General features: G+C 64.1%; 49 protein-coding genes, 3 pseudogenes and 1 riboswitch. Of the genes and pseudogenes, 30 read left to right on the top strand and 22 right to left on the bottom strand.

The genetic code is table 11. From position 1 onward, the window contains the following. Nucleotides 1–1,274: transglycosylase domain-containing protein (locus DC347_RS13295; protein WP_133247091.1), on the bottom strand; the 1,274-nt coding region annotated here is incomplete at its 3' end. A gap of 1,158 nt (nucleotides 1,275–2,432) precedes the next feature. Between DC347_RS13295 and DC347_RS13290 the strand changes: the two are divergent. Together DC347_RS13290 and DC347_RS21515 are read left to right on the top strand one after the other, a co-directional pair. Beyond that, nucleotides 2,433–2,925: pseudogene (locus DC347_RS13290) on the top strand (DUF3515 domain-containing protein). Nucleotides 2,926–3,369: 444 nt separating this feature from the next. Further along, entirely contained in the window at nucleotides 3,370–3,597 is a 228-nt protein-coding gene (locus DC347_RS21515; RefSeq protein ID WP_133247090.1) for a hypothetical protein, read from the top strand. A 590-nt stretch (nucleotides 3,598–4,187) separates the two neighbouring features. Here DC347_RS21515 and DC347_RS13285 read toward each other — a convergent pair. Further along, nucleotides 4,188–5,051, bottom strand: a complete 864-nt coding sequence (locus DC347_RS13285) for an SURF1 family protein (RefSeq protein WP_109045795.1) — start codon at nucleotides 5,049–5,051, stop codon at nucleotides 4,188–4,190. Nucleotides 5,052–6,886: 1,835 nt separating this feature from the next. Here DC347_RS13285 and DC347_RS13280 point away from each other — a divergent pair. Next, a complete protein-coding gene (locus DC347_RS13280) occupies nucleotides 6,887–8,149 on the top strand; it encodes a YibE/F family protein (RefSeq protein ID WP_240617793.1) in 1,263 nt (420 codons plus the stop codon). 48 nt (nucleotides 8,150–8,197) lie between these two features. Here the strand turns inward: DC347_RS13280 and DC347_RS13275 are convergent, their stop codons facing one another. The 13 genes from DC347_RS13275 to DC347_RS13215 form a co-directional block, all read right to left on the bottom strand. After that, nucleotides 8,198–8,611, bottom strand: a complete 414-nt coding sequence (locus tag DC347_RS13275; RefSeq protein WP_109045793.1) for a four-helix bundle copper-binding protein — start codon at nucleotides 8,609–8,611, stop codon at nucleotides 8,198–8,200. Between the two features lie 160 nt (nucleotides 8,612–8,771). Beyond that, a complete protein-coding gene (locus DC347_RS13270; protein WP_240617792.1) occupies nucleotides 8,772–9,320 on the bottom strand; it encodes a hypothetical protein in 549 nt (182 codons plus the stop codon). Between the two features lie 77 nt (nucleotides 9,321–9,397). Continuing rightward, nucleotides 9,398–9,865, bottom strand: coding sequence for a TlpA family protein disulfide reductase (locus DC347_RS13265; RefSeq protein WP_368665755.1), 468 nt, complete (start codon nucleotides 9,863–9,865; stop codon nucleotides 9,398–9,400). 388 nt (nucleotides 9,866–10,253) lie between these two features. After that, entirely contained in the window at nucleotides 10,254–11,159 is a 906-nt protein-coding gene (locus tag DC347_RS13260) for a cytochrome c oxidase assembly protein (protein ID WP_109045791.1), read from the bottom strand. A gap of 7 nt (nucleotides 11,160–11,166) precedes the next feature. Continuing rightward, the gene (locus DC347_RS13255) at nucleotides 11,167–11,418 is read right to left on the bottom strand and encodes a hypothetical protein (RefSeq protein WP_109045790.1); all 252 of its coding nucleotides are present in this window, start codon (nucleotides 11,416–11,418) and stop codon (nucleotides 11,167–11,169) included. 21 nt (nucleotides 11,419–11,439) lie between these two features. Beyond that, nucleotides 11,440–12,075, bottom strand: a complete 636-nt coding sequence (locus DC347_RS13250) for a DUF3105 domain-containing protein (RefSeq protein WP_109045789.1) — start codon at nucleotides 12,073–12,075, stop codon at nucleotides 11,440–11,442. Then, entirely contained in the window at nucleotides 12,072–12,983 is a 912-nt protein-coding gene (gene lgt, locus DC347_RS13245; protein ID WP_109045788.1) for a prolipoprotein diacylglyceryl transferase, read from the bottom strand. Before lgt ends, DC347_RS13250 begins: the two co-directional genes overlap by 4 nt. An 11-nt stretch (nucleotides 12,984–12,994) precedes the next feature. Continuing rightward, a complete protein-coding gene (locus DC347_RS13240; RefSeq protein WP_109045787.1) occupies nucleotides 12,995–14,554 on the bottom strand; it encodes a multicopper oxidase family protein in 1,560 nt (519 codons plus the stop codon). A gap of 41 nt (nucleotides 14,555–14,595) precedes the next feature. After that, the gene (locus DC347_RS13235) at nucleotides 14,596–15,345 is read right to left on the bottom strand and encodes a cytochrome c biogenesis CcdA family protein (protein WP_109045786.1); all 750 of its coding nucleotides are present in this window, start codon (nucleotides 15,343–15,345) and stop codon (nucleotides 14,596–14,598) included. A 5-nt stretch (nucleotides 15,346–15,350) separates the two neighbouring features. Then, nucleotides 15,351–16,229, bottom strand: a complete 879-nt coding sequence (locus DC347_RS13230) for a F510_1955 family glycosylhydrolase (protein WP_109045785.1) — start codon at nucleotides 16,227–16,229, stop codon at nucleotides 15,351–15,353. A 115-nt stretch (nucleotides 16,230–16,344) separates the two neighbouring features. After that, nucleotides 16,345–16,986, bottom strand: a complete 642-nt coding sequence (locus DC347_RS13225) for a DUF305 domain-containing protein (protein ID WP_109045784.1) — start codon at nucleotides 16,984–16,986, stop codon at nucleotides 16,345–16,347. Nucleotides 16,987–17,127: 141 nt separating this feature from the next. Next, nucleotides 17,128–17,607, bottom strand: coding sequence for a hypothetical protein (locus tag DC347_RS13220; RefSeq protein ID WP_240617791.1), 480 nt, complete (start codon nucleotides 17,605–17,607; stop codon nucleotides 17,128–17,130). Nucleotides 17,608–17,875: 268 nt separating this feature from the next. Then, the gene (locus tag DC347_RS13215) at nucleotides 17,876–18,190 is read right to left on the bottom strand and encodes a heavy-metal-associated domain-containing protein (protein ID WP_109045782.1); all 315 of its coding nucleotides are present in this window, start codon (nucleotides 18,188–18,190) and stop codon (nucleotides 17,876–17,878) included. Nucleotides 18,191–18,433: 243 nt separating this feature from the next. Further along, a riboswitch (cyclic di-AMP (ydaO/yuaA leader) is annotated at nucleotides 18,434–18,630 on the top strand. A gap of 3 nt (nucleotides 18,631–18,633) precedes the next feature. On the opposite strand from DC347_RS13215, the gene DC347_RS13210 reads away from it, so the two are divergent. Continuing rightward, nucleotides 18,634–19,398 (top strand): NlpC/P60 family protein, encoded by a 765-nt coding sequence (locus DC347_RS13210; RefSeq protein ID WP_109045781.1) that lies wholly within the window; start codon nucleotides 18,634–18,636, stop codon nucleotides 19,396–19,398. Between the two features lie 342 nt (nucleotides 19,399–19,740). Beyond that, a pseudogene (locus DC347_RS13205) lies at nucleotides 19,741–20,790 on the top strand (IS110 family transposase). Between the two features lie 17 nt (nucleotides 20,791–20,807). Here DC347_RS13205 and DC347_RS13200 read toward each other — a convergent pair. From DC347_RS13200 to DC347_RS13190, 3 genes are read right to left on the bottom strand one after another with little or no spacing between them, the layout of a single operon-like run. Continuing rightward, the gene (locus DC347_RS13200; protein ID WP_255414781.1) at nucleotides 20,808–23,093 is read right to left on the bottom strand and encodes a cation-translocating P-type ATPase; all 2,286 of its coding nucleotides are present in this window, start codon (nucleotides 23,091–23,093) and stop codon (nucleotides 20,808–20,810) included. A gap of 2 nt (nucleotides 23,094–23,095) precedes the next feature. Further along, the gene (locus DC347_RS13195; protein WP_109045780.1) at nucleotides 23,096–23,320 is read right to left on the bottom strand and encodes a heavy-metal-associated domain-containing protein; all 225 of its coding nucleotides are present in this window, start codon (nucleotides 23,318–23,320) and stop codon (nucleotides 23,096–23,098) included. A gap of 18 nt (nucleotides 23,321–23,338) precedes the next feature. Continuing rightward, on the bottom strand, nucleotides 23,339–23,674 hold the full coding sequence (locus DC347_RS13190; RefSeq protein ID WP_109045801.1) for a metal-sensitive transcriptional regulator: 336 nt from the start codon (nucleotides 23,672–23,674) through the stop codon (nucleotides 23,339–23,341). A 119-nt stretch (nucleotides 23,675–23,793) separates the two neighbouring features. Between DC347_RS13190 and DC347_RS22115 the strand changes: the two genes are divergently transcribed. The 3 genes from DC347_RS22115 to DC347_RS13180 all read left to right on the top strand — a co-directional run bounded on the left by DC347_RS22115 (nucleotide 23,794) and on the right by DC347_RS13180 (nucleotide 25,111). Continuing rightward, entirely contained in the window at nucleotides 23,794–23,925 is a 132-nt protein-coding gene (locus DC347_RS22115; RefSeq protein WP_255414780.1) for a hypothetical protein, read from the top strand. A gap of 268 nt (nucleotides 23,926–24,193) precedes the next feature. Continuing rightward, entirely contained in the window at nucleotides 24,194–24,640 is a 447-nt protein-coding gene (locus DC347_RS13185; RefSeq protein ID WP_109045800.1) for a universal stress protein, read from the top strand. A gap of 135 nt (nucleotides 24,641–24,775) precedes the next feature. Beyond that, entirely contained in the window at nucleotides 24,776–25,111 is a 336-nt protein-coding gene (locus tag DC347_RS13180; RefSeq protein ID WP_206073935.1) for a hypothetical protein, read from the top strand. 27 nt (nucleotides 25,112–25,138) lie between these two features. Here the strand turns inward: DC347_RS13180 and DC347_RS13175 are convergent, their stop codons facing one another. Further along, entirely contained in the window at nucleotides 25,139–25,483 is a 345-nt protein-coding gene (locus DC347_RS13175; protein WP_109045778.1) for a heavy-metal-associated domain-containing protein, read from the bottom strand. Nucleotides 25,484–25,704: 221 nt separating this feature from the next. Between DC347_RS13175 and DC347_RS13170 the strand changes: the two genes are divergently transcribed. From DC347_RS13170 to DC347_RS13065, 21 genes are all read left to right on the top strand, one after another. Continuing rightward, nucleotides 25,705–25,983, top strand: a complete 279-nt coding sequence (locus tag DC347_RS13170; protein WP_206073934.1) for a DUF2933 domain-containing protein — start codon at nucleotides 25,705–25,707, stop codon at nucleotides 25,981–25,983. Beyond that, the gene (locus DC347_RS13165) at nucleotides 25,973–26,647 is read left to right on the top strand and encodes an isoprenylcysteine carboxylmethyltransferase family protein (RefSeq protein ID WP_109045799.1); all 675 of its coding nucleotides are present in this window, start codon (nucleotides 25,973–25,975) and stop codon (nucleotides 26,645–26,647) included. Before DC347_RS13170 ends, DC347_RS13165 begins: the two co-directional genes overlap by 11 nt. A 37-nt stretch (nucleotides 26,648–26,684) precedes the next feature. After that, nucleotides 26,685–27,791 carry an ABC transporter permease gene (locus DC347_RS13160; RefSeq protein WP_109045776.1) on the top strand — a complete coding sequence of 369 codons (1,107 nt, stop codon included), beginning with the start codon at nucleotides 26,685–26,687 and terminating at the stop codon, nucleotides 27,789–27,791. Beyond that, nucleotides 27,788–28,516, top strand: a complete 729-nt coding sequence (locus tag DC347_RS13155) for an ABC transporter ATP-binding protein (RefSeq protein ID WP_109045775.1) — start codon at nucleotides 27,788–27,790, stop codon at nucleotides 28,514–28,516. Before DC347_RS13160 ends, DC347_RS13155 begins: the two co-directional genes overlap by 4 nt. Further along, nucleotides 28,513–29,190, top strand: a complete 678-nt coding sequence (locus DC347_RS13150) for a TIGR00730 family Rossman fold protein (protein WP_109045774.1) — start codon at nucleotides 28,513–28,515, stop codon at nucleotides 29,188–29,190. The genes DC347_RS13155 and DC347_RS13150 overlap by 4 nt, the downstream gene beginning before the upstream one ends. A gap of 530 nt (nucleotides 29,191–29,720) precedes the next feature. Then, the gene (locus DC347_RS13140; RefSeq protein WP_109045773.1) at nucleotides 29,721–29,984 is read left to right on the top strand and encodes an SHOCT domain-containing protein; all 264 of its coding nucleotides are present in this window, start codon (nucleotides 29,721–29,723) and stop codon (nucleotides 29,982–29,984) included. Between the two features lie 170 nt (nucleotides 29,985–30,154). Then, a complete protein-coding gene (locus DC347_RS13135) occupies nucleotides 30,155–32,761 on the top strand; it encodes a cation-translocating P-type ATPase (protein WP_109045798.1) in 2,607 nt (868 codons plus the stop codon). A gap of 11 nt (nucleotides 32,762–32,772) precedes the next feature. Beyond that, nucleotides 32,773–34,134: a phenylacetate--CoA ligase family protein gene (locus DC347_RS13130; protein ID WP_109045772.1), complete on the top strand. Its 1,362-nt coding sequence runs from the start codon at nucleotides 32,773–32,775 to the stop codon at nucleotides 34,132–34,134. Nucleotides 34,135–34,218: 84 nt separating this feature from the next. After that, nucleotides 34,219–36,648 (top strand): phosphoketolase, encoded by a 2,430-nt coding sequence (locus DC347_RS13125; protein ID WP_109045771.1) that lies wholly within the window; start codon nucleotides 34,219–34,221, stop codon nucleotides 36,646–36,648. Between the two features lies 1 nt (nucleotide 36,649). Further along, a complete protein-coding gene (locus DC347_RS13120) occupies nucleotides 36,650–39,913 on the top strand; it encodes a beta-phosphoglucomutase family hydrolase (protein WP_109045770.1) in 3,264 nt (1,087 codons plus the stop codon). Further along, complete coding sequence (locus DC347_RS13115; RefSeq protein WP_109045769.1) at nucleotides 39,906–40,970, top strand: type II glyceraldehyde-3-phosphate dehydrogenase; 1,065 nt, start codon at nucleotides 39,906–39,908, stop codon at nucleotides 40,968–40,970. The genes DC347_RS13120 and DC347_RS13115 overlap by 8 nt, the downstream gene beginning before the upstream one ends. Further along, entirely contained in the window at nucleotides 40,967–41,272 is a 306-nt protein-coding gene (locus DC347_RS13110; protein ID WP_109045768.1) for a DUF2933 domain-containing protein, read from the top strand. The genes DC347_RS13115 and DC347_RS13110 overlap by 4 nt, the downstream gene beginning before the upstream one ends. Then, the gene (locus DC347_RS13105; protein WP_109045767.1) at nucleotides 41,262–41,939 is read left to right on the top strand and encodes an isoprenylcysteine carboxylmethyltransferase family protein; all 678 of its coding nucleotides are present in this window, start codon (nucleotides 41,262–41,264) and stop codon (nucleotides 41,937–41,939) included. Before DC347_RS13110 ends, DC347_RS13105 begins: the two co-directional genes overlap by 11 nt. 256 nt (nucleotides 41,940–42,195) lie before the next feature. Next, nucleotides 42,196–42,654: a hypothetical protein gene (locus DC347_RS13100; RefSeq protein ID WP_109045766.1), complete on the top strand. Its 459-nt coding sequence runs from the start codon at nucleotides 42,196–42,198 to the stop codon at nucleotides 42,652–42,654. Nucleotides 42,655–42,661: 7 nt separating this feature from the next. Further along, complete coding sequence (locus tag DC347_RS13095) at nucleotides 42,662–43,771, top strand: cytochrome b N-terminal domain-containing protein (protein WP_109045765.1); 1,110 nt, start codon at nucleotides 42,662–42,664, stop codon at nucleotides 43,769–43,771. Nucleotides 43,772–44,251: 480 nt separating this feature from the next. Next, a complete protein-coding gene (locus DC347_RS13090) occupies nucleotides 44,252–45,112 on the top strand; it encodes a DMT family transporter (RefSeq protein ID WP_109045764.1) in 861 nt (286 codons plus the stop codon). Nucleotides 45,113–45,210: 98 nt separating this feature from the next. Beyond that, nucleotides 45,211–46,878, top strand: coding sequence for an AarF/ABC1/UbiB kinase family protein (locus DC347_RS13085; RefSeq protein ID WP_109045763.1), 1,668 nt, complete (start codon nucleotides 45,211–45,213; stop codon nucleotides 46,876–46,878). A 691-nt stretch (nucleotides 46,879–47,569) separates the two neighbouring features. Next, entirely contained in the window at nucleotides 47,570–49,150 is a 1,581-nt protein-coding gene (locus DC347_RS13080) for an NUDIX domain-containing protein (protein ID WP_206073933.1), read from the top strand. A gap of 185 nt (nucleotides 49,151–49,335) precedes the next feature. After that, a complete protein-coding gene (locus tag DC347_RS13075) occupies nucleotides 49,336–49,902 on the top strand; it encodes a universal stress protein (RefSeq protein ID WP_240617789.1) in 567 nt (188 codons plus the stop codon). A 116-nt stretch (nucleotides 49,903–50,018) separates the two neighbouring features. Continuing rightward, nucleotides 50,019–50,354, top strand: coding sequence for a PadR family transcriptional regulator (locus tag DC347_RS13070; protein ID WP_109045762.1), 336 nt, complete (start codon nucleotides 50,019–50,021; stop codon nucleotides 50,352–50,354). Continuing rightward, nucleotides 50,339–50,899, top strand: a complete 561-nt coding sequence (locus DC347_RS13065; RefSeq protein WP_109045761.1) for a hypothetical protein — start codon at nucleotides 50,339–50,341, stop codon at nucleotides 50,897–50,899. Before DC347_RS13070 ends, DC347_RS13065 begins: the two co-directional genes overlap by 16 nt. A 215-nt stretch (nucleotides 50,900–51,114) precedes the next feature. Here DC347_RS13065 and istB read toward each other — a convergent pair. The 3 genes and pseudogenes from istB to DC347_RS22180 all read right to left on the bottom strand — a co-directional run bounded on the left by istB (nucleotide 51,115) and on the right by DC347_RS22180 (nucleotide 54,691). Further along, nucleotides 51,115–51,929: pseudogene (istB, locus tag DC347_RS13060) on the bottom strand (IS21-like element helper ATPase IstB). Continuing rightward, the gene (gene istA / locus DC347_RS13055; RefSeq protein WP_109045760.1) at nucleotides 51,926–53,602 is read right to left on the bottom strand and encodes an IS21 family transposase; all 1,677 of its coding nucleotides are present in this window, start codon (nucleotides 53,600–53,602) and stop codon (nucleotides 51,926–51,928) included. Before istA ends, istB begins: the two are co-directional and overlap by 4 nt. 771 nt (nucleotides 53,603–54,373) lie before the next feature. Beyond that, entirely contained in the window at nucleotides 54,374–54,691 is a 318-nt protein-coding gene (locus tag DC347_RS22180) for a transposase (protein WP_109045759.1), read from the bottom strand. Nucleotides 54,692–54,931: 240 nt separating this feature from the next. On the opposite strand from DC347_RS22180, the gene DC347_RS13045 reads away from it, so the two are divergent. Continuing rightward, complete coding sequence (locus tag DC347_RS13045; RefSeq protein WP_109045758.1) at nucleotides 54,932–55,249, top strand: hypothetical protein; 318 nt, start codon at nucleotides 54,932–54,934, stop codon at nucleotides 55,247–55,249. The last annotated feature ends 468 nt before the right edge of the window (nucleotides 55,250–55,717 follow it).

Genomic DNA, 55,717 nt, shown 5'->3' with positions numbered 1-55,717 from the left:
CCGATCACGTTGACACAATCACCACCGGCCCCGTTAAGGTCGTTCCCGGCGGCGTCTTTGGCATCGACATTAAAGTTCAGCTGCGTGTCGAATTTCCCGTCCTGCGGCAGGTACACGGTGTTTTGGGCCATGGCCAGGATCTTCCCGGTTCCTGGCTGCACGGTGATAAGGGATGCGCCCCACTTGCCAAGGTTTGGCCCGGCAGTGGCATCGACTTGCTGTTGCGCCGCGTTCTGCAGCCTGCTGTCCAGAGTGGTATTGATCGTCAGGCCGCCACGGTATAGCCTCCTTTCCCGTTCCGACACGTTGGAGCCGTAGGCCGGGTCGTTGAGCACCAACCGCGCAACGTAGTTGCAGAAGTACGGTGCCATTTGGGCGCCGGCGCAGCCTTGCCGGGAGGGTGTGAGCTGCAGGTCAGGTCCGGTCGCGACCGCGGCGTCGTACTCTGCCTGTTGTATTTTCCCTTGCGCGAGCATGTTGCCCAGGACCTGGTTCCGGCGGGCGATGGATTTGTCCGGGTTTACGGCTGGATCGTAGAAACTCGGGCTGTTCACCAACCCGGCAAGGAGGGCGGCCTGCGGCAGGGTTAATTCCTTCGCGGTCGTGTTGAAGTAATACCGGGCCGCAGCTTCGGCGCCGTAGGCGTCCCGGTTGAAGAACACAATGTTCAGGTACCCCTCAAGGATCTGTTCCTTGGAGAACTTTTTCTCCAGGGCGATGGCCAGCTTCATCTCCCGCAGTTTGTCGCCAATTTCCTTTTGCCCGTTGAGGACTATTTCGGATTCGCGGCCCGAAGAAGCAAGGGATTCGTTGATGACGTTGGTGACATACTGCTGGGTCAGCGTGGAGGCGCCCTGCCGGGCGCCGGTGGTCAGGTTGCGTGCCAGGGCACGCAGGATACCCTGCCCGTCGACTCCGCCGTGCTCGAAAAACCGGCTGTCTTCAATCGCCACGATGGCGTCCTTGAGGTACGGAGACATCTCATCCAGCGGAACGCTGGAGCGGTTCTCCGCGTAAAAAGTGGCGATGATCTGTCCGTCCGAGGCCAGGACCTTGGTGGATTGTGAAGGAGGTTCGACCGCCAGTTCGGCCGGCAGACTAGCGAACAGCGCATTGGAGCCGCTCAGAGCCGCCCCTGCCACCGCTGCCCCGGGCACCAACAAACCAGCAACCAGGACGCCCGCCAGAACGCTGGCCGCCACAAAACCCAGCAGCTTCCCCGGCCCAGTTGCACGCGTGCCGGACCACCGCCCAGCCGGTGGAATATCGCTCATAACATTTCCCTTCTACAGTTCTGATGCTTGCTGAAATCAACCCGGTCTTCGGCGCCCGGTACTGTCACGCGCACGGCTTGTGCCCGGCTACCTGATCTGGTCCGCCGGCAGGGCACTGTAGGCCGGGACGGAACCCGAATGTCGGGTATGTGGCGGATGGGGTCCTGAAGACGCGGAGCCTCCGGTGCCGCGCCAAGAGGGTCTCCTCCCTGCCCGCGAGCCTGAAAGCCACACTCCAGCGCAACCAAGCGCCTTGGGAACTGCTCCCGATGTGGAGTGGGCCTGGTTGTTGTAAGGAGAGTTGTGTCCCGGATTCAGACTGTCAGCAGTGGGGACGTTGGCGTGAATTTGCCGCAACGGTCCCGGGGCTGCGCCGGGAGAGCCTTTTTTATCTCCGGCTAATTGTTTATGTCCGGCTGATACAGAAGTCACCGGGCGACGGCGCAGCACCTAGATACACATAGTGGGGGCGCTCGTCATCAGTCCTGGGCGCGGCCTGGGTGTCAAACGCTGCAGAAGGTGGCTGCGCCGACAATGAAGTCTTGGCTGCTGAGAGGACGCAGCTCGAGCCAGTGTGTGACATGTTGGGGCAATCAGCGGCAGTGATGCAGGAAGACCGGCCGCCGGCTTTGCCCTCACCACCAGCCGAAACGGGGGAGTGAGCACTCTCGGCGGCGGCGGCGATGTTTGGGCCCCCCGACACCGAGGTATTGGCCGCCGTGGCATGAGCGCCGGCCAATATGTGCAGAGCCAACATAGCGGCAGCGACGGACAGAAGAACGGTCACCAAGCCCGCCCGCCGGAGAGACGACGCGACGGGGCCGATTCGGGCCACAGTCATAGGGTCCTCCTTCCGCAAAAGCACTGGCACGTATAAGAGTAGCGGCAGGCGCCGAAAGTGCCGTGCACTTCGGGCACCTGCCGGTACAACTAGGTGGCTCAATGGGCTGCTCCGCGGTGTCGGAGGTTGGGAAGGGCCGGGTTCCGGGAACCCTTTCGCGCCGAGGTCTGCTTCATCTTTTGCCGTTGGCCGGGTCCTGTGCACCTTCCGGCAGCCCGGCCTGCCACTGTTCGGTTGCGGCCAGACCAGTGCCTCGGCCTCTGAGACCCATCCTGACCTGAAACGCGCCTGTCCCGGGCGTCCTCTAGAGTGTAGAGATGCGCCTGCTGCACAGAATTACCTCCCAGGCCGGGCGCTTCGGCTGGTTCGGCATCTCGGCGGCGGCTGCAGGTGTTTTCCTTACGGCGTGCTCCCAGGTAGTGGACGTAAAACTCTGCGAAGGACGCGGCAAACCCGGCATGCGCGCCGATGATGGTGGCTCTGCCCAATTCTGTCGGGGACGCGACGTCGGGCAAGACCAACAGCCAAGCCACAGCCGCATGGGGAGATCCCTCCCGGTTGATCCTCCGTTGCGGCGTCAACGTCCCTGGCCCCACCACGGACAGGTGCGTTAGCGTCAACGGGATCGATTGGCTGATCAAGGAAGGGGATACGGTGTGGACACTGACGACCTTTGGCCGTGATGCTGCCACCGAAATTCTGATGAATCCAGACCAGATCCCTTCGGCAACGGCCTTGGCGGATCGTTCCGCTCCGGTAGCCAAGATCCCGGCAACAAGAAAGTGCCTGGGGCAGGAAGACAGCAGGTGAACCAGGAAGGTGTCCACGTGTGAACCTATCCCTCACCGAGTCCACACGTTATTACCGGAAACAGCCGCTCCGGCCGGGAAACTCATCAATGGAGCGTCCTGTATCTGGAGCTGCCCCAAGGAAACGGCATTGCCGGACGACAACAAGCCCGCCTGGCTTAGGCTGCCCCACGGAGGCCATCATGTTATGGCTGAACGGGGTGTAAGCCACCGCTGCAGCAGTGGGCAAACCGAGGCTTCACCGGAGCACGCACGGGCAGGACACGATCTCAGTCAAACGTTCCACCGCACCCCGAGACCTCCCCGTCCCGCTGGCGCTGTGGGGAGATCTGGCGGACTCCCTGCTGCGAACCAGGAACAGGGCCGGCTCGGCTTTTGCATCCCATTTCAGCTACATGCCTAAATGGCGCGGCTCCCGCGTCGTTGATGTGTCAGGACAACACCCATGAGCAAGAAGTACATGACCATCTCGTCGGTTGCCGTTGCCGCCGCTATCGCCGTGACCGGTTGCTCAGCTGACTCCGGCAGCAGCATGCCCGGGATGAACCACGGCGGTGACGGTCCCGTGCCGTCATCAACTTCCCCGGCGGCTGCCAGCTCCCCGACCGCAACGGACCCGGCCGATGTCGCGGGGACCGGTTCAGACCGCCGAATAATGAGAATGCCCCCCTGACGGTGGGCATCGCCGGGGCGTTGCCCACTGTGGCCGGAGGAATCTTTTACTTGGCGCAGCGTCGGTCCCGGAACTCGGGCCACCAAGGCCGTTCCAGACGAGGGTGACAGGTGCAGCAGGTGCCCCGCCTTGCGTAGATCCTACTGGCTTCCCCAGCAACAGACGGGCTCCGGTTGACGCCCAGGAGCTCCATTAGCTTCATCCACCACCACCTCGACGGATCCGACACTGGCTCGAAGCTGCGCTCCATACATTGTCAGCTACGCCCAGACCGGGTGATCCCGGATTGGAACCAGCTGGTGGAAAACACCTTCAATACTGCCGGCATCCCTGTGGGAGACACGGGCCCGATGTTCAGAATTACGCCACCCCGATTTCCAGCCAGTCTGGCCAGCTCGGGACCTATATCGGCAACAGCCAGGTCCTCGGCTCCGGTCTGAAGGGAATAACGAAACCGCGGTTCACCCGCTACCTGAATGACCGCCAAGGGCGCCGTCACTATCGTCCGCGCCGGAAAATGACAGCCCTTGGCAGCCCGCCTAAGGCTCGCGATGGAGACGGTCGCGTCCCGGGAATCCCCGCGGTGTCCTTTATAGTCCCAGCCTGTCGAGGAGGGCGTCCTCTTCGTCATCGGAAGTGTTGCGTTTGCGGGCTTTGTCCTCCCGGCGGACCTGTAAAGCCGGGTCGTGGGAGCCGCTCTGCCTCTGGTCCTCGTGTTCCTCCTTGGCAATACGGGCCTGTTGGCGGGCCGCGTGCCCGAACCCAACGAAGGCAAGTATTCCAAAGGTGAGCCATTGCATCGCGTACGAAAGGTTCGATCCTTCCTGAACAGCCGGCATGGAGAGCTGTTGCGGCGAAACGTCGGGCGCAGGCGACTCGGAGGCCATCAGCCCGTAACTGCCGGTCAACAGTGGGTACTCCAACTGCTTGGCATAGACAGGCAGGGCGATACTCGGCAATTGACCCTCAGGCGCCGTCCTACCCTCAAGCGCCTGCTCGGACGGTTTGATCCGGATTATAACCTCAACATTTCCCGCTGGTGGAGATGGGACAACATCGGGGTACCCAGACCTTAAGTTGCCGATGGGTAACCAGCCCCTGTCCACTATCACCGTGTCGCCCGTGCCGAGTCGGAAGGGAACAAGAATCTCATAACCGGGCGCGGAATTGTTTGGCCGGTTCCTGACAATCCGCTGATCCTGGGGCAGATATCGACCACTAAGCGTCACCGTTGTCCATTTAATTTCCGGATCAGACACCGAAAAATACTGTTCCACCTGCTCGAACGGCACAGGAGGTTTTACGTAGTTTTGCTGGACGCGCCGGATTTCAGCAACCGCCTGGTTGCGCCGATCCATCTGCCATTTGCTCAACCCTGCGCAGGCCGCCGCGACAACAACGGCAAGGACCAGGAAGCTCAGCCAGCGCCTTGTCAGCAGGAACCGGTAGTTCAAGGCGACCTCCTCTGGAGACGTGGGGGCTCAATCAATCCCTGGGTGGCGGGTTGTTTGAGGAACCGCATACGCGGTATCAGGCGTGGCAGGTTTGGGGTAAGGCGCAGGAATGCCGAGAACACCCATCCAGCGTAACCGTGCTGAAGGAAATCCTTTGCCTGCTCTCAGACGGGACGGCGCTCCCCAATTGACGTGACCAGAGGCCCCCGCTTGAAGATTGAGACTTCGGGAAGCACGCCCGCGCAACTTCGGATGACGTTGCGGCAGGCATAAGCGGCCGTCGAATGCGACAGTTCCTGGCCGCCATGCTCCTCGATGAGCCTGGCAAGTATGGCTGTAACAGGTTTGGATGGCCTCGGTATGACTAATCAATATCCGGCTGTGTCCTTGATCAGGGAGCCGGCAGAGACCGTTTCCGCAGGGTATCTGTCGGAGGACGAACGGATCACGATTGCGGACCGCTACCGCGGCGGGCACAGTCTTTGCTTAAACGTGCAGGAGCTGGGCAGGGCGCCGTCGACGTTGAGCCGGGAACCGCCGAAACCGGCACCAATGCGGCAGTTACCGCCACACCATGCGCAGAAGCTGGCCCGCACCCGCCGTCAACGCCCCGGGCAGGGCAAGATCGCCGGGAGACCCGAACTGCGGGAATTCATCCAGAAGCACTTGAGCAAGTGGTGGAGTCCGGCTTGATCTGCCGCAGGATCAAGGCCCTTTTCCCTGACCGGCCTGAGCTGCATCTGGTGCACGAGACCACCTAGCAGGCCCTGTATCGAGCGGGCGCACCGGCGGTGGGTTCGGTCAACCGATGGACGAGCAAGCCCTATCTGTCCCGCGGGTATGCGCCTGCACCGGTCAACAACGCACTGATCCGCGCGAACAACTCCACCTTGACTCCGGCCAGACCAGCCCTCCGCCGTATCCATCGACTGATGAATCCAAAGTTGAAGCTGGGGCGATATAACCGTCACAAGTGCCCGTCGAGTCATAACGTGGGGCCAGAATGACCGTCCTACCGGCGCCACAAACCTGTCACAGCCAACGGGGATTCAGGTCCCGACTGTCCTTGGAAGCACCCTTGTTGGGCCATCCTCACCTACCAGCGGTAGAGTTCTCCATGACGCCCTTGTTAGGCGTCATGGAGAACTCTAGATTGCAAGCGTCCACCGTAGCCGTTGGTCCTTTGGGACGGGATTTGGAGCAGTGGCAGGCAAGCAAGGAAACATGATTAATCGGGACGAAAACCTCCAGTTCTCCTGTTTCTGGCCCTCAGGCCGGCATGCCGCTGTCGTCCAGACGGCTGGTCCTGGTTGCTGCTGCATGCATCCTCGTCGGAATTTTGGCGGGGCGGTTCCTGTTCGCAGGGCTGATTTTGGCGGCAGCGGGAATGGCTGTACTCGCGGTCGCTTTGTCGTATGGAACTGGCAGCTGCCGGTTCTCCCCGGTGACTTGGGTTGTCTGCGTCGCCGGGGCTGTGTGGACTGCAGCGACTGCCGGGTACTGGCTGTCAGTGACTACAGCTGCCGACACTGCACGAGAGGTTCCTGCTATTGCGTCGCCGCTGTTCGACACTGGCGCGGCCAGTCTCGTCATCATGGCCGGAGGAGTAGTGACCGCAGCCGTTCTACGGACAGTGAGGGGACGGAGGCTTTCGTGATACCGGCGTTGTCATCCTTGTCGTGGAGGAGCTGCGGCGACGAGCCGGCGCTTGACATATCGATCGAAGGCCACGGACGTCCCCCGAATCGGGCCGCGAAAGATTTCCCATGCGGGGTTAGCTCCTGATGGCTCAGGGACAAGGGCGCCCCCATGCCGGGCACGGCTCATCATCTACTGTGACGGGCTCCCGCTGGCAGGCCAACCGGTTACTCCTGGTGATCCTGGCTCCGCTGGCACTGCTGACGTTAGTGGCCATGATCTGGATGTGGCCATCAGGCAGCAGGGAAGGCATCGCCCTCAACAACCCTTATTCCGGCGCCCCCGGGGCCACGTTCGAGAGCGGCAGAATTCAGCGGGTTCTGCACGAAGGTTGCGTTCAGGCAGGAAACCAGGGCAGTCAGGTCCAGGCGGACACGGAGTGCGTCTTTGCATTTACCGAACCGGACAAGGGCGGCACGCCTGTGAAAGTGATCATTAATCCTGATGTGGCAAAGTCCCATGGTGTCAAAGCGGGGGACAACATCACCTACGTTGACCTGTCGGCTTCCCCTGGCGTGGCTTCCAGCCCTGCGGCTCCGCGCTACATTTTCGTGGACTTTGTCCGCACGGTTCCTGTTCTGCTGCTGGCCATGCTCTACGCCGTCGTGGTGGTCACCGTGGCACGTTGGCGCGGGCTGCGTGCGCTTATGGGCCTCGTCGGGGCGTTTGCGGTTCTGGCAGCATTCATACTGCCCGGCCTGGCAGAAGGGAAACCCCCGGTGCTGCTGGCCCTTGTGGGATCTACCGTGATCATGATGGGCATGCTGTACTTCGCCCACGGGTTTTCCGCGCGCACGTCCACAGCTCTGCTTGGCACTGTGTTCGGGCTCGGCATCATCGCGCTGCTGGCCGCATGGTCAACGGATGCTGCGAACCTGTGGGGAAAAGCAGGTTTTGAAGCCTCAACCCTGTCCAGCATCTCCAGCAACATCTCGATCTCGGCGATCATCCTGTGCGGGCTGATCATCTCGGGGCTCGGGGTGCTGAACGACGTCACCATCGCGCAGTCATCCGCCGTGTGGGAACTCTACGAGCTTGCTCCGGAAACGACGGCGCACGACCTCTTCACGTCCGCCATGCGCATCGGCCGCGACCACATCGCCTCGACGGTTTACACCATTGCCTTCGCCTATGCCGGAGCCGCGCTGCCTGTCCTGATCATTGTGATGCTCTATGGCCGGCCGTTAGGGGAAGTGCTGACCAGTGCCGAGACCTCGGAGGAAGTGGTTCGCACGCTGGTTGGCTCTGTGGGTTTGGTCCTTGCGATCCCTGTCACCACCCTCATCGCCGTCCTGGTCGTCAAGGCAGAGGGCGCACGAACTCGGCCCGGCCGGCCCACGTCGTCAGGCATAACCGTGCCCCGGGACCGACCACCATTTTGGCCGGACAGTGCTCTGTGAGCAGCGGGGCGCGCAAAGAACAGCCGCCCCGCTGCTGGCTGGGTTTACTTAGCCAAGCGCGGCGAGGAGCTCATTGCATGCTGTCTCGCAGCGCTGGCAGGCGTCGGCGCAGATCCGGCAATGCTCGTGCATGCTGGCATGCTGTTCGCATTCGTCGGCGCAGGCTTTGCATGCTGTGGCGCACGCCTGGAGTACGGCGCGGGTGATGTTGGCGTCGTAGCCGGTGTGGCGGGAGAGGATGTTTCCCGTCGTGGCGCAGAGGTCGGCGCAGTCCAGATCTGTGCGGATGCACTTGACCAGTTCAGCGACCATGTCCTCGCTGAGACAGGCATCCGCGCACGCGGTACAGGCTTGGGAGCAGTCATAACAGGCTGCGATGCATTCGGCGAGTTTATGCTGGTCAATACCGCTCAGGTCCTTGGGGTAGGAGTCCAGGAGCTTGTGGGTTGTTCCATGTGTCATTTTTCTCTCCTTATCGTGTGGTTACGCTGACTGTGGTGCGTGCTGCAGTGCCGCGTGGTGGTGGCGGCCTCCGCGGTGTATGGGCTGTATCTTCTCCTGTCTCTATGGTGTTGGGACTGCTGTCCGTGACGGGCGGATGGACGGAATGAAGGCGCTGGGCCTACCGGGGCATGGCTTGCGCGTGAATTTTCAGGGCGCGGTCTTTGGCTTGTCGGGACGTTTCGGCTTGACGTGTCCTTCCGGCATGGCGGTACAGATCCTGGGCCCAGTCAAATTCCGCTGCGGCGGCCGCGTAGAGACCTTCGTCGAAAAGGCGCCTTCCTATCTGATGGCGCACGAGAGCTTCCCTGGTTCTGGTATGGGCCAGCCGGAGCGCTTCTTCGTGAAGCCGCGCGGCCTGCCTCCATTGGTAGGTCCTTTGGTAGGCATGGGCCAGGACAAGTAGAGCGTTGAAAGGATCCTCGGAGGTTTCCAGGAGCCCACGGCCTTCGGTGATCGCTTCATCCCCGCGGCCCAGCAGGGTGAGGAGCCAGACCCGTTCCACGGTTGTGCAGTCCGCGAGCCGCGACTCCATGGCGGCCCGGTCCACAACGACGTCCAGCAGCGTCCCTTGATCGGTACGCCACATTTTCTTCTCAGTTTCCATCAGTATCCATTCATTCCTGCTGTCCGAAAACGACTTCCTGGGTGAGCCGCCGACCATCCCCATGGGAACGGGCCATCAACAACGTTCCTTCCCGGACCGTGCAAGCTTTGCCGAGAGCCCACTTGGTTCCCCGCCTGGTCTCATTGAGCCTGCGCGCTGACGATCAGGGATTTGAGGGTGCCCTGGTTGGCCAGGCCAAGGATCCTGCTGGCGACCCGTCCCCGTTTGTCTAGGACAAGGGTGGAGGGTACGGCCTGCGGCGGGACGTACTGTGCCATGGCCAGCAAAATCCCGCCATCCTTATCCTGCATGCTCGGATAAGTGATCCCGAACGTCCGCTCGAAAGCAGTCGCGGCCTGTTCCTCGTCCCGGATGTTAACGCCGTAGAACCGGACTCCGTCGGGTTGAAACTGCTCCCAGAGGGACTCCAGGCGGGGGGCTTCGAGACGGCAGGGGGCACAGGCGGCGTACCAGAAGTTGAGTACAACAACTCTGCCGGCCCAGGTCGCTGAGCTGATCACCGTCCCGTCGTAGAGTTTGCCGGTCAGTACGACCGGCGGGGTCTGCTGCGCGGGGGCATATTCGGTGACGGACCCATCCCCGGCGATGTAGTTCTTGTTATCGCCCGCCTTCGCTTGGTCGGTCAGCGCGTCAGTGGAGCCGCATCCTGCCAGGGCTGTGATGCCCGCTGCGCCCAGGAGGGCGGTGGCGACCAGTCTTCGCCGCGTCAGGACAGCGGCCGTTCTCTGGTCAGGCCGAGGGGGAGAGGGGGTGTGACTTGATGCACGATCGTCCCTTGCTGTTGTGAGTGAGGCCCGGTTCGCAGTGACTTCAGGAGGGGAGCAGCCCTCCCGGGTGCCCTGTGTTTGGGCCGGAGATTTTGGGAGTGTCCTTCGCGAGGCGGCCTGGATGACGTGGCTGGTGGCTCAGGTCGGTAGCAGGGGTTGGAGTTCTCGCGCGTTCGGGAACTGTGTGAAGGCGCCATGGCAGTGGGGATCAGGGCGGACCTTGGGGCAGGTGGGTGCGGCCGTTCAGGTGTTCGCGGTTGAGAGCCTCGAGCTGGTCGTCGGTGAGGTTGTCGTAGGAGCGTGCTTCATTCCGGTCGCTGCGGGCGAAGCGGACGAACATCAGGATGATCAGTGGCACGTCGACTGTTTCTGCCAGGAACCACAGCAGGTCACCGGCGAGTTGTTGGTCGCGGAGCGGTCCCGGGAGCCAGCCCGCATGCCCGCTCAGGCCTTGCGTGGCCCCGTCCAGGATTTGCGGGCTGATCCGCATCATGATCCCGGGCACGGCGTCGGCGACCAGTTCAATGAAGACGTAGATGAATTCGACGATGATCATCGCGCTGACGGTTTTGGAGGAGGCATCTTCGATGATGGGCACGACCATCAGCATCCCGGTGAGCGGCACGAGAACGGTGAGGGCCATGTCCCAGAACGGGCCGGTCCGCAAGGGGTAGAACAGGGGTGTCAGAAAGAGCGTGAAAATTCCCAGGCCCAGCAGCGCGGCGACCACCGTGTTGGCCAGGGCCTGCATCACCGGGTGTCCCAGGAACCGGTCCAGCCTTGCCGTCCCGGCGGGCCCGAGGGTTGCCCGGGCCAGGGTGAGGGGTTTGCCCGCGGTGACGAGCAGCGGAACGATGAACAGGTATGAGGTGATTTTCAGGGTGAAGACCCACCGCAGATCGTGGCTGTACACGCCGGTGAAACCGAAGCTCAGCACCGCAAAGCTGCCCAGGCCCAGGGCGTAGAAGGTTGCGGTCCGCCGCCACGGCCAGCGGACCCTCCGTTGCCGGGCGGCCCGGAGGCCGCGGGCGTAGAGCAGTGCGGCCGTGGTAAAGAGAGCCAGGGCTGGCCAGTTCATCGTCCAGGAGGTCAGGACAACATCCAGGGGCGGCATGCCTGTGCTATTTCGTCTCGGTGCGTCCGGCGATGACAGCGCCAGCGAGGAGCAGTACAGCGCCGGTGGGGTAGCCGATGAAGATGTCCTCCGTGATGCTCGGTCCCTGCCCTGTGGGCGCGAGGTGGGCGACCCAGTGAGCGATGGCCACGAGGGCGCCGAGGGCCATGAGGACCTGCCCGGTGCGAACCAGCCGCCGGTGCCGCCGATAGCGTGACTGGGAATCGGTCGGTTGTTTTGGCTTGCGGTAGTTTTTCATGATGGTCCTTTTCGGGGCGGGTCAGCCGTTGGTTCCGCCGGTGCAGGCGGCCCCGGGTTCGGGTGCGTTCTTGGATTGCGCGTAGGCGCGAATGAATACGGGGATACGGGCGTCGTCGGCTGTCGTTAGTTCGAGCTGTGTTCCCCATGCCGTCGTCTTTACCGGTGCTGTTTGGTTCGTGTCCGGGCTGAGGAGCACGTACGGTTTGTCCCGGGCCAGGCCGGTGAGTGTTGCGATGTCGGCGGCGGCGAGGTCGGGCTTGTAGGTCAGCCACACGGCGCCATGCTCCAGCGAATGGACTGCACTTTGTTCGTTGATGGGGGTGGTGTAGACCCCGCAGTTCGTCCAGATCGGGGCGTGGTCTCCTCCCACGCCCGGTTCCTGAGGATACTCCACAGCCGTTTGGACGTGGTTGCGGGAAAGGCCAGTGAACGTCTGGACGCCTTGAATGGGTTTGCGGGCCTCGTCCGCCGCTTGGTTGCGTTCCTGGAGGGAGCCCACCACGGTGATGGCAACAATGGTGATGATGGCAGTCAGGAGCAGGCCAAAGCCGCCATAGACCAGAAGGTTCCATTTGCGTTGCTTTGCTTTCTGTTTCGCGCGGATCGAGGCGACGATCGCCTGGTGTTCACTGCGTCGCTTGGCTGCGTTGCTCATAGCGGTGCTCCTTTGCTTTGAATGTCGGTAGTAGGCCGGGTCGTGCTGACGTTCCGATGCACTACTGCCGAGGGCGGCCGGCGCTGGCGGACCTGGAAGAGCACCAGCCCGGCGAGGAACACCAGCGCCGCAACCCAGGTGTTCACCCGGAGCCCCAGAATGGTGTTGGCGGGATCGGAACGGAGCAGCTCGAACACGAACCGGCCGGCGGTGTAGAAGGTGATGTACAACGCGAACACCGACCCGGCGCCTAACACATACCTGCGGTCCAGGAACATCAGCAACGACGCCGCCGCGAGGCACCAGAGTGATTCGTAGAGGAAGGTCGGCTGGAAGTAGCCGATGATGTCGGGGCTGCCGTCGGGTCCGGTCAGCGCCTGCCCGGTGGCCTGGTTCATGGCATGGATCTGGAGTTTCCAGGGCAGGTCGGTGGCCTGGCCGTAGAGTTCGTTGTTGAACCAGTTGCCCCAGCGTCCCAGCCCCTGGGCGATCAGCAGTCCCGGGGCAGCGGCATCCACGAACGCGGTGAAGGGGACCCCGGCGCGGCGGGCGCCGATCGCGGCGCCGACGAGTCCAAGAGCGACCGCTCCCCAGATCCCCAGGCCCCCTTCCCAGATCCTGAGCGCACCCCAAGGGTCTTTTCCTGGAGCGAAGTAGAGCTGGTTGTCGGTGATGACGTGGTAAAGTCTTCCGCCGACAATGCCGAACGGTACCGCCCAGGCCACGATGTCCAGGGTCTGGGCCGTGCTGCCGCCCCGGGCCCGCAGCCGCCGTGCGGTGAGCCACACCCCGAAGACTATGCCCGCCAGGATCGCCAGGGCATAGAAGCGTACCGTCAACGGCCCGAGTTGGAAGGCACTGACGGTAGGGGAGGGGAAGAACAGTTCTGTCGCGACAGGGGTGTTCATGGCCGGGTCCCTTATTTGATGTAGGAGAAGACGGCCATCATGCCGCGTTCGGCATGGTAGGCGTTGTGGCAGTGGGTGAGCCACTGGCCCGGGTTGTCGGCGTCGAAGATCACCGTCACGGTCTGTTTGGGCCGGACAATGACAGTGTCTTTGCGTGCCCCGCCGCCGGAGACCTGGAACGTATGCCCGTGCAGATGCATCGGGTGCCACATGTCGGTGTCGTTGATGAAATTCACTTCAACCCGTTCACCTGCCTTGATATCGAAGGTGTTACCGTACGGGTTGTTCATGTCGAAGCGTTTGCCATTGATGCCCCAGTCGTAGTTCATCATGCTGCCGGTGAGGTGAACGTCATGGGTCCGGTCCGGGGTTTTGTCCGCCAGCGCGACTTTAGGATCGGCTTTCAGCTGGCCCCCGTCCACCACCGTACCTTCCAGTTTGTTCGGGAGTACGGCGGGCAGGGGCTTCCTGCCGGTGCCGGTGCTGATGAACCCGAGTGCCTGGCCGGTCTTGCCCTCGGCCAGCGCCATGACGGGGGTATAGCCGTCCCTGACGGTGAGGAGCGCATCGATGCGTTCGCCCATACCGAGGACCACGGCGTCAACGTCCTGGTGTTTAACCGGGAACCCGTCGGTGTGGGTGAGGGTGATTTTCTGTCCCGGGATCCCTACCCTGTAGGCGGTGTCCCCGGCGGCGTTGATGATCCTCAGCCGGATGACCTCCCCTGCTTTCGCGCTCAGGATCTCGGCCTGGTCCGGTGCCTTTGAGTTGAACAGGTGGAACGGGTAGCGGACGTCCCCGGCGTCACCGCCCAAAAAGTCGCTGCGGGAGCCCATCAGCATATGGCTCAAGCCCGATGATCCTTGCGAGGGGGAGGAAGTCGATCCCATGGATCCGTGGTCCATTCCGGGCATGGACCCGGACATGGGCATGCCGCCGGAGAGCTCCTTCACGACTTCGTCCGGGGTGCCGGTGATGCCGTCGAGCCAGTCATCGAGCATGATGACCCAGTCGCGGTCGTAGACAAGTTCCTCGGCCGGGTCTTCGATGACCAGGGCACCGTACAGGGCGCGTTCGCGCTGCATCTCCACGTGGGAGTGGTACCAGTAGGTGCCGGGGTGGGCGAGCCGGAAATCGTAGGTGAACGTGCCCCCTCCGACCACGGGGTCCTGGGTCAGGCCCGCGACCCCGTCCATGTCATTGCGCAGGGCGAGTCCGTGCCAGTGGATGCTGGTGGCGTCTTTGAGGTCGTTGACGAGATTCACGCTCAGGCGGTCCCCGGCCTTGGCACGGATGGCTGGTCCGGCCAGTGCGCCGTTGTACCCCCAGGTGGTGATTGTCTTGGTTGCCACCGCGGCAGTGAGCGCAGCCGCTTGCAGGGGTTGGGTGACGGTGTTCCCGGAAGAGGGGCGCACGGCTTCACGTTCGGCGACGGCTGGGTCGGTGGCCGTCATGCGTTGCGCCGTCGTGGTGCTGGGTTTAGTGCTGGCAGTGCATGCGGCCAGGGCTGCGGCCGCGGCGGTGGCGACCGATAGGCCCAGGAAGCGGCGCCGGTCCAGATGGTGATTCATAGCGACTCCTTGCTAAAGCGGTGCTTGCGGCCCCGCCTGTGTCAGATGGGGGTGAGGAAGGTCCCGGAGAGGTTTTGCAGCTGGTAGATCCAGCGAACCCAGACTCCAGTGACCATGAGGATGCCCAGAATGATGAGCAGGGCGGCGCCGGCGGTGTTGACGGCCCGGATGTGTTGACGGACGAAGGTCAGTGCGTTGCTGACCCAGCCCAGTCCCAGTGCGGTGAGGGCAAAGGGAATGCCCAGGCCCAGGCAGTAGGCAAAGGCCAGCAGCGCGCCGCGCCCGGCGCTGCCGGTGGTGACGCTGAGCGACAGGACAGCACTCAGGGTCGGTCCCATGCAGGGGGTCCAGCCGAGCCCGAAGACGACGCCGAGCAGCGGGGCCCCGGCCAGGCCGGTCCGTCGGCCGAGGCTGATTTTACGGGTCTGTTGCAGCCACGGCATCAGCCCCAGGAGCGCCAGCCCCATCAGAATCACTACAATGCCCATGCCGCGCATGAGTGCGTCCTGCCAGCGCAGCAGCCAGGAGCCAATCGCACCGAATGCCGCGCCGTAGAGGGTGAAGACCGCCGCGAATCCGAGCACGAATAGCCCCACGCCTGCCAGGACGCGGCGGCGGTTTTTCGGTTGCGTGGGGTCGGTCAGTCCGGAAACGAAACCGAGGTAACCCGGGACCAGCGGCAGGATGCAGGGGGAGAGGAAAGATACCAGGCCCGCGGTCATCGCCAGCGGGATGGCGATCAGCAGCGCACCGGAGGTAACGGTGGAAGCAAAAAACCCGCCGATATCCATCAGCGTCAGGCGGCGTCAGCAGGGCGGAAGGTTGCCCCGCCGTCCGTGGATACGACGAGCCCGCTCATCGTGGCGGCCCAGATCCACGGGGTGCCCCCGGATCCCTCGGAAGCGGCGACGGCCTGGACACTGCCGTCAATCTTTCCGGTGCTCCTCCAGCTAAGGCCCCCGTCAACGGAGAGATAAACGCTGCCGTCCGGGGCGACCCCGGCCGCTTCCGCGGCGCTGGCGAAAGCGGCGAACTGAATCACCGGTGCCCCATGGATCATGGTCCACGTGGTCCCGGCGTCGGAGGACCGTCGGAGACCCTCGGGAGTCGTTGCCAGCACGGTGTCGCTGTAGGGGTTGCCGGCCAGGACGGCCGGGGCGAACCCGGCAGACGATGTCTTCCACGTCGAGTCATCCGTGCTGGTGCGCATGGTCCCGTCAAAGCCGACAATTCCGGACTTGGTCGTGGTCAGCGCATGGAAGTCCGACTCCCCTTGCCGGGAGACCTGTGCCCAGGTCTTTCCCCCGTCACTGCTCTTGAGTAGTCCCAGAGGGTTGGGCATTGTTGAGTCTTTGCCTGGATGGCCGGAGGCGTAAAACACGCCCTCGTCCATGGCCGCCGTGAAACCCATCAAGTCGATGCTGGGTCCGATTTTGACACCCGTGTTTTTAGAGATGTCGAAGAGCCCTTCATGGGTCGCCAGCAGTATCTGCCCGGTTTCGGAGTTCACGCTCAGCCCGTGAACGTGGGAGCTGGGCCGCCCTGCTGCAGCCGGGGACGCGGCATCGGGCGCGCTGGCTGTGCCAGGGGAACAGGCTGACAGGGTCAACAGCAGGGCGCCGGCGGCGGCGAGGGCAGCGGCAGGCCGGCGATGGCGTGAAAAGTGTAGGGGCACGGGAAACTCCAAAGGACGGACCGGCCAACCGGGCGGACCAGGGTAACCGGGAAGGGTGACAGGGGAGGTGCCGGCCCCCCAGGGGGAAGAGAGCCGGCACCCGTTGGGGCGCTGACTACAGAGTGGCCAGCAGGTCCTTCATTTCCTGGATCTCGGCTTCCTGGGAGCTGACGATGTCCTTGCTGAGCTGTACCGCATCAGTGTTCTTGCCATCCGTGGTTTCGGTCCTGGCCATCATGACGGCACCTTCATGGTGGGCGATCATCTGGGTAAGGAACAGCTTGGCGGCCTCGGCGCCCTGGGCGGCTTCGAGCTTGGCCGTGTCATCGGCGCCCATCATCCCCTCCATGCTGTGCGCTGAAGCCGTACCGGTGGGCATGGCTGTGGGCTGGCCCCAGCTTTGAAGCCACCCGGTCATCTTGTCGATTTCCGGGCCCTGGGCTGCCTTGACCTTGGCGGCCAGGTCAGTTACGGCGGCAGGGATACCCTGCTTCTTGAGCATCATGTCGCTCATGGCCACGGCCTGGGTGTGGTGCGGGATCATCATCTGCGCGAACATCGTGTCCGCATCATTGAAGGCAGCCGCAGCCGCCGCTGAGCTTGCGGGGGCGGCGGTGGATGACATCCCGGAGCTTCCGTGGTTCATCCCGGACATGCCGCCGCTCTCAGAGCCGCCAGATCCCGACCCGGTCGAGCAGCCGGCCAGGGCGATGGCCGCGGCGATGGCGGCAGCAGAAAGTGTCAAAGTTTTTTTCATCAAAATCAGGGTCCTCAAAGTATCAGCGGCGCAAGTGCGCCCGTGGGCTGGCATGCAGCGGACCGTGCGGGGTCCGGCTTGTTTCATGCGGGCCGATGGCTGGAGTATGCGCCGGTGAAAGGCACGGCGCAGAGGAGTGATTTACGTCCGGCTGATACAGAGATCACCGGGGGAGGCGCTGGCCGGTGAGTAGGCATACGTGCTGCCGAGCACGGCGGCTGCACCAAAATCGGGCAGCTCATAGGGCGCTGGCCCAGGCAAGGGGGCGGAGAGAGTCGTGGTTCCCGGGGCCAGGACACAGGCCCCTCCACCGGCTGACATCTTGGTGCACGGCCCTGCAGGGGCACAGGAAGAGGAGGAGGAGGAGGAACCCGTGGCCGCCGGATCACTGGAAGCCACGCCTGCTGACATCCCGATAGCCTGGGTATGGCTGGCCGGCGTGGTTTGCAGCTGCATCGTCCCCCTCAAGCCTGACATTGACATGGCGGGGCCTGAGGGCATGTCGTGGGCGCCGATCATCACATGCATGCCGAAAATGCCAAAAATGATGGCCAGTGCCGCAGTCAGGAACCCGGCCCGCAGGAAGAAGGCGGTGAGACGACGACGGTGTACTGCGGTCACGACACTTCCTCCTTTTCGGTACAGGTTCTTTCAATACAAGGGTAACCGGCAGGGTGTTCCTGCAGGTCTCCTACTGGTCAACGCGCCCGGGCGGCATTCCGTTTCACCGTCCCTCACGGCAGCGGAGTGCTCCGGATTATCTGTGACGCCTGGTTTCAGGCGCTAAGGCCGCCCTCGCCCGCGGGCCAGCGGGCTGTATACGCTGGCCGTGGGACCTCTCCTGGGAAGCGCAAGGCCCCGGAGGATGGGCGCCGGAGAAATGCGGATGTTACCTGCTGGCCAAGGTGTACCCCGCGGCCGTCACAGCCTCCCGCATCGCTGCCGCGTCAGCCATACCTCGCACCCGCAGGCGGGAGCGGCCGCCAGGGACGAGGTCAACGGAGGCAGATTCCACCCCATCAAGGGCAGAGACTGCCTTCTCGACCGTCTGCACGCAATGCCCGCAGGTCAAGCCGTCCACAGCGAATTCAACGGTACCGGTACCGTTGGCTGCGGTGGGGGCAAGGGCGGCTTCAGCCGAGCAGCAGCTGCACCCCGACGCCGCGGCAAGCGGCAGCTGGGTACGGATTTCAGTTTCACACATGTCAGTTTCCATTCCTTGACGAAGGACCAATGGGCGCTGGGATTGAACGGCTGTGAAAGCCAGACGCTGGGCGCCGGCCGGGACATACCACTTCACTGACAACAACAGAAACTATACCGGGAGGGGGTATTGGGCAGAAGTAGATATAGCTGTGATCTACGTCTCCTGTTATTCAAATGTGACAACTGATGCCGGAGTGAAGTACGGTCTAAGTCGTGCCGGTTTCTCCGAATGCGGCACTCTCGAGCAGACTTGCCTAACTCTGCCGCTGCCCGGGATCCGTTCGCAACTTTCGTCCGGCAGAGACGGGGAAACCAACAGCGACCTGCTTCGGGCAGGTCTTGGGGTGAAGTCGCGCCTGGTGCCATGCGTGTACCGGCCGGCCGGGTGTCTCCCATCCGAATCCGACAGCTAACCTCGCAGGCAGTGGGAGAGGCCTTTTCATGCCCATGCGCAAAAGTCATGGCCGCCATCGTGCGGTCCCTGTCCAGACCAGTGCCCTTGGGGTCCTGTCCAAATCTGTTGCCGGCAACGCCGGTGTCGCAGGCCGCCAGGCAGCTGTTATTGCGGCTGCTTCCGGCCTTGTCCTGACCAGCGGTATTGCCGCGCAGGCAGCCGAGGCCCCACCCCAGCGTGATGCGGAGCCGGCCTCGACGTTGGAAGTTGCGGGCCAGGTCCAGGCGCCGCTCACCGCGGACTCCACGGTCCAGATCTCTTACGAACGTCCCGCGGTAGAGACCACCCCTGCCCCGGTGGTGGAGGCACCCAAGCCGGTCGTGGCGGAGACCCCCAAAGCGTCGACGGCACCTGCCCCGGCCGCGAAACCGAAGGCGCAGATTACCGTCGCTCCGGCCGCTGCAGCCCCGGTCGCGGCACCGGCAGCCGGGGGCATCAACGCTATTATGGTTTCCTCCGCCTACGCCCAGATCGGCATGATCCAGGACTGCACGCGGCTGGTGGAAAACGCCCTTAACGCCGCAGGGATCCCGGTGGGAGACCTTGGCCCGATGCAGTTCATGAACTACGGCACGGTGGTGACCGATCCTCAGCCCGGTGACATGGTCATGCAGCCCGGCCACGTCGGGATCTACGTCGGCAACGGTCAGGTCCTCAGTTCGGGCCTGAACGGCAAGAACGAAACGGCCGTGCACCCGCTGACGTGGATGACTTCCAAGGGCGCCGTCACCTTCGTCCGCGCTGGCAAATAAACCACTGAAGGCCGGCGATTCACTGCCTTGGGGGCAGTGAATCGCCGGCCTTCAGCATCCCGTGGCATAGCGGGAATCACTGTAATGGTCAGGTGCCGGCCCGAGGTTGGCTGGCAGGCTGGTCCCGGAGGACGGCGTGTGACTCAGGGTATATCCGACCCGCTCAGGCGGTGTCTTGAAAATGACTTGTCCGCACCATTCTCCGGGCACGGCCTGCCCGCGCGGATGACCTGATCAGAAGACTGTCCACCAGTTGGGTGTGACCCGTTACAGATGCATCTCCAAGCGACCCAGGCAGGCTCCTGTCACCTAACCGGGTTAATGAGAAGAGGAGAGCACACTATGGCGATCATCGCAGAGGAATTCGAGTTCGTCGTCGGAGTCGACACCCACGCCCGCACCCACACATTCACAGCCGTTCACTGCGCAATCGGTGCCGTGGTCGACACCGCGGTGTTCCCAGCCACCTCCGCGGGAATGGACTGAGCTATCACCTGGATCCGGCGCCGCACCGGCGGGGAACGAGTACTCGCAGCGGTCGAAGGCACATCCTCCTATGGCGCCCAACTCACTCAAGCACTGCTGGCGGTCGGCATCGACGTGGGCGAAGTCAGGCCACCGGCACGCTCGTCACGGGCCCTGACCGGCAAGTCCGATCCCATCGACGCCGAAGCCGCTGCCCGCTCCGTCCTTGGACGTCCCCGCGAGCAAGTCATGGAACCACGCGCGGCCGGAACCCGGGCAGCGATCAGGATCCTGTTGGCCTCCCGGTCCCTGCTGGATCACCAACCGACAGCCAACCGCAACGCCCTCACAGCCCTACTCCGCGGCACCGACCTCGGAATCGACGCCCGGTCATCCCTGCGTGATGCTCAGATCAGCACCATCGCAGCCTGGCGCAGCTCCAACGTCGTGGACCCCATGCTTCGAATTGCACGTGCCGAAGCCACACGCCTGGCATCGGCCGTCAAAGACCTCACGATCCAGCTCGCCGCAAATCACAAGGCCTTGGCCCAGCTCACCGAAGAACTGGCTCCAGGACTCCAAACCACACCCGGAGTCGGTCCCGTAACAGGGGCGATCATCATTTGCGCCTACTCCCATCACGGCCGGATCCGTTCAGAGGCGGCCTTTGCCGCCCTAGGCGGCGTTGCGCCACGCCCTGCGTCCTCCGGTCACACCACCAGACACCGGCTCAACCGCTCCGGCGACCGCCAACTCAACCGCGCCTTCGACGTCATCGTCCGCACCCGAATGAGCTTCGACACCGCAACCAAGGACTACGTCGCCCGCAGCCGGGCAACAGGCAAATCAAACCGTGAGATCCGCCGGAACCTCAAACGCTACGTCTGCCGCTCCATCTTCCGCCAACTCCAAACCACCATGGCTTGACAGAACCCATAGAAGAGTCATTTTGTGCGGCTGCCGAAGCGGCGCAGCCGCAGCGAGTTGCTGACCACCAGGACCGAGCTGGCGGCCATCGCAGCGCCGGCGATCATCGGATTCAGCAGCCCCAGCGCGGCGACCGGGATGCCGACGGCGTTGTAGAAGAACGCCCAGAACAGGTTGGTCTTGATCGTGGCCAGCGTCCGGCGCGACAGCTCGATGGCCTCCGCGACCTGGCCCAGGTCGCTTCCCATGACCGTCAAATCAGCCGCAGCGATGGCGACGTCCGTGCCGCTGCCCATGGCGATGCCCAGATCCGCCTGGGCCAGGGCTGCGGCGTCATTGACACCGTCCCCGGCCATGGCCACTGTCGCCCCGGACTTCTGCAGTCGGCCCACGGCCTCAACCTTGCCTTCGGGCAGGACCCCCGCCAGGACATCCTGGGCCGGGATGCCCACCTGGGCGGCCACGGCTAACGCCGCCGAAGCGTTGTCACCGGTCAGGAGAACAGGACGGAGCCCCAGCTCCTTCAACCGGGCGATCGCGGCGGCAGAGCCGGGTTTGACCGTGTCGGTGAGGCTGACCAGACCGGCAGCTTCCCCATCGACACCCACCCAGATCACTGTCGCGCCAGAATCCTCCAGCGCCCGCAGCAACTGCCCCCCACCGGCGGGGCCATCAATACCGTTCTCCTGCAGCCAGCCGGCACGCCCCACGACGACGGCGCGGCCGTTCACCGTCCCGCGCACGCCCCCGCCGGGTGCGCTGTCAAAGCCCGCCACTGCTGGAAGCGGCCCATCCCTTCTTGCTGCCCGCACGATGGCGTGCGCAACGGGATGTTCACTGGCCGCCTCCACGGCCCCGGCCAGGACGAGCAGCTCATCCTCGCTGGTCCCGCCCAGGGCCTGGACAGCTGAGACGGACAGCTTGCCGCTAGTGACCGTTCCGGTCTTATCCAGCACGATGGTATCCACGGTCCTGGTGTCTTCCAGAACCTGCGGTCCTTTGATCAGGATGCCCAGTTGGGCGCCGCGGCCCGTTCCGGTCAGCAGCGCCGTGGGGGTGGCAAGACCCAGCGCGCACGGGCAGGCAATCACCAGTACGGCCACCGCGGCCGTGAAGGCCGCTTGCGGATCACCGGTGCTGAGAAGCCATCCTGCGAAGGTGGTGGCGGAGACACCAAGGACCACCGGAACAAAGACCGCGCTGATGCGGTCCGCCAGCCGGGCGATTGCCGCCTTCCCGCTTTGGGCCTGGCTGACGAGTTTGCCCATTTGGGCGAGGGTGGTCTCACTGCCCACACGGGTGGCTTTGACCAGCAGACGGCCGTTGGCGTTGATCGTCGCTCCGATCACCGTGTCGTCCACGCCGACTTCGACCGGCAGTGATTCGCCCGTGATGAGGGAGGTGTCCACCGCGCTCTGGCCCTCGACGACGAATCCGTCGGTCGGGATCTTTTCCCCGGGGCGGACGAGGAAGACATCGCCGGGGACGAGTAGATCGACAGGGACCTGGGACTCTGTCCCGTCCCGGACCACCGTGGCTTCCTTTGCTCCGAGGTTCAGCAGTGCGCGCAGGGCATTGCCTGCCCGCTGCTTGGCGTTGGCTTCCAGATACCGGCCCAGCAGCAGGAAGGTTGTCACCACGGCTGCGACTTCGAAGTACAGGGCATGGGCGCTCATGTCCATGCCGGGGTGCTGCGTCAGCGCAGGATCGGCTAAAAGCTGCCACGCCGAGAACAGGAAGGCGGCACTGACACCGATGGACACCAGGGTGTCCATGGTGGAGGCCAGGTGCCGGGCGTTGATCGCCGCCGCCCGGTGGAAGGGCCACGCGGCCCAGCTGACGACCGGGGCGCTGAGGGCAAAAGCAACCCAGCCCCAGTGCGGGAACTGTGCGGCGGGAACCATGGAGATCACCAGAACCGGCAAAGTAAAAATCGCGGCCACCAGAAGCCGGGGCCGCAGGGTCCCGGCAACGGCCTTCGCTGCGGCAGCCTGGTCATCCCCGCCCGCATCGGCAGGGTGAGCGGTCGCCGCCGCATCCTGCTGCGCCTTGTCCGCCGCTGCCCTGTCGGCTTTGAGCCCAGCCGCATAGCCGGTGGCGGCCACCGTGTCGAGAATCTGCTGGTCCGAAATGCCGTCCGGGACGATGACCCGGGCGGATTCCAGCGGCAGGTTTACACTGGCGTCGACGCCCTCAAGTTTTCCCAGTTTCCGCTCTACCCGGGCAACACAGGACGCACAGGTCATGCCCTGGATGTCGAGTTCGATGATGCGGGTGCCGGAGGCGAGGGTTTCCGTATCCACGCCTAACCGCCGGCCACGACGGTGTAACCGGCTTCAGCTATCGCCGCGTCGATCCGCTCCGCGTCCAGCTTGGCCGCGGACGTGATGGTGGCGACCGAGACGCCGTCCTTGTTCAGGGAAACGTCCACGGCAGCGACGCCCTCAAGTTCCTGCAGCTCTTCGGTCACCGATGCCACGCAGTGGCCGCAGTGCATCCCGGAAATATTGACCGTTGTCGTCACGCTCATGCGTTTCTCCCTAATCTTCTACCGCAGCAGGCGCCCAATGGCGTCCGTCGCTTCCTTAACCTTTGCTTCGCCGGCCTCATCCGAGGCGGCTGCAGCGTTCACCACGCAATGTCCTATGTGTTCTTCGAGCAGCCCCATACTCACGGCGTGAAGGGCTTTGTTCACCGCCGCGACCTGGGTAAGGATGTCGATGCAGTAGGCATCCTCACCGACCATGCGGGCGATGCCTCGTACTTGGCCTTCGATGAGCTTCAACCGGCGAAGGTAAGCCTCTTTTTTGTTGCTGTACCCGTGGTCCGCAATCGCGGCGGACGGGAAGCTGTCACTTTCATGGGCCATGATGGTCCTCTCCATAACCCTCCCTTTATATACCCCCGCGGGGTACCGATTCAAGTACCCCCAGGGGGTATTCGGCTGCGCCACAGCCGTTCATGAATTGCGGCACGGTTGTCACCTGCCCCCAGCCCGGAGACATGGTCATGCAGCCCGGCCACTTCGGCAACGGCCAAGTCCTAAGCTCCGGCCTGAACGGCAAAACGAAACCACCGTCCACCCCTGACCTGGATGACCTCCAAGGCGCCGCCACCTTCGTCCGCGCAGGCTAACAAACCACTGAAGGCCGGTTGTTCAGTACCTTGGGGGCACTGAACAACCGGCCTTTGGCGTGCCCGCCGCAGCAACAGCATGACGCACCTTTCCACATGCTGTTGCCGCTGATTCCGGGCACTGTACGGACGGATCCCCTGATGCGGCACCTCGGGTTCGGTTCCGCCAGGTGGAGCGCCGCCCGCCACGGGACTTCGGACCCTTGCGGTGACCACCAGCAGGGGAAACACTGAGGCACACGTGAAGAACTGGCGGAAGGCGGTGCCCATGGGCGGGAATGGTGTATTCAGGATCGTGGTGGGGGTGGATGGTTCCGCTCCCTCGCGCCGGGCTTTGGAGTGGGCAGTGGAAGAAGCGCGGCTGCGCGGCGGGAAAGTTCGCGCCGTGACCGCCTGGGCCTTCCCGCCGGTGACGGTAGGAATGGAAGGCCTGATCCATGACCCAGACCTCTTTCCCCAGGCTGCCCGCCGGCTCCAGGACGAAGCGCTGAAGCGGGTGGACAGCAAAGGGGTCCCCGTCACCGGCGAGGTCGACCAAGGCACCGCGGCCGCGGTCCTCCTCCGGGCGGCAGAGGACGCTGACCTGCTCGTTGTTGGCTCCCGGGGTTTGGGCGGGTTCACAGGGTTGCTGCTCGGATCGGTATCCAGTCAGCTTGTTCATCATTCGCCATCCCCGGTGCTCGTTGTCCGGTCCCGGCATGGTGCCGAGGAATGAGCCGTTCCGGCAAATACCGGAGGAAAATTCCTGAAAGCAGAGTCTGTGACAGCTGACCATTCTTCCCACCATCCTCAGACCGCCCATGACCGGCCAGGCCCTTCAGGGCATGGCCTCAGGAGCAGGTTCCAGGCGTTGTGGCACGCGCTGGTCGGTGCGGTCGGCCTGATCATGGGGCTCCTGCCGCACGTCCTGCACCATATTGGGCTGCTCGCCGGGACGGCGCTGGTCGCCGGATCCGGCGGCACCGCATTGTTCGGCGCGCTCGGGCTGCTGGCGTCCGTACCCATGCTGATCCGCCTTTACCGGCGGTTCGGCAGCTGGGTCGCCCCCGCTGTGGGTTTGCTGGTCTTCGCAGCCATGTTCTCCCTGTCCGCGTTCGTCATCGGCCCGGCCATCAGCGGCGCCGGAGGGGACGCGACACCTTCCCCGGCGCCCACTGCTGACCACACCGATCACCCGGGCCACTAATCAGCGCCCGGGGGATCCGGTGCGGGGCTAGTTCGCGCCGGCCAGGACGTAGCCGGAGGAGCTGACCGCTTCCGCCAGCGCTTTCCGGTCCGCGGTGCCGGTGACGGTCAGCCGCGACGTGCCGCCGGGCACCAGGTCCACCGTTGCCGACTCGACTCCGGCTACCCCAGAGACGGCCTGTTCAACGGTCCGGACGCAATGCCCGCAGGTCAGCCCCTCCACGGCGTACTGGGCTTGGACCCCTGGGCTGCCGGGCCGCTGATCGGCGGCAGCTGCCGGGTGCGTGTCCGCGGCCGGGGAGCAACAGCTGCAGCCCTGCTGGGCCGTGGAGGCCAGGGGCAGTTGGGTCCGTGATTCAGATGTTCCGCACATGTCAGTTTTCCTTCAAGCTAGGGATAGGAAAGGGGATGTTGCGGTTGAACGGCTGTGACGGCCTGAGCCTGGACAAACCACGTCACTGGCAACACCACAAATATACCCCCTAGGGGTATGCGTGGCAAGGGGTTGCCGCGCATCCGCAGGTACCGGGCTGCGGGCCGGGACGGGGACGTTAGGCACTATCGGGCCGGGTCAACGGGCACAACACTTGGGGCATGAGCATGCGACATCTTCCCGCTCCGGGGCGTATCCGGCCCGGGCCCTGGACGCAGGGACTGCTGACGGTCCTGATCGCGGTGGCCGCCGTGTACCTGGTTACGAACCATTGGCTCCATATCCTGGACGCGTTGCCGTACCTGTGGGTGGTGCTGATGTTGTCCATGCATTTGTTCATGCATGGCGGGCACGGCGGACATGGCGGGCACGGCAGCTCCACGCATCAGGGGCACGGCGGGCAGGAAGCCCCCGGCGGGGGTGGCGGCCATGTCCACTGACTACGGGTATGACTTGTGGGGGCTCGTGATCATCAATTCGGCGGTGTTCATCATCTTCGCGTTCAGTTTCGTCCGGCCCCGGACCAGGCTGGACTGGCGCGCCCTGGGCGGTTTCTCCGCGTTCATCGTGGCGCTGTTCACGGAGATGTACGGTTTTCCGCTGACCATCTATTTGCTGTCGGGGTGGCTGGGGAACCGGATCCCGGGTGGTGACCTGCTGAACCACAACACCGGCCATTTGTGGCAAGACCTGACCGGCTGGCAGGGCGATCCGCACCTAAGCCCGCTGCATCTGCTCAGCAACGTGTTGATCGCGGCCGGATTCTTCCTGCTCTACCGGTCCTGGCAGGTCCTCTTCGCGGCCCAACGGGACCACCGCCTCGCGGTCACGGGCCCTTACGGCCGGGTGCGGCATCCGCAGTACGTGGGGTTTTTGACGATTATGGCCGGGTTCCTGCTGCAGTGGCCCACCCTGCTGACCCTGGTGATGTTCCCGGTCCTGGTCATCGTGTACCTGCGCCTGGCCCGGAAGGAAGAACGGATGATGGAGGCCGAGTTCGGTGAAGAGTACGCCGCATACCGGCGCCAGGTCCCCGGCTTCGTCGCCCGGTTAGGACGGCGGACCGCCGGCACTGGAGGGCGGACACCGAAGGAGGGGCTGTAGTGCCCGGGCGGGCCCAGGCACCCCAGGAAGTAGCGCCATGCTCTTCCTGGCAATAAAGAACCTGGTCCAGGAAAAGACCCGGCTGCTGATCAGCGTCGGCGGGGTCGCGTTCAGCGTGCTGCTGATCATGAGCATCCAGGGCCTGTACCAGGGCTGGAGCAACAAGATCGGCGAATACATCCGCACCCTCCCGGCCGATTACTGGATCACCCAGACCGGCGCGACGGACATGTTCCACACCCCGTCCGTGCTGCCCCTGACCGTCCGGGACTTCCTCACCGGGGTTGACGGGGTCTCCAGCGCCAAACCGTTCAGCGGCCGCCGGGTCGCGTTCGCGCACAACGGCAAGGACATCAACCTCTACGTCATCGCCGACGACACTGAGAACAACGTCGGCGCCCCGGCCCGGGTGGTGGATGGCAAGTCCGTCCCCGGCAAGGGCGAAATCATCATCGACCGGGTGGTCGGGCGCAGCCAGGACATCCGGATCGGGGACACCATCCCGGTCGCCGGCCGGACGCTGAAAGTCTCCGGCTACTCCGAGGGGGGATACATTCTCAGCTTCTCCTTCGCGTTCGCCACCAAAGAGGACGCCGAAAGCATCCTCCAGCTTCCCGGGGCCACCAACTTCTTCCTCGTCACCGTCAAAGACGGCAGTAACGCGGGCGCGGTCGCAGAACGGATCGAGGCCGACCCGGCTGTGGACGCCATCACCAAGGACAGGTTCGTGGAGAACAACACGAACATCGTCCGGGACACGTTCCTGCCCATCATCCTGGTGCTGCTGTTCATCGGGATTGCCGTGGGCATGACCGTCATCGGCCTGACCATCTTCACCTCAACCATCGAAAAGGCACGCGAATACGGTGTCCTGAAAGCCATCGGTGTGAGCAACCGCCAGCTCTACACCGTCGTGATCGAACAGGCCATCACCGCGGCCGTGCTCGGGTACCTCCTCGGAGCGGCCCTGGCCCTTGCTGTCAATGCGGCCGCAGGAACCTATGTGCCGGAGTTCATCACGGAAATCCGATGGCTGGACGCCGCCTGGATCCTCGCGGTCACCCTGGTGATGGCCGTGGTGGCGTCACTGCTGCCGGTGCGCCGGCTGTCCCGCATCGATCCGGCGGAGGTGTTCCGGGCATGAGCGTTGTCACCGTCCAGGACGTATCCAAGACCTTCGGGTCCGGCCACACCGCAGTGACCGCCGTGGACCACGTATCCCTGAGCGTCGACGCCGGGGACATCGTGCTCGTCATGGGTCCCTCCGGGTCCGGAAAGACAACCCTGCTGTCCATGATTGGCACCCTCATGTCCCCCACGAGCGGCCGGATCCTCATCGCCGGCCAGGACACCTCCACCCTTTCTCCGGCACAACTGTCCCGGATGCGGCTGCGCGAATTCGGTTTCGTCTTCCAGACCTTCAACCTGCTCTCGGCCCTCACCGCGGAGGAAAACGTCATGATGCCCCTGCTCACGGCCGGCGTGCCCCGGAAACAGGCGCGGGCCAAAGCCCGGGCCGCCCTGGAACAGCTCCGGCTCGGACACCGGCTGCGGAACCTCCCCCGGGATCTCTCCGGCGGGGAAAAGCAGCGGGTGGCCATCGCCCGGTCCCTCGCCAACGATCCCCGGCTGATCCTCGCCGATGAACCGACCGCCAACCTCGACGGAAAAACAGGGCAGGACGTGACCCTGCTCCTGTGCGAAACGGCCTGCAGCGAAAACAGGGCCGTCATCATCGTCAGCCACGACCAGCGGCTGCGGACCGCCGCAAAACGCGTCATCACCATCGAAGACGGCCGTCTGAGCACCGAAGAAGCCGGGGAACACAACCTGCATTGCAGCATGCACCCGGAAGCGGCGCCGACATGAAGATGACCGACCAGGAACTGCTAGTAGCCCTCGCGGACCCGGCCGAGGACCCGGCCCGGCTGGAACGGATCAGCACCGAAATCAAGACCGGATTCGGTCTGCTCTCACCCCGGCTCGGCAAAGCGGTCGCGGTCTTCGGCTCCGCCCGGCCCGGGCCCTCGGATCCCCGCTACGCCGTGGCCCGGGCCCTGGGCGCAGGGTGCGCGGAGGCCGGGTTCGCGGTCATCACCGGCGGCGGACCCGGCCTGATGGAAGCGGCCAACCGCGGCGCCATGGAAGCCGGCGGCACCTCCGTCGGGCTCGGCATCGAACTTCCCCGCGAACAGTCGCTGAACCCCTACCTCGATGTGTCCATGACCTTCCGGTACTTCTTTGCCCGCAAGCTCATGTTCGTCCGCTACGCCTCGGCTTTCGTGGTCCTTCCCGGCGGATTCGGCACACTGGATGAACTCTTTGAGGCACTGACCCTCGTCCAGACCGGAAAAATCCACGAATTCCCCGTCGTCCTGATCGGAACCGCGCACTGGGCCGGGCTCACGGACTGGATCCGGGACCGGCTCCAGGACCAGGGCTTCATCACGCCCGAAGACATCCGCCTGCTGCGGTGCACCGACGACATCGACGAGGCCGTCGAACTAATCCGGCAGTGCCACCTGCGCCAGCTCGCCCGGTGAACCCGGAGGCGCGATGAACCCGACGGGCACGGACCAGACCAGAAGCGCCCCCTGCCCGGCCATAATGCTCGGCATCACCGCAGCCTGGGGCCTGTGCTTCCTGGCGATCCGGCTCGGGCTCCAGGACGCCCCGGTCCTGTGGTTCGCCGCCCTCCGGGCGCTGATCGCGGCGTCGGAGTGGCTGCTGCGCTGCTTCTCAGAGCAGGCGTGCTGTCTTCTCCGTGGGCTGCGCACCTGGTGCGAGGCATCTTGCCGGGCTTGGCTTACGACAGCCGTGTACTCCTGGCGGGACCTACTCACCGCGCGAACACCTTGTGCCTGTCATCGGCAGCGGCCTCTCCCTGCTCCTCTCCGGAAACAGCCACCAGCCTGTGCCGAGCGGGTAGCGGCACCTTGTTCTTCCTTCTGGCTGGTAGGCGCAAACTCCCCAGCAGGCCATGCGTGGGACCAAAGCCTCTGATGCGCCAGGCCGCGCGGCAGCATAGTGAAGCCCAGAGGATGAGGCGCGCGCAAGGAAGAAGGAACCGACCATGATGTTCTGGGACGGAAGCATGGGTACCTGGGGGTACGTCATGATGGTGGTGAGCTTCGTACTTTTTTGGGGTGCCATCATCTCTGCTCTCGTGATCCTGGCACGTTCGACAAGCGGCGGTGGTCGACGGTATGACAGCGGCGGATCCGCAGTATCGCGCGCAGGGCTGGCCGAGACCCTCCTCGCCGAACGCTTTGCCCGCGGTGAGATCGACGAGAGCGAATACGCAGCCCGCCTGACCGTGCTTCGACGCAAACCATGAAATTGGTGTCCCGACTTTCCCTAGATAACTTGAAGTATACCCCCTTGGGGTATACGTTCGGGGTAACCGGAAAGCGACGTCAAGGGCAACCCCCTCACGCAGTGAAGGTCTGGAAACGGGGTTCCCGAGCGATGCTCGGCTTCCTCAAGCACGCCTGCGAAAGGACGATCATGACAATTCAACCCAACCCCGCCCATGGAAGAGCGGCAACGCCGGAGCTAAAGAGCACTGTTGTGGAAGTCCGTGGCCTGCACTGGGCCACATCCAAAGCGGTCATAGAGCGGGTCCTCTCGCAGCGGCCCGGAGTTGCAGGGGTTGAGGCGAACCCCGTTGCTCAAACCGCGACCGTGAGCTTTGACCCGTCCGTGACCTCGGTGAAGCAGATTTCCGGGTGGGTCCGGGACTGCGGCTATCACTGCCGCGGGGAGTCCGTCCCCGACCACGTCTGCTACCCGATGGAAGAACACCACACCGCCGGGATGAAGCACGCCACGCTCACGACGAAGAGCACTGCCCACCCGCACACCGGTCACGCCCATCCCGGTACAGCACCGGCCGGGCCACCACAGGCGATGGAGCACGTTCACCACACCGGCCATGCCCCTGCACCGGCGGAACCGGGCACAGAGCATACCCACCCGGCGACGGACGCCCACGCCGGCCACGCAGGGCACGGCCCGGGGATGCAGGGTGGGATGGCCCGTACCCCGCAGGACATGATGGGGCACGGAGGCCACCACGGCGGGATGTCGATGGATGACATGGTCAAGGACATGCGCAACCGTTTCCTGGTCGCAGCGGTCCTGTCGATCGGTGTGACGCTTTGGTCCCCGATGGGCCGGGACATGCTCGGCTTCACCGCCCCGACACCGTTCGGGCTCCGCGATGACGTCATGGCTCTGATCCTGTCCCTTCCGGTCATCTTCTACTCCGCCTGGATCTTCTTCGACGGGGCCTACCGGGCGCTTAAGGCCCGCACCCTGGACATGATGGTCCTGGTCGCAATCGCCGTGGGCACCGGATGGCTCTACAGCGTCTGGGTCACCCTCACCGGGGGCGGCGAGGTGTTTTATGAAGCCGCGACCGTCCTGGCCTCCTTCGTGCTGCTGGGCCACTGGTTCGAAATGCGGGCCCGCGGCGGGGCGAACGAGGCCATCCGCACCCTGCTCGAGCTCGCCCCGCCGGTCGCGGTTGTGATCCGCGATGGCGAGACGGTCGAGATTCCCACCTCCGACGTCCAGGTGGGGGACCTGCTGCTGGTCCGGCCGGGATCGAAAATCCCCGTCGACGGGAAAGTCGAAGAGGGCCAGTCAGAGGTCGACGAATCCATGGTCACGGGCGAGAGCCTGCCGGTGACCAAGACCATCGGATCGGACGTGATCGGCGCATCCATCAACACCACCGGTACGATGCGGATCCGGGCCACCAAGGTCGGAGCCGACACCGCCCTGGCCCAGATCGTCGCCCTCGTCCAGGAAGCCCAGAACTCCAAAGCCCCCGGCCAGCGGCTGGCCGACCGGGCCGCGTTCTGGCTCGTCCTGGTCGCCTTGATCGGCGGGACCGTGACCTTCGCGGCCTGGCTCGCCCTCGGCGCCGGGCTCCAAGCGGCCATGCTGTTCGCCATCACCGTGGTCGTCATCACCTGCCCCGACGCGCTCGGCCTGGCCACACCAACGGCCATCATGGTCGGCACCGGTCTCGGCGCCAAACGCGGCGTCCTGTTCAAGAACGCCACCGCCCTGGAAGTCTCCGCCCGGATCGACACCGTCGTGATGGACAAAACCGGCACCCTGACCAAGGGCGAGCCCGAAGTCACCGACGTCGTCGTCGAAGGCATCGACAAAAACACCCTGCTGGCACTGGTCGCCGCCGTGGAAAAGGAATCCGAACACCCCCTGGCCGCCGCAGTGGTCCGCCATGCCCAGGCGCAGGGCGTACCCGAGCTTGCGGCGACGGAGTTCCTTAATGTTCCCGGCCACGGCGCCGGAGCGACCGTGGACGGACACCGGGTCCTGGTCGGGAACCGCAAACTCATGGTCGATGAAGGCATCGACCTCGGACCCCTGGCGCAGGTGCGCGAGGAACTCGCCGGCACCGGACGGACCGCCGTGCTCGTCGCCGTGGACGGCCGGCCTGCTGCGGTGATCGCCATGGCAGATGCCGCGAGGGAGACTGCCGCCGCGGCGGTCGCTGCCCTGCACGAGGCCGGAATTGAAGTCGTGATGCTCACGGGCGACAACGAAGCCACCGGCCGCAGGATCGCCGGCCAGCTCGGCATCGACACCGTCATCGCCGAAGTGCTTCCCGGCGACAAATCAGCGAAAATCGCCGAACTTCAACAGGCCGGGAAGAAAGTCGCCATGGTCGGTGACGGCGTGAACGACGCGCCGGCCCTGGCCCAGGCCGACCTCGGTATCGCGATCGGCGCCGGCACCGACGTGGCCATCGAAACCGCCGACGTCGTCCTCATGCGCTCGGACCCGCTCGATGTGCCCATCGCGCTGCGGATCGGCAAAGGCACCCTGCGCAAAATGCGCCAGAACCTGGGCTGGGCCGTCGGATACAACGCGATAGCCCTGCCCATCGCGGCAGGAGTTTTCGCCTTCGCCGGGATCGCCCTCAGCCCCGAAATCGCGGCCCTGTCGATGTCCGGATCCAGCTTCCTCGTCGCCGTCAACGCCCTCCTGCTCAAACGGCTCCGGCTGCCCCGCCCGGAAACACCCGAAGCCACCACCACCCATGAAACCCGGCCGCTGGCCCCGGCGGGCACCCGATAGGCAACCCGCCCATGGACCCAAGCCTCATCGCCCAGGTACTGTTCCTGCGCGCCGCGTGGCGACAAAGGGACCACTGGGACGACGCCCACATCACAGCCCACCAGGAACACGCCCTCCAAGAACTCCGCCGGGCGGCCTATGCCGGCTCCGAGTTCTACCGGCACCACCACGCAGGCCTCCACAACGCCCCGTTGGACCAGCTGCCGCCCGTCACGAAAGCTGACCTGATGGAGCACTTCGACGAGGCCCTCACCACACCGGACCTCAGGCTCGCTGACCTCGAAAACCATCTACGGGCCCTCACCCAGGCCGGAGGGGATCCGGGGCTGCCCTGGCAGGGCAAATGGTGGGCCGCGGCAACAGCCGGCACCACAGGCCGGCGCGGAACCTTTGTCTGGAACCGCACCGAATGGGCGACCGTCCTGGCCTCCTACGCCCGGGCCAACGACTGGGCCGGGATCTCCGCCGGCATTACCAGGCCCCTGAAAATGGCGCTCGTCAGCTCCCGCATCCCCACCCACCAGTCCGCCGTCGTTGGAGCATCCCTGCGCTCCAAAATCGTCCCCGCCCTCCGCCTGGACGTCACCGCCCCCATGGAAGAGACGGTCGCTGCGCTGAACGGGTTCCAACCCAGGATCCTGGTCGGCTACGCCTCAGCACTCAAACCCCTCGCCGCCGAGCAGCGTGCCGGCCGCCTACGCATCGCTCCGCAAGGCGTCATGTCCGCATCCGAGGTCCTCAGCCCCCATGCAGCAGCCGAACTGGAAGCCGCCTGGGGAAGTAAACCATTCGATGTCTACGCCGCCACCGAAACGGCAGGGATCGCATCCCCCTGCACCTACCGGAACCGTCACGTCTACGAAGACCTGCTCATCATCGAGCCCGTAGACACGGCAGGAAACCCCGTCCCAAACGGAACAACCGGCGCGAAACTCCTCGTCACAGTCCTGTTTTCCCGGACCCTCCCACTCATCCGCTACGAAATGTCCGACACCATCAAACTCGGCGGGCGGGGGTGCCCCTGCGGCCGCTCCTTCACTGTGCTCCAAGACATCGAAGGCCGCCTCGAAGACGTCCTCCACCTACCAGGGGAACAAGGCACCATCCACATCCACCCAATCGTCTTCCACCACATCCTCGACGAAGCCGGATACAACGGATGGCAGGTCATCCAGGAACCGACTAAACTCCGTGTGCTCCTCGCCGGCCTCGCCCCGGGAGCCTCCACAGAAAACGTCCGCACCGCAGTAACAGCAGCGCTCAAGAAAGCCGGCGCAGCAGCCACGGACGTAGAAGTGCACATCACCGAACACCTCGAACGAACTACCCTCGGCAAAGCCCCGTTCGTCCGCGCATTGAAGGAAACACAATGAGCTGTGCCCTGCCTTCTGAGACCCAGTCTCATTGGGCAGGCACCGTCCCCGTTGCTTGTGACAGCACGAAAGGCAGGACTTCCAATGAACGACCCCCGATCTACACGTATCGAGGAATCTGTCCTCAGCCCGGCCCAGCTTGACCGCATCAATGCCTGGTGGCGGGCGGCAAACTATCTGTCAGTAGGACAGATCTACCTCATGGACAACCCGCTGCTGCGCGAACCGCTGCGCCCCGAGCACATCAAGCCGCGGCTGCTGGGGCACTGGGGCACCACCCCCGGCCTGAATTTCATTTACGCCCACCTGAACCGGGCCATCATGGACCGGGACCTGGACATGATCTACATCATGGGCCCCGGGCACGGCGGACCGGGCCCGGTGGCGTCGGCCTGGCTGGAAGGTACCTACAGCGAAACGTACCCGGACATTTCCCGGGACCTGGCAGGGATGAAGCGGCTGTTCCGCCAGTTCTCCTTTCCCGGCGGCATCCCCAGCCATGTGGCCCCGGAGACACCGGGGTCCATCCACGAGGGCGGGGAACTCGGATACGCGCTCTCGCACGCCTACGGCGCAGCGTTCGATAACCCGGACCTCATCGTGGCGGCAGTCATCGGTGACGGGGAGGCCGAGACGGGCCCGCTGGCTGCGAGCTGGCACTCGAACAAGTTCGTGAACCCGGCACGGGACGGCACCGTCCTGCCGATCCTGCACCTGAACGGCTACAAAATCGCCAACCCCACCGTCCTGGACCGGATCAGCCATGACGAACTGGACTCGCTGCTTCGCGGATACGGCCACACACCGTATTACGTCGAAGGCTCGGATCCGGAACCAATGCATCAGGACTTCGCCCGGACCCTGGACGCCTGCCTGAACGAGATTCTTGAGATTAAGCGCGCCGCCCGGGAGGACGGACGGACGGAACGGCCCCGCTGGCCCATGATCGTCCTGCGCTCTCCCAAGGGCTGGACAGGCCCGGCGGAAGTGGACGGGCTGAAGGTCGAGGGAAGCTGGCGTTCGCACCAGGTGCCGTTCACCCAGGCCCGCGAAAACGACAGCCATCGTGCCGTCCTGGAGCAGTGGCTGCGCAGCTACCGCCCCGAGGAGCTCTTCGACGACGCGGGTGCGCCGGTGGCGGCGGTCGGCGGGTTGCATCCGGCGGGGGAGCGGCGCATGAGCGCAAACCCGCACGCCAACGGAGGGCTGCTGCTTCGCGACCTGCGCATGCCAGACTTCGCCGACTATGCCGTACCCGTGGCCCACCCCGGCACCGGGGCCGTGGAATCCACCCGGATCCTGGGCACGTTCCTGCGGGACATCATGGCAGCGAACATGGACAATTTCCGGGTCTTCGCCCCGGACGAAAACAACTCCAACCGGCTCGGCGCCATATTCGACGCGACCGAGCGGGCCTGGAATGCCCGGACTGTTCCCGAGGATGACCATCTCGCCCGGAACGGGCGGGTTATGGAAATCCTCTCCGAACACACCTGCCAGGGCTGGCTGGAAGGCTACCTGCTCTCCGGCCGGCATGGATTTTTCTCCTGCTACGAGGCGTTCATCCACATCGTCGACTCCATGTTCAACCAGCACGCCAAGTGGCTGACCACGACCAACGACATCCCATGGCGCCGGCCGGTCGCTTCCCTGAACTACCTGCTGACCTCCCATGTGTGGCGGCAGGACAACAACGGGTTCTCGCACCAGGACCCGGGGTTCATCGATCATGTGATCAACAAGAAAACCGACGTCATCCGCGTCTACCTGCCACCGGACGCCAACACTCTCCTGTCCGTGGCAGACCACTGCCTGCGCAGCCACCAGTACGTCAACGTCATTGTCGCCGGCAAGCAGCCCCAACTGCAGTACCTTGACATGCATCAGGCGATCGTGCACTGCACCAAAGGCATCGGCATCTGGGACTGGGCGAGTTCGGACGCGGACAGGGAACCCGACGTCGTCATGGGCTGCGCTGGGGACGTGCCAACGATGGAAACCCTCGCCGCCGTGGACATCCTCCGCGGCCGGTTCCCGGATCTGAAGATCCGCGTGGTCAACGTTGTTGACCTCATGCGTTTGCAGGATGACACGGAACATCCCCATGGCCTCACCGGTCGGGACTTCGATGCCTTGTTCACCACCGACAAACCGGTGATCTTCGCCTACCACGGCTACCCATGGCTGATCCACCGGCTGACGTACCGCCGGACAAACCACGACAACATCCATGTCCGCGGCTACAAGGAGGAGGGCACCACCACGACCCCGTTCGATATGTGCGTGCTCAACCAACTCGACCGGTTCAACCTGGCCATCGACGTCATCGACCGGGTACCCAGGCTAAAAGACGTTTCGGCGCACGTGCGCGAGGAACTCAAGAACAGGCTCATCGAGCACCGTCAGTACATCCGCACCCATGGCGAAGACATGCCGGAAATCCGACACTGGGAGTGGACGTCCGCGCCGGGCCCCGTCACCAGCCACGCTGATGAAGTAGCGGAACCGGAATAGCATGACGCAGGTCCACTCGGGCGGCCGCCGCCCCTCCACTGCATCCGGACATGGGCCGGCATTGCCGTATCAGGCGGTACTGTTCGACATGGACGGGGTTGTTACCCAGACCGCCGTCGTCCACGCGGCGGCCTGGAAGCAGCTCTTCGACTCCGTTCTTCAGGACCCCCGGCTCACCGGGAGCCCCAGGAGGGATCCGTTCGACGAGAATACGGATTACAGGCAGTATGTCGACGGCCGGCAGCGCGAAGACGGAGTCACTGCCTTCCTCGCCTCCCGCGGCGCCGGGCTGCCGGCCGGCAGCCCGGCCGACGGGCCCGACGTCTGGTCCGTCCATGGGCTCGGCGCCCGCAAAAACGACCTGTTCCTCCAGGCCGTGACGCGCGATGGCGTCCAAGCCTACCCCGGAACCACGGCCCTGTTGGCCCGCCTGCGTGCCGCAGGCATCCCCGTGGGCCTGGTCACCGCCAGCCGAAACGCCCGGGCCTTGTTGGCCGCTGCCGGCGTTGACACCGCATTCGACGTCATCATCGACGGAGAAGTCGTCGCCGGACAGGGCCTGCCCGGCAAACCCGACCCTGCCATGTTCCTCGAGGCGCTGCGCCGGCTTGGCGTGGCACCGCGCCGCGCAGCGGTTATCGAGGATGCCGCCGCCGGTGTCCAGGCAGGACGCCGCGGCGGCTTCGGACTGGTCGTCGGCATCGACCGCGCCGGGCATCGGGAACAACTGGAACTCGCCGGCGCTGACATTGTTCTCGGCGATGTCTCTGAGCTTGATCTGGGGGCTTCACGCACCGATCCGTGGGCGCTGGTCTACGAAGGGTTCGACCCTGCCCACGAAGGCCACCGGGAAGCGTTGACCGCTCTTGGCAACGGGTACATGGCAACACGGGGCACCCGGCCGGAACGCGCTGACGACGGCGTCCACTATCCCGGGACCTATCTTGCCGGCGTCTATAACCGGACGACAAGCACCATCCACGGCCGCGATCTGGAAGAAGAGCATCTGGTCAACGTCCCCAACTGGCTGCCCTTGGATGTACGCATCGGCGACGGGCCGTGGTGGTCCACCGGGGATATTCAGGTCAGCGATGAGCGAAGCGAGCTCGACCTGCGGCGCGGCCTGTTGATTCGCCACGCAACCCTGAATGGCCCGCACGGGGAAAGACTTACCGTCGAGCAGCGTCGGCTGGTCTCCATGCACGATCCCCATCTGGCCGCACTGGAGACTACTCTGACAGCCCACGGTTTTAACGGGACCGTGGGCATCCGGGAAGGAATAGATGCCCTGGTGGCCAACACGAATGTCCGCGACTATGCCGGCACCGGGCAACGGCACCTGACCGATCCTGAATTCACCGAAACGGACAGCAGCACCGTCCTGTGCGCCGTCCAGACCAGCCAGAGCAGGATACGCATCGCCCTGGCCGTCCGGACGGTGTTCGACGGCGCCACGCCGGCAACACCCCGGGACGCCGGGAGCGACGGCGGACGCTACCAGCGACAGTTCGACCTCCGGCTGACCGACGGAGAACCCGCGACCATAACCAGGACCGCGTCGCTGGCAACCTCCCGCGACGGAGCAATTTCCTCGCCCGAGGCCGCGGCCCTGACAGCGCTTTCCCGCGCTGACGGCGGCTTCACCGCACTGCTCAAGGACCACGAAGCGGCCTGGCGGCGACTGTGGGAGCTGTTCGGAACCAGCCTCGACGGCGACCGGCAGTCCCGGCTGGTGCTCAACCTGCATGTGTTCCACCTGCTGCAGACCATCTCGGTGCATACTGCAGCCCTCGATGCCGGCGTGCCGGCCCGTGGCCTGCACGGGGAAGGGTACCGCGGGCACGTCTTCTGGGACGAACTGTTCGTCTTCCCCGTGATCGGTCTCCGGCTCCCGGACGTCAGCCGGGCCCTGCTGGAGTACCGCTGGCGCCGGCTGGATGCTGCCCGTGACGCTGCACGCACCCAGGGACTCCGGGGGGCGCTCTTCCCCTGGCAGAGCGGCAGCGACGGTCGGGAGGAGACGCCCCGCCAGCTCTACAACGCCCGGTCCGCCCGCTGGATGCCGGACAACTCCAGCCGCCAGCGCCACGTCGGACTCGCCGTCGCGTACAACGCGTGGCAGCATTTCCAGGCCACGGGGGACCGGGACTGGCTGGCGGCCCGCGGCGGGGAACTGATCATCGAAGTGACCAGGATGTTCGCCTCGCTGGCCGACTATGATCCGGCAGGGGACAGGTTCCACATTTCAGGGGTGATGGGACCTGACGAGTATCACGACGGGTACCCGGAGACGCCCGGGACCGGCCTGCGCGACAACGCGTACACCAATGTGCTGCTCTCCTGGCTGTGTGAACGCGCCGCCGATGTGCTGGCAGAACTCGCAGGCTATCCCGGCGATGACCTCACCGGACGGCTGCAGGTCACGGCGGAGGAGATCAGCCGCTGGTCCCGGCTCAGCCGCCGGCTCGCCGTGCCGTTCCATGCCGACGGAGTCCTCAGCCAGTTCGACGGTTATGAAGGCCTGGCAGAGCTTGATTGGGGGCGGTACCGCACCATGTACGGCAATGTCGGGCGGCTCGATCTGATCCTCGAAGCCGAAAACGACGCCACCAACCGGTACAAACTCGCCAAGCAGGCCGACGTCCTGATGCTGATCTACCTGTTGGGGCCAGCGGGCGTGATCAGGCAGCTGCACCGGCTCGGCTACCCGTTCACCGAGCCAGATCTGGAGCGCACCGTGGAATACTACCTGGCCCGGACCGCCAACGGATCAACCCTCAGCCGGGTGGTGCACGCCTCGGTACTGGCACGGATTGACGAATCCCGGGCCTGGCAGGTCTTCCGTGAAGCCCTGGTCGCCGATCTGGACGACACTCAGGGTGGAACCACCCGGGAAGGGATCCATCTCGGCGCGATGTCCGGGACCGTCGACATCATCAGCAGGGCTTTCGCCGGCCTTCAGACAGAGGCCCACGCGCTGACCTTTTCACCCCGGCTCCCGGCCCGGCTGGGAAGTGCCGGGTTCCAGGTCCTCTACAGGGGCCACCGCATCGATGTGTCCCTGAGCGCGGAAACGCTGCGGGTTCATCTGCAGCCCTGCAGCGCACCCCCTGTGCGGATAGGCGTCGAAGGACTCTATCAACAGCTCGCCGGCGGGGATGAAATGGACTTCTCCAGGCACCGAAGAAAACAGGAACCCTCGGGGCTGAGCACCGCCGTCGACAAAACACCGCAACCGCAAGTGGGAAGGCATACCAATGAATAAGACCAAAGTGGCCGTCAACGGATACGGAGTCATCGGCAAACGGGTAGCCGACGCCGTCCAGCTGCAGCCGGACATGGAACTGATCGGCGTCGCCGACATCATCACCGACTGGCGGATCCGCTCCGCCGCGGGACGCTTTCCCCTGTTCGCAGCCACCGCCGAAGCCCGGGACGCCATGGCCCAGGCAGGCCTGAGTATTTCCGGAGACCTGGAGGACCTGCTGGCCCAAGCGGACGTCGTCGTCGATGCGACCCCCAAACATGTGGCGGCCGGCAACCTGCCCCGCTACCGGGCGGCAGGGGTGAAAGTCATCCTGCAGGGCGGTGAATCCCACGACACCACAGGGCATTCATTCGTAGCGCAGGCCAACTACGACAGCGCACTGGGCCGGGACATGACCCGTGTCGTCTCCTGCAACACGACCAGCATCGTCAGGGTACTCGGGGCCCTACGGGATGCAGGACTGCTGGCCAAGGCCCGCGGAGTCCTCATCCGCCGGGCCACCGACCCCTGGGAATCACATCTTGGCGGGATCATGAACACCATGGTCCCGGAACCGAAAATACCGTCCCACCAGGGCCCGGACGCCAGGACCGTCCTGCCCGATCTGGACGTCGTCACGATTGCAGCCAAGGGCGCCCACACCCAGACCCATAACCACTACTGGACACTCCAGCTCACCCGGGCCGCCAGCCGGGAGGAGGTCCTCGCAGCGCTTCGTGCCGCACCCCGGATAGCCTTCATCCGGATGGCTGACGGACTGGTCGCGCTGAACTCGACCATCGAACTGATGAAGGATCTTGGCCGGCCCCGCGGAGACATGTGGGAAGTCGCCGTCTGGGAGGAACTGGTCACCGTCGACGGGGATGAGGCCTACCTGACGTACCAGGTCTACAACGAGGCCATCGTCGTACCCGAAACCATCGACGCCATCCGCGCCCTGGCCGGATCCGCCCCGGACGCAGTGACATCGATGACGATGACCGACTCAACGCTGGGCATGAGGCAGGACTTCCTCGCCGAACATCTGCCCTTCATGCCGGGAGGCCAGCCATGAACCACGACCACCAGCATCCGGCCGGCGGCCAGCCCGGGACGCCGCCTCCCGTGCAGCCCGTTCAGGACCGCAGTGCCCTGTATCTGCGTGGCGGGCTGACTGTCCTGATCATCATCGCCGTCTTCTACCTTTTGACCAATCACTGGCTGCACGTGCTGGACGCACTACCCTACGTGTTCGTGGTGGGGATGATGGCGATGCACCTGTTCGGCCACGGCGGCCACGGCGGCCACGGCGGCCACGGAGGCCACGGAGGCAGCCCCGACGGAACTGCAGGACGGAGTTCGGGCAATGTCAACTGACTTCGGGTACAACCTGTGGTTCCTGGTGATTCTGAACTCTGCAATATTCATCATCTTTGCCTTCAGTTTCGTCAAACCGAAAACGAGCCTCGACTGGCGGGCTTTCGGCGGCTTCGCCGCATTCATCGTCGCGCTGTTCACGGAGATGTACGGCTTCCCGCTGACCATCTACTTCCTCTCCGGCTGGCTGGGAAGCCAGTTCCCGAACCTGAACCTCCTGACCCACAATTCAGGACATCTCTGGCAGGACCTCATGGGGTGGCAGTGGGACCCCCACCTGAATCCTCTGCACCTGCTGAGCAATGTGCTCATAGCAGCCGGTTTCATCCTGCTTTATCGCGCATGGCAGGTTCTATATGCCGCCCAACGGGAACACCGGCTGGCTGTCACTGGTATCTATGCCCGCCTCCGCCACCCGCAGTACCTGGGGTTCCTGACCATCATGTTTGGTTTCCTGCTCCAATGGCCGACCCTCCTGACCCTGATCATGTTCCCGATTCTGCTAGTTGTTTACCATCGGCTCGCCCGCCGGGAGGAAAAAACAATGGTGGCCGAATTCGGCGAGGAATACCTCGCCTACGCCCGCCTGGTCCCAGGTTTCATCCCCCGGTCGAGCAAGAACAAAGGCGTACCGCGTATTCAGGGCGGCACTGACCAACCTCAGTAGCCATGGTTGGGCTTGCGGGGACCCGGTCAGGCGCACTCAATGCAGGAATCATCCATGTTGGGAGCCATCCATGCGAACGAAACCCGGATCTGGAAGATCCGGCGACCGCGACACCAGACATCCAGTGTCGCGGTCGCTCTTTGCCGCAAGAACATGCGCAGCTGTCCTGCTGGCCTGCTTCTTCCTCGTCGGAGGAGTTCCAGCGGCCCCGCTGGCGTCTGCACATGAGGGAGACCCTTCCTCAGAGGGGTATCTATTGGTTCAACAGGCGCTGGGGCACCTCGTCCACGATCCGGGGAACATCGGGCCCGCCCTGGAGAAAATCGACGCGGCCCTCGCCGCGCCGGACCAGGACGGGGTATCCCGGGCTGAACTCGAGCAGGCCAAGGCCGCCCTCCAGGCGGGAAATTCAACTCAGGGACGTGCCCTTCTGCAGGAGTCCATCACGGTGGCCCTCAGCACTTTGAAGCCCGCGACCGGCGAGGAGACCGGGACAACAGTTCTCCTTGACCCGCTCCCGCCCCGCAGTGGCCTGACCGGAGCGGACTGGGGGATTCTGACTGTCTCCATGCTGGCGATTCTCACGGGACTGGTGCTGGCATACATGTTCCGCCCGGCCGAAAACGTCCAGGAACTCCGGTTGCTGCTTGCCTGGAAGCACAGACGCCAGGATCTGCCACCAAAACATGAGCGGTCACGCCGGAAGGAGCGGTGAATCTGACATGAACGATGAAACGGCACGCCTCGGCGGCCAAACCCCGGCACATGCCCCGCGCCCTGGTCGGTTCCGGCGCCTGATGGATGTGATCGATGAACGCCTCGGCATCGGCGCCCTGGGGTACGGCGTCCCCGAACACGCGAACTCCCTGGCCTGGAGCCTGGGGGGTGTGACAGCAGCAGCCTTCGGAATCCTGCTGCTGAGCGGCATTCTGCTGGTCCAGTTCTACAGCCCCACACCGGAAACGGCTAACCAATCGGTCCGCGGCATCGTCAACGACGTCTGGGGCGGAAGCGTTCTGCGGGGGCTGCACTTTTGGGCCTCCCAAGCAATGTATGTCACCGCGGCCCTGCACCTGATCAGGGTCTTCGTTACAGGCTCATTCAAACGCCCGCGCGAAGGAAACTGGCTTATCGGCGTCGCACTTTTCGCACTGATAACCCTCGCCCTGTTCACAGGAACGGTCCTGAAGTGGGACCAAGAGGGCTTTGAAGCGCTGGGCCACAACGTTGAGATCGGGAATCTGCTCGGCGGGGCAGGGTTCTGGTTTTCCGCCGAGTTCGCTAATCAAGTCTCAATCCTCGTGCGGATCTACGGCGCGCACGTGGTGATCCTTCCAGGGACCATCCTCGTCCTCATGACTCTGCACGGGCTTCTGGTAAAACGCCACAAAATCTCTCCGCACCCTTCCCTGCCGGCCGATGTCTCAGGGGAACAGGCCGCGGCTGCGGAACCGACCGAACCCTTCACCCATCACCTGCGCCGCATCGGCGCGTTCGGTCTGGTGCTGGCCGGCGTGCTTGGGATCCTGGCGGTTTTCCTTCCACCTCCGGTGGGTGCGACACCGGTCGCCGGAATCGAAGTGACCAGGCCTCCGTGGAATTTTTGGTGGCTCTACACACTGGAGGACTGGTTCGGTCTGCCCGCCATCCTTTTTGCTGAGATCGCGTTTTTCCTCTTCCTGGCCGCGGTTCCCTTTGTGGACCGGAGCCGGTACCGGCTGTGGCGACGGCGCCCCGTTTCGATCGCCGCCGGTCTTGTGCTGTTGCTGAGCATCCTGACGCTCACGCTTCTCATATTGTTCCTTCCGGTCAAAGAACATCTGGGGGCATGAGCATGCGCACGCCACCAACACTTCCTCTCGCGGGCCGGCGGGCACGGCGGGCATTTTGGATGCTGGTCACTGCCGCAGTTTTGTCGGCAGGTTCATTAACGGGCGCTCTCGCTGCGGCCCCTGCCCCTGCCACTGGCTTATGGACGGCCGCCAGCGGAACCATCCTGGCCGTCTCGCTGAGCCTCGCTGTGCGTATTCTCAACTTCCAGGACCGGGCACGCGGTGCACCGGATCAGCGGCCCGAGAGGCTTTCTCCCGGCGCCGTTCAGGACAACTCATGAGCGCTGGCCGCCTCGTCGAACCAACAGCCCTGACCACTTCGCCGGATCTGCCTAATAAACAAGAAGAGGCCAAGCCGATGGCTGTGCCGGCCGAAAGACTCTCCGGTGTCCCGCCGATGAAGGAGCTGCTGTGCGCATACCCCCGACAGTAGTAAGTGCCGGACAGGTCGGAGACCTCCGGCGGCCCAACCCCATACGGATGCTGTGGATTACCTTTGCCTGGGGCTCGTGCTTTCTGGCGATCAGTATCGGTCTGAAGGACGCCCCGCTCCTGTGGTTTGCCGCGTTGCGTGCGCTCATAGCCGGCGCAGTGCTTCTCGCAGTTGCGGTATTCCGGCGGGAACCGACGCCGCGCGGGGCACGGACCTGGGCCCTGATAGCCGTGATGGGAATTGTCAATGTCACCCTGGCTTTCAGTGCCATGTTCGGCGGTCTGGCCGGTCTATCCACTGGAGCCGCCTCCGTCCTGGCCAATGCACAGCCCTTGCTCATAGTGCTTCCGGCCTGGTGGATATACAAGGAGCGCGTGTCGGCGCGAACGCTGGCAGCAATGGGGACAGGCTTCGCCGGGCTACTGGCAGTTGCCCTGCCCAGCGGGACCGGCACCGGTGCGTGGCTGTCAATCACGGCGGCTCTTGCGGTCACCGCAGGGACGTTGATTTCGAGGCAGGTGAAAGCCGATGTCCTGCAGGTGATTGCCTGGCATTTCCTGATCGGTGGCGCAATTCTTGCCGTCATCGCCGTGCTGACAGAGGGGGCGCCGGTCATCAACTGGGGTGTGCGCTTCATCGGCATTATCCTGTACGTTTCCCTCGTGGGTACCGCTGCGGCCTTTCTCGGCTGGTTCACAGAAGTCCGGCAGTGCCGCCTGGACGCGGTCACGGCATGGACCTTCCTGGTTCCGGTCTTCGGCATCCTGTTGTCCATGGTTGTGTTGGGTGAACGCCAAAGCAGTTGGAGCTTGGCGGGCATGGTCCTGGTTATCGTGTCCATGGTTGTCCTTGTGCTGCCGCGAAGACAGCCCGCCCCGCAAAGGCCTGAAAACGTCCGGAGACAGTAGACCACGGCACGCTGCATGGACGGGCAAGGCGTGCAGGAACGCGCGGGACGGCCTTCCACTTCGAAGACTCCCAGATCACGCAGAAATCAGAACGGACAATGACACCGAACATACGTATGCACCGCTATCAGGAAATCAGCGAGGTCCTGGCCCGGCACGGGCTGGGATTCCTCGTGGGCATCACCGGACTCGAGCGGTGGGTCCCGTTCCACCTGGGGCTCATAGGCCATGAACGAAGAGCCGAGCCCTACACGAATCCGGAGCACTTGCGGTTGGCCTTCGAGGATTTGGGACCGACGTTCATCAAGCTCGGCCAACTCCTCTCCACCCGCCCTGACCTCTTGCCGCCTCAGTATCAGTCGGAGCTGGCCAAACTCCAGGACGGCGCCCCGCCCGTGCCAGGCCCAACGATCCGTCAGCTTATCCGCGACGAGCTCGGGGCCGAGCCGGAAGAGGTGTTTGCGGACTTCACCCTCGAACCCTTGGCGAGTGCGTCTATCGGCCAAGCCCATGCAGCAACTCTTCACGACGGAACACCCGTCGTGGTAAAAGTCCGGCGGCCCGACGTCATTCCCATGATCGAGGCGGACCTGGATATTCTGCAGAACCTCGCGGTCCAGATCAGCCGCCGGTGGGAAGCGGCGGCTGACTACAATCTCCCCGGCATAGCCGCGGAGTTTGCACAGACTCTGAGGGCAGAACTCGACTATCTGCAGGAAGGGCGGAATGCGGAGCGATTCGCCCACAACTTTGCCGCCGATCCCGAAGTTCACATTCCGCGCGTTTTTTGGGAGACAACTACATCCCGGGTGCTGACGCTGGAGCGGATCGTGGGGATGAAAGTCAATGATCTCGCGGCCCTGGACCGCGCAGGGATCGACCGTGCTGCGCTGGCTGTCCGGTCCGCGGGCACAGCAGTCAAAATGGTCTTCGAAGACGGGTTTTTCCATGCCGATCCGCATCCAGGCAACCTGTTCATCGAACCCGGCGGCCGCATAGGTCTCATCGACTTCGGCATGGTCGGCGAGGTGAACGACAAGCTGCGCGACCAACTCGGTGTCCTGCTGACTGCATTGGTCCGAAGCGACCCGGCCCGTGTCGGCTCCGCTTTGCTGAACCTTTCCGTAACCCGACAGCCCGTGGACCGAAGCCGGCTGCGCTCGGACGTCACCCGGTTTATTGCCCTCTACGAAGGCCGCCAACTACGTCAGATCGAAATCGGTCGGCTGATCACCCAAGCGGTCGCGCTGATGCGCAACTATCACCTGCAGATGCCTCAGGAACTGGCGAAGCTCCTGAAGATGATGATCATGGCTGAAGGCATCGGAGTTGAACTGGATCCCGGCTTTAATCTGAGCGTGGTACTTGCCCCGTACGCGAGAAAGATGATGTTCGCCCGCTTCGCGCCGCAGGCGTTGGCCGCGCGGATAGCCGCAGCCGGTGCTGACGCAGCGGAACTGGCCGCGGACCTGCCGGAATTACTTCGTCGCGTCGTGGATACCCTTGACACAGGAGGCATGGAAGTCCATTTACGGGCCGCGGAGCTCGAACCCCTGGTCGGGCGGATGGAACGCATCGGCAACCGCCTGGTAGCAGGCATGATTGCTGCGGCGCTGATCGGAGGTGTCGGGGCTCTGACGGCGGGGGATAAGGAACGTTGGGGCAGTTGGGAGAGACCACTAATGCGCGCCGGGCTGGGCGCTGGCGGTGCGCTTGGCGCTTATCTGGTCTGGACTTCACGGGGTGCGGGGGGATCACCTCGATGAGGAGTCAAGATTCCGGCCGCCAGACCGGATCCTGCTGCGCATCCATACTCCTGGCGGGCTCGGCCCGAATGCCTCCACCGCCAATCCATGCCTGTCAGTCTCAGCGACATGAAACTGCAACAGCGAAGGATGCATCGTGAAGGATCGAGGCTGGGATGGGGAAGCGAAGGACACCGGAAGAATCGCCCTCGTGACGGAGAGCGCTCCCGGGGCGGCCAAGGTCCAAGGGAGGACTACGTCTGCAACCATGACGGATTGTGCCGCCTGCGTTGCCCGGCCATCGTCGCTACCACAACGGGTGGCGTCCATCCAGGCAGCCATCGCCGCCGAGAGAGAGCCACTGGTCGTCCTCACACATCTGCTGCAGCTGTGCCGGGACGAGCATCCCATACTGCAGGAGCGGATCCAGGATGCCGGCTGCCGCGCTAAGGCCGATCTGATCACAGCCGGCGTCAGGGCCCTGATGCCCACCACATCAACCGAATCCGAGCTGCGCCCTCAGGTTGCCGCTGCCCTGGCGGCGGCGCTGACCGCAGACGAGGGCCTGCCCGCCGTCGTTGTCGCACGGCTACTGGCCGAACTCCTGGATGAACAGTACTGCCATAGCTTCCGCGAATCCTTCCGCCGACGGAGCCCCTACCAGCCAGGCGTTGGTGATCCCATCCCCCTGGACAGTCCAGACCTCCGACATGTGACCGCGCTGACCGCCACCTCCCCGCCGTGGCGGCTGGCCAACCGTCTGGATGAAACCCGTCATGTCCGGCTTGCCGGAGAATGGGCCACACAGTTCCAGGTCATCTTCGACTACAGTCTCGCCCGCGAGCTCAGCGGGATCCTTGGTCCCGACACCATCGTGGCAACCTGCCATCCCAACCGCACTCTGGCTGAGTTCCACTTCCCGGCGGACGCCAGCGGGCGGACCTTCCCGATCCGCCCGAAAGATGAAGACAAACAGCATCAGGAGATAGACCGGCTGGTCCATGCAGCAGTCGCAAACGGCGCGAGCATTGTTGTCCTGCCCGAGCTGTGCGTTACCGAGTCCCTAGCCGCCCGGCTGCAGAGCTGGACCTGCCGGACCGGCGGCCCCAGGATGCTGGTCGCAGGCAGCTACCATCACGACGACGAGCACGACGGGTCGCCGCGGCGGCGTAACACGGCCACCGCCTACCTCCGCGGCGTGCCTGCCCCGTTGACCCAGGACAAGCACTCCCCGGCCGACCGGCCGGTCAACGAAGATATCCAACCCCAAGGCTGGCCGCAGCTACGGGTCCATGTCAGTGACGATGGATGGCATCTGGTACTGGCAATCTGTCGGGACCTGCTCAATCCCCACGCCGTGCACGCTCTGGCCGAGTCGGGCGCGAACCTCCTGCTGGTACCGGCGATGAGCGATACCCTCGTTGCCTTTGGCGGCCCGGTGGCGAACCTTGTAGGATCCGGCCAGGCCTTCGTGGCGGTAGCAAACAACCCAGCAGATTTCTCCGAACCAACCGACCTGACGGTCCACCGTCCTGCCCGGGCGCTGTTCGGTCATCCGGGTTTTGGGCAGTTGACCCGGCTGATGCAACCGGCCAACTCCGCTCCCGGAGTGGGGCTGCTGCGCGTCCAAACCGGACAACTTCAATGGCTCGACTCCGACGCCGACGCCGACCGGACAAGGCCGAGCCACGGCCCGTCCGTGCGGCCGCCATGGGCCGACACGTTGGCCCGGCTGACCGGACATGATCGTCCAGAACCGAACTGCCAGCCAAACCCGGTCACACTTAACCAGGCTGCAGTGCTTGTGCTTCTCACAGACAGCCCGCACGGCCCGTCCGTGCTCCTCACTGAACGGGCATCCGATCTAACCAACTACCCGGGACAGCTGGTCTTCCCGGGCGGCGCTGCCGAACCCGGCGACCACGGTCCGGCCGCTACGGCGCTCCGCGAGGCCCGTGAGGAAACCGCATTGGACCCGGGCAGTGTGCACGTCCTGGGCGTTCTCCCCGCGATCGCCCTTTTCGAAAGCGGGTTCCTGCTGACGCCCGTCATCGCATGGTCTGCGGGGCCGGTCTTCACCGGTACGGTCAACATAGCCGAGGTCAGCCGTATCACCACAATTCCGTTGTACCAGCGGAAAGGCACTGGACAACAGAGACAGGACCCTACGCAGGAGGAAGAAACCGCGGTGGAACGCGAGCCGTCGACGATGGGAGCGGGCACGAGCGCGATACTTGACATGCTCAGAGGCATGCTTTGGGGCCCGATGAGCGCCGGGACAACGGGGCACTGACAGGGCCGACGAAGCACTCGCCGATAACGCCGGTCATGCTTCAGTCCGCGGCACGGAAGAGGCTGGCCCTGACCGGGAAACCCCTCACAGCGCCCGTCACAGGGAGCCTGGCCTGCGGCCTGGCATCTTTCCTTAACTGCAATTTTCATCAGGTACCTTGCCGCTGAAGCCTGTATGGGAGACTGATGGCAACCAGTCAGGTGGGACCTCAACGGACGGCGGAGATCATGGGCGACGGAGAGGGATTCAGGATCGTGGTCGGGGTGGACGGCTCTGCGGAATCACGGTTCGCTGTCGAATGGGCCGTCACCGAGGCCCGTCTCCGCCACGGACAGGTACGGGCAGTAACCGCTTGGGAGTATCCTCCCGAGGCGGCCGGTATGGAAGCGATGATCTGGGATAGCAACATTTTCGAGCCGACCGCCCGGGGAATGCAGACGGACACATTGAAGGGGGCAGACACCGAAGGTGTCGACGTCACCGGTGACGTCGTCCAAGGGCCCACAGTCACCGTCCTTATAAATGCTTCTATGGACGCCGACCTGCTGGTCGTTGGTTCCCGAGGGCACGGAGGATTCACCGGGCTGCTGCTCGGATCCGTGTCCACGCAGGTACTCCACCACGCCGCCTGTCCCGTGCTCGTAGTCAGGACCAGGCCCAGAGTGACTATGTCAATCCTTCTTGGCCCCGGGCAGACGGATATATCTGGCCCCACCAGCGGTTGTTGGAGCTTTATCCGCAAAGAGCGGTAACTCCAGGACCTGCAATGTGACAGTCAAAACCCAAGCCGCAATTGCAGTAGACGTTCTCTGAAGGACGAGAGCTTGGTGAGACTTGACATCTAAATCTATATAGCTAGATTTCTTCTATGGACAACTTGGGACGCGTTACGCCGGCAACAGCGCTGGTCCTTGAAGTTCTGCTTTCGGTCGAGAAGGTCTGGGGACTCCAGATCATCAAAGACGTGGGCAAGAAGCCCGGCACTGTCTATCCGATCCTCGACCGGCTTGAGGCGGCGGGTTGGGTCCAGGGTGAATGGGATTCAACGGAGGAGCGCAAGGGACCGCGCAGGCGCTACTACCGCTTGGTCGCGGAGGCCCGCCCATTGGCGAACGAGTACGTCAATGCGCAACGGGCAAAGGTTTCGCCGCCTGCATCGCGACCGTCGCCGGCTATGAAGGAGGGCCAGTGGTGCGTGACGTGAGGCAAACCGAGACCCTCCTGGCCCTATGCGTATTGCTGACGCCTCGGCATCTCCGGGCTGTTCGAGAGGAGCAGTGGAGAGCCGATCTGCGGGACGGACCGCGGCTGGGTATCTCGCAACCATCTCTGATCTTTGGGGCGGTCTGTTCATCCATTACTGCCAGGTTTTACGAATTGCTGTACCGCTGCAGCATGCTGCTGTCGCGTTTCACAAAGGGGGAAAATATGAAGCTGGTACTAGGCATGGTCGGCGCGGCCGTGGTTCTCATGGGCGGTGCGGTCGCCGGGATTCAGGCGAGTACGAAAGCGGAACCGGCGGCAGCGCCTTCGAGCATGGCGGACACAAGTCATCCTGAGTGCTATGACGCCGCAAAGATGAATGACCCTAACGATTTCTGCTATCAGACCATCGGGCCCTGGAACAGCAGGCTTCTCACTGTCGATGAAGTCCGTACGGCCGTAAGCCTGGAACAGATGATCAGCGCAGGCAGGCCTGCTGAGGAAATCCGCCGCTACTACCCGGAATATCAGCCAACCGCCAAGTAGGCCCTACATTCAGAGCTACCTGGCCGAGTTGAAGGCGTTGAAGCCAATGGTTCCTTGCAGCCATTTGCGTCCGTGGATGCCTATCAGACGCGGGATTGTTGCGTTGAAAGTTGGCACTAAGAGCTTGAGTCCAACCTCAAAGTTTTGAAGCCGCCTCTGCTGTCGTTGGGCAGGACCCTGGTCCTGAATGTGCGATGGTTTGCTTGGCCCCCACGCTAGCCTGTGGCTTGTTGGGCGATCGTGTGGGCGAGGCGGTATGAGTCGGTGCCGGTTTCGATTATGGCGCCGTTGAAGGTCAGCCGGTCAACGATCGCGGCACATAAGCGAGGATCTGTGAAGGTTTTGGTCCAGCCGGAGAACGATTCGTTTGAGGCGATGGCGATGGAGTTTTTCTTTCCCGTTCGGTCAGGACCTGGAACAGGAGTTCTGCTCCTCGGCGGGGTTCCATGTAGCCAAGCTCATCGATGCACAGCAGGTCCACGCGCCCGTAGCGGGCGATGGTCTTTGCCAAGACTTTCTCATCGGCAGCTTCGACGAGTTCGTTTACGAGCCGGGTGGCGAGGGTGTATTTGACCCTGTAGCCCGTCTCGGCGGCGGCAGTGCCGAGTCCGATGAGCAGGTGGGATTTGCCGGTTCCGGAGTCTCCGATGAGGCAAAGGGGTTGTCCTTTGCGGATCCATTCCCCGGTGGCCAGGGTGTGGATGGTGGCGGGGTTGATGTTCGGGTTTGCATCGAAATCGAAGTCCCCGAGCCATTTGTCCCGGGGAAAGTTTGCGGCTTTCACGCGGCGGATCGAGGAGCGCCGGTCCCTGTCGTCGCACTCGGCCAGCAACAGCTCGGCCAGGAAGCCCTGGTAGGAGAGTTGTTCCTTCCCGGCGACGGTCAGGGCTTCGTCGAGGGCCGCGCGGATGGTGGGCAGGCGAAGCCGACGGCAGGCCTGGTCCACGGCGGCGACCGCTGCCTGCTCGGTCAGGCCGCGCCTCCGGCGCAGGGTCGGGGTGATGGTGGTGGCCGGTGCGGTGGGGCTCATGAGATGTTCTCCTTCGACGCGGTTCCTGCAGGGTGTTCGGAACGTTTGGCCAGCAGCTCGTCATAGGCATTGACCGAGGGCAGGGGCCGGCTGTCAGGCGGGAGCCCGGCAATGACGGCGGCGGGGTCCATGAGTCGGCGCTGGGTGAGACTGACAACCCGTTGCACTTTCTCTTCAGCATGAGCACCGGAATGACGGTCGGAACTGGCCCCACCCCGGAAAGAGATCGTGGCGTGTCTGCGGGCTTCGACCGCGACGACGTCGGCGCTGACCGCGCCCACTACCAGCGCCGCGGTGATCCCTGCATGGATGTCTCCGGCATCCATGGACCGGTGGAGGAGCAGGACGTCGATCAGTTCGCGGGTCCCGTCGGCGTCACCGTTGACCCGGCGGGAGGCGGCCCAGAAGGCTTCGTGGGCGGACGTGAACGCCCCGGACTCCCGTGCCCGGGCCAACGCGGTGGAGCCAGGCAAAGCGCCGGGCTTGGTCTTGAGGACCTCCAGGTAATGGTCCAGCTGGACCGACTGCGCGCCTTTGGCAACGATCCGCTGATGCCTGGCCGCCACCGCGCGGCCGTCGAACACTACAAGCTCCGATGCCCGCAGCGAGACCCGGACTCTTCTGCCAATGAACCGCGCCGGAACGGAGTACTTCACCATCCGCACCGTGATCATCGAGGACCTATCAACTCGAGGGGTCAGCACCAGACCCGGATCAAACTCATCCGCCGGCAACGGGGCCAGGAACGGCCGTTCAATCTCGAAGTCCTGACCGATGGTGCGGATCCTGTCATTGATGCGCCGCCCGTCGTCCTGAGCTTCCCATTCGCGAATGCGGTCGTTGAGCTCGTCCAGGGATTGAGCGACAGGCATAGGCGAGAGTCTGTTGCGCCGAAACCAGCCAACCTCTCCTTCAACCCCGCCCTTTTCATGAGCCCTTGCGATACCAGGCTGGCAATAATAGGGATCGAAGCCGTAGAACGAACGGAACAACACCCACCGCTCGTTCTCCCGACGCTGCCGGCCCTGCCCGAACACCACCGCCGTGACCGCGCTGGTGAGATTGTCATAGCGGATGTGTTTGGTCGGGATGCCACCAAGAACGTTGAAGGCCTCGATGTGGCCCTCGAGAAAGGCTTCCTGGGCCTGAGTCGGGTAGATCCGGTGGATGGCCCTGCCCGAATGCGATAGCCGGAAGATGAACATGTGACACTTCGTCTTCACACCGTTCAGCACGACATAGACCTCGCCGAAGTCCACCTCGGCCTCCGCGCCGGGAGCATGTTCCTGAGGGACGAACACCTCGACGCGGCGGCCGGCCTCCACATCAATCTGGGCCCGCCGGACCCTTACGTAATCACGCACTGTGGAATACGAGAGCTCCTGGGCACTTTGCTCTTCGATGAGCCGGGCCAAAATGCGGCGGGCGGTATGACGCTGCTTCCGCGGCGCCGTCATATCCTCGATCAGCATCGCATCGATCGCGCCCTTGAACGGTTCCAGCCTCCAGGACACCCCTTGTCTCTGTTTGCGCTCCGGAGGGGCGGCCGATTCCAGTGCCTGCCTCACCGTTCGTCGATGAACTCCGTACCGGGCTGCCCATGCACGAACCGACAGGCCCTCAACCCGGGCGTCCCTTCGGATCCGCGCGAACAACTCCACTCTCGACTCCATCCAGACCAACCTTCCGCCGCATCCATCCACTGATGAATCCAACGTTGAAGGTGGGGCCACAAATAACCGTCACAAGGTGCCCGGCGAGTCACGAAGTGGGGCCAGATATACCCGTCCTACCGGGGCCATCCAAACCTGTCACAGCCACCCAGAGCGCACGGAGATGGATAGGTCTTCGGACAGCGGAGGCACAGCGGGTGATCCGGCGTCCTGCGGATGCCCCGATGAAGCCATCACACTGGCAGCATCGCGACGGTAAGCGTCGTGGTCTTGGGCGCCGGTCCATCGCAAAGAAGTAGCTGCTGGCGAGTTTGGTTGGGAAGATTCAGCTGAATCGATGGCTGACAGAGCCGAGGTTCGATGGCAGAGACCACATTCGGGCACGGATCGGCAGGAGGCATCTTCAAGGTCGGCCGTCGGTTCCTGTATATGATCACTACGAGTGAGCCTTTGGCCCACCGCCAGGGCACACTAGCACCGACCGCTAGGAGCGGGAACGTCGTCCCGATAGTCGCATGACTGAGGGTTATTTTTTGGGGGCAGTTGAAGTGATGTTCGGGGAAGGGTTGTTCGCCAACGGCCGGCCTGATGGCTGTGACAGGGTGGGAATCAAGCGGTCGTCGCAACACATCGACGGTAAGAAAAGCTGGTGCCCCGATGCAGTGCGGCGCCGTGGGTCCGGTCTCGAGGCCCCGGCCTCAGATGTGCATGTCGTACTCCGGCTCTCTGAGACTCCCACTCTCCAGAACATCTCGTCCGTATGTCCGCGAGTCAGACCTCCATCGCGTGCCAGAGGCCGCTGTCCGGATTGACTTGGATCTCCTGGTCCCTGCGGCCGCAGAAGAGCGCGTGCCGCGAGTCCCATAGGGTGGTGGCCTTCCCACCAGGCGCTTCGAGGAGGCTTCGTGTGACGTAGCGGGTGAAGTGGCCGAAGCCCGGAGCGATACCGCGTAGGTGCTCGTGACGACCGTTGATCGCTTCGACCGGACCGTTCGATGCGCCTCCACGCTTGTAGAACGCCGGCACCTGAGCCCGTCCGGGCCACAGCGTCCCGCCCAGCCGGGCAAGCTCTTCAAGCCCTTCCGGCAGGCCCTGCGCAACTGCTCATTCACTTTCTGCATGCCACGCTTGCTGGTCCGCCCTTCGGTATGCTGAAAGGCGTCGATGGCGTCCTGGTACCCCAGGTAAGTGACGTCCAAAGCAATGTGCTCATCGTGGTCGGCCCGCTGGCGTTCCAGCCAGGCGTAGCCCGGCCGGGGGCATCCTGACGGTCTCAGATCGAGAGCCGTCACAGCCGAGTGACAGTTCCAGAACCAAGGAGAAGCATCCATGAACAAGAACGAGCTGGCCCAGTTGGGCCTCGACACGGATGGCCTTACGCCGGACGCCGACTACGTCCCGAACCCCTTCACCGCCGATGACGGTGTGCACGTCGACCTCGTGTACCGCGCGTACCTGCAGCTCGAGCAGATCAACGCGCTGGGCGGTATCAGCCTGCTCGGCGGCTCGCGCGAGCGGCTGGAGGACATCTATGGCGGACTTGAGGACGGCATGGACCTGATGACGGCCGTGGCGCGCTTTGGCGACGATGAGCAGCAGCATCGCGCCCGACAGCTCATCGCGGCAGGGAAGATCAGCGGCTCCTGACAGGCCTCGACGGAACCCCGACAGCCCAGGCTGTCGGGGTTCTTTCTTTTCGTCATGCAGACCGAGCTGGCGAGAACCCGGGTTTGCCGGGGCCCGGCATGCGTCGCGCGGACATCAACTGAACCAGGCTAGCCCCAATCTTCCCCTGGGCAGGGACCGCGGGAACCTCAGCATTTGGTTCCATAGCCGCTCATTATCCGTCCATGCCCGGCTGCTGTCTCTTGGCAGATCCATGCGCCTAAACAATCAGAAGTCCGACCCTGGTGTTCATGTGGTGTTCGCACCGTTCTGCCTGATATCGCAAGGATCGCAGCACGGTCCGCTCACACCGTTATTTGCATTCCTCCGGGAGCAGGCAAGACTATTCACGATCAGTGTGTGGCGACGAACTTCACCACCATCGATGCTGCGGCGTGGTGATCAAGTCGACCGGGGCGCATGCCGACCTGTCAATGGCCATTAGTTTCT

Source organism: Pseudarthrobacter sp. AG30 (genome assembly GCF_003116525.1).
In the GTDB taxonomy this organism is placed as follows: domain Bacteria; phylum Actinomycetota; class Actinomycetes; order Actinomycetales; family Micrococcaceae; genus Arthrobacter.
The sequence above is the reverse complement of the archived record's forward strand: the minus strand, read 5'-3'. Positions and strand labels throughout refer to the sequence as shown.

Coding starts and splice junctions, on each gene's coding strand:
- DC347_RS13190 (WP_109045801.1), bottom strand. CDS start 23,674: ATGGAGAGGACCATCATGGCCCATGAAAGTGACAGCTTCCCGTCCGCC.
- DC347_RS21515 (WP_133247090.1), top strand. CDS start 3,370: ATGAGCAAGAAGTACATGACCATCTCGTCGGTTGCCGTTGCCGCCGCT.
- DC347_RS13070 (WP_109045762.1), top strand. CDS start 50,019: ATGGACAACTTGGGACGCGTTACGCCGGCAACAGCGCTGGTCCTTGAA.
- DC347_RS13240 (WP_109045787.1), bottom strand. CDS start 14,554: ATGAATCACCATCTGGACCGGCGCCGCTTCCTGGGCCTATCGGTCGCC.
- DC347_RS13185 (WP_109045800.1), top strand. CDS start 24,194: ATGGGCGGGAATGGTGTATTCAGGATCGTGGTGGGGGTGGATGGTTCC.
- DC347_RS13150 (WP_109045774.1), top strand. CDS start 28,513: ATGAAGATGACCGACCAGGAACTGCTAGTAGCCCTCGCGGACCCGGCC.
- DC347_RS13275 (WP_109045793.1), bottom strand. CDS start 8,611: ATGACACATGGAACAACCCACAAGCTCCTGGACTCCTACCCCAAGGAC.
- lgt (WP_109045788.1), bottom strand. CDS start 12,983: ATGAACACCCCTGTCGCGACAGAACTGTTCTTCCCCTCCCCTACCGTC.
- DC347_RS13095 (WP_109045765.1), top strand. CDS start 42,662: ATGAACGATGAAACGGCACGCCTCGGCGGCCAAACCCCGGCACATGCC.
- DC347_RS13255 (WP_109045790.1), bottom strand. CDS start 11,418: ATGAAAAACTACCGCAAGCCAAAACAACCGACCGATTCCCAGTCACGC.
- DC347_RS13170 (WP_206073934.1), top strand. CDS start 25,705: ATGAGCATGCGACATCTTCCCGCTCCGGGGCGTATCCGGCCCGGGCCC.
- DC347_RS13135 (WP_109045798.1), top strand. CDS start 30,155: ATGACAATTCAACCCAACCCCGCCCATGGAAGAGCGGCAACGCCGGAG.
- DC347_RS13085 (WP_109045763.1), top strand. CDS start 45,211: ATGACACCGAACATACGTATGCACCGCTATCAGGAAATCAGCGAGGTC.
- DC347_RS13090 (WP_109045764.1), top strand. CDS start 44,252: ATGCTGTGGATTACCTTTGCCTGGGGCTCGTGCTTTCTGGCGATCAGT.
- DC347_RS13235 (WP_109045786.1), bottom strand. CDS start 15,345: ATGGATATCGGCGGGTTTTTTGCTTCCACCGTTACCTCCGGTGCGCTG.
- DC347_RS13045 (WP_109045758.1), top strand. CDS start 54,932: ATGAACAAGAACGAGCTGGCCCAGTTGGGCCTCGACACGGATGGCCTT.
- DC347_RS13165 (WP_109045799.1), top strand. CDS start 25,973: ATGTCCACTGACTACGGGTATGACTTGTGGGGGCTCGTGATCATCAAT.
- DC347_RS13105 (WP_109045767.1), top strand. CDS start 41,262: ATGTCAACTGACTTCGGGTACAACCTGTGGTTCCTGGTGATTCTGAAC.
- DC347_RS13215 (WP_109045782.1), bottom strand. CDS start 18,190: ATGTGTGAAACTGAAATCCGTACCCAGCTGCCGCTTGCCGCGGCGTCG.
- DC347_RS13195 (WP_109045780.1), bottom strand. CDS start 23,320: ATGAGCGTGACGACAACGGTCAATATTTCCGGGATGCACTGCGGCCAC.
- DC347_RS13115 (WP_109045769.1), top strand. CDS start 39,906: ATGAATAAGACCAAAGTGGCCGTCAACGGATACGGAGTCATCGGCAAA.
- DC347_RS13225 (WP_109045784.1), bottom strand. CDS start 16,986: ATGAAAAAAACTTTGACACTTTCTGCTGCCGCCATCGCCGCGGCCATC.
- DC347_RS13075 (WP_240617789.1), top strand. CDS start 49,336: ATGGCAACCAGTCAGGTGGGACCTCAACGGACGGCGGAGATCATGGGC.
- DC347_RS13110 (WP_109045768.1), top strand. CDS start 40,967: ATGAACCACGACCACCAGCATCCGGCCGGCGGCCAGCCCGGGACGCCG.
- DC347_RS22115 (WP_255414780.1), top strand. CDS start 23,794: ATGGTCATGCAGCCCGGCCACTTCGGCAACGGCCAAGTCCTAAGCTCC.
- DC347_RS13270 (WP_240617792.1), bottom strand. CDS start 9,320: ATGGGGATGGTCGGCGGCTCACCCAGGAAGTCGTTTTCGGACAGCAGG.
- DC347_RS13155 (WP_109045775.1), top strand. CDS start 27,788: ATGAGCGTTGTCACCGTCCAGGACGTATCCAAGACCTTCGGGTCCGGC.
- DC347_RS13140 (WP_109045773.1), top strand. CDS start 29,721: ATGATGTTCTGGGACGGAAGCATGGGTACCTGGGGGTACGTCATGATG.
- istA (WP_109045760.1), bottom strand. CDS start 53,602: ATGGAGTCGAGAGTGGAGTTGTTCGCGCGGATCCGAAGGGACGCCCGG.
- DC347_RS13130 (WP_109045772.1), top strand. CDS start 32,773: ATGGACCCAAGCCTCATCGCCCAGGTACTGTTCCTGCGCGCCGCGTGG.
- DC347_RS13210 (WP_109045781.1), top strand. CDS start 18,634: ATGCCCATGCGCAAAAGTCATGGCCGCCATCGTGCGGTCCCTGTCCAG.
- DC347_RS13160 (WP_109045776.1), top strand. CDS start 26,685: ATGCTCTTCCTGGCAATAAAGAACCTGGTCCAGGAAAAGACCCGGCTG.
- DC347_RS13175 (WP_109045778.1), bottom strand. CDS start 25,483: ATGTGCGGAACATCTGAATCACGGACCCAACTGCCCCTGGCCTCCACG.
- DC347_RS13260 (WP_109045791.1), bottom strand. CDS start 11,159: ATGCCGCCCCTGGATGTTGTCCTGACCTCCTGGACGATGAACTGGCCA.
- DC347_RS13250 (WP_109045789.1), bottom strand. CDS start 12,075: ATGAGCAACGCAGCCAAGCGACGCAGTGAACACCAGGCGATCGTCGCC.
- DC347_RS13120 (WP_109045770.1), top strand. CDS start 36,650: ATGACGCAGGTCCACTCGGGCGGCCGCCGCCCCTCCACTGCATCCGGA.
- DC347_RS13125 (WP_109045771.1), top strand. CDS start 34,219: ATGAACGACCCCCGATCTACACGTATCGAGGAATCTGTCCTCAGCCCG.